The organism is Streptomyces sp. NPDC044033, assembly GCF_056434425.1.
The window spans coordinates 1-57,671 of the sequence record NZ_JBWKFF010000002.1 but is presented as its reverse complement, the minus strand read 5'-3'; the positions used below and the strand labels follow the sequence as shown (position 1 = coordinate 57,671).

Annotated in this window: 46 protein-coding genes, 1 pseudogene and 1 riboswitch (1 of these 48 running past the window's edge); of the genes and pseudogenes, 31 read left to right on the top strand and 16 right to left on the bottom strand. The window is 73.0% G+C overall.

The features are described from left to right. The 3 genes in view from AC07AB_RS04460 to AC07AB_RS04450 are tightly spaced (each overlapping or abutting the next) and all read left to right on the top strand, a layout consistent with a single transcriptional unit that may run on beyond the window. Positions 1-920 carry the 3' portion of a DUF1177 domain-containing protein gene (locus AC07AB_RS04460; protein WP_478559882.1) on the top strand. It extends 31 nt beyond the left edge of the window, so only the last 920 of its 951 coding nucleotides appear in the window; its start codon lies beyond the left edge, outside the window; it ends in the stop codon at positions 918-920. After that, positions 920-2,284, top strand: a complete 1,365-nt coding sequence (locus AC07AB_RS04455) for a cytosine permease (protein ID WP_478559879.1) — start codon at positions 920-922, stop codon at positions 2,282-2,284. Before AC07AB_RS04460 ends, AC07AB_RS04455 begins: the two co-directional genes overlap by 1 nt. Continuing rightward, positions 2,194-3,591, top strand: coding sequence for a M20/M25/M40 family metallo-hydrolase (locus AC07AB_RS04450; protein ID WP_478561526.1), 1,398 nt, complete (start codon positions 2,194-2,196; stop codon positions 3,589-3,591). The genes AC07AB_RS04455 and AC07AB_RS04450 overlap by 91 nt, the downstream gene beginning before the upstream one ends. A 131-nt stretch (positions 3,592-3,722) precedes the next feature. Here AC07AB_RS04450 and AC07AB_RS04445 read toward each other — a convergent pair whose 3' ends face one another. Next, the gene (locus AC07AB_RS04445; RefSeq protein ID WP_478559876.1) at positions 3,723-4,430 is read right to left on the bottom strand and encodes a FadR/GntR family transcriptional regulator; all 708 of its coding nucleotides are present in this window, start codon (positions 4,428-4,430) and stop codon (positions 3,723-3,725) included. Positions 4,431-4,617: 187 nt separating this feature from the next. Between AC07AB_RS04445 and AC07AB_RS04440 the strand changes: the two genes are divergently transcribed. The 12 genes and pseudogenes from AC07AB_RS04440 (at position 4,618) to AC07AB_RS04385 (ending at position 16,621) form a co-directional block, all read left to right on the top strand. Next, positions 4,618-5,709, top strand: a complete 1,092-nt coding sequence (locus tag AC07AB_RS04440) for a sugar ABC transporter substrate-binding protein (protein WP_478559873.1) — start codon at positions 4,618-4,620, stop codon at positions 5,707-5,709. Further along, positions 5,706-7,214 carry a sugar ABC transporter ATP-binding protein gene (locus tag AC07AB_RS04435; protein ID WP_478559870.1) on the top strand — a complete coding sequence of 503 codons (1,509 nt, stop codon included), beginning with the start codon at positions 5,706-5,708 and terminating at the stop codon, positions 7,212-7,214. Before AC07AB_RS04440 ends, AC07AB_RS04435 begins: the two co-directional genes overlap by 4 nt. Next, positions 7,207-8,250: an ABC transporter permease gene (locus AC07AB_RS04430; RefSeq protein WP_478559868.1), complete on the top strand. Its 1,044-nt coding sequence runs from the start codon at positions 7,207-7,209 to the stop codon at positions 8,248-8,250. Before AC07AB_RS04435 ends, AC07AB_RS04430 begins: the two co-directional genes overlap by 8 nt. Before the next feature lie 65 nt (positions 8,251-8,315). Next, complete coding sequence (locus AC07AB_RS04425; protein WP_478559865.1) at positions 8,316-8,537, top strand: hypothetical protein; 222 nt, start codon at positions 8,316-8,318, stop codon at positions 8,535-8,537. A gap of 10 nt (positions 8,538-8,547) precedes the next feature. Beyond that, entirely contained in the window at positions 8,548-9,966 is a 1,419-nt protein-coding gene (locus AC07AB_RS04420; RefSeq protein ID WP_478559862.1) for an L-fuconate dehydratase, read from the top strand. Continuing rightward, positions 9,963-10,718 (top strand): SDR family NAD(P)-dependent oxidoreductase, encoded by a 756-nt coding sequence (locus AC07AB_RS04415; RefSeq protein ID WP_478559859.1) that lies wholly within the window; start codon positions 9,963-9,965, stop codon positions 10,716-10,718. Before AC07AB_RS04420 ends, AC07AB_RS04415 begins: the two co-directional genes overlap by 4 nt. After that, the gene (locus AC07AB_RS04410; RefSeq protein ID WP_478559856.1) at positions 10,715-11,710 is read left to right on the top strand and encodes an aldo/keto reductase; all 996 of its coding nucleotides are present in this window, start codon (positions 10,715-10,717) and stop codon (positions 11,708-11,710) included. The genes AC07AB_RS04415 and AC07AB_RS04410 overlap by 4 nt, the downstream gene beginning before the upstream one ends. Before the next feature lie 147 nt (positions 11,711-11,857). Next, complete coding sequence (locus AC07AB_RS04405) at positions 11,858-12,169, top strand: L-rhamnose mutarotase (RefSeq protein WP_478559853.1); 312 nt, start codon at positions 11,858-11,860, stop codon at positions 12,167-12,169. Positions 12,170-12,272: 103 nt separating this feature from the next. After that, positions 12,273-13,166, top strand: a complete 894-nt coding sequence (locus tag AC07AB_RS04400; protein WP_478561523.1) for an amidohydrolase family protein — start codon at positions 12,273-12,275, stop codon at positions 13,164-13,166. 292 nt (positions 13,167-13,458) lie between these two features. After that, positions 13,459-14,868 carry an SDR family NAD(P)-dependent oxidoreductase gene (locus AC07AB_RS04395; RefSeq protein ID WP_478561520.1) on the top strand — a complete coding sequence of 470 codons (1,410 nt, stop codon included), beginning with the start codon at positions 13,459-13,461 and terminating at the stop codon, positions 14,866-14,868. 173 nt (positions 14,869-15,041) lie between these two features. Further along, positions 15,042-15,617, top strand: a pseudogene (locus AC07AB_RS04390) (ArsR/SmtB family transcription factor); the annotation flags it as partial. Between the two features lie 275 nt (positions 15,618-15,892). Further along, positions 15,893-16,621 (top strand): SRPBCC family protein, encoded by a 729-nt coding sequence (locus AC07AB_RS04385; RefSeq protein ID WP_478559850.1) that lies wholly within the window; start codon positions 15,893-15,895, stop codon positions 16,619-16,621. 136 nt (positions 16,622-16,757) lie between these two features. Here AC07AB_RS04385 and AC07AB_RS04380 read toward each other — a convergent pair whose 3' ends face one another. Next, positions 16,758-18,257 (bottom strand): SulP family inorganic anion transporter, encoded by a 1,500-nt coding sequence (locus AC07AB_RS04380; RefSeq protein WP_478559847.1) that lies wholly within the window; start codon positions 18,255-18,257, stop codon positions 16,758-16,760. 356 nt (positions 18,258-18,613) lie between these two features. Here AC07AB_RS04380 and AC07AB_RS04375 point away from each other — a divergent pair, with 356 nt between their 5' ends. Beyond that, positions 18,614-19,018, top strand: coding sequence for a MerR family transcriptional regulator (locus tag AC07AB_RS04375; RefSeq protein WP_478561517.1), 405 nt, complete (start codon positions 18,614-18,616; stop codon positions 19,016-19,018). A 272-nt stretch (positions 19,019-19,290) separates the two neighbouring features. Here AC07AB_RS04375 and alaS read toward each other — a convergent pair whose 3' ends face one another. Both alaS and tsaD read right to left on the bottom strand, forming a co-directional pair. After that, a complete protein-coding gene (gene alaS / locus AC07AB_RS04370) occupies positions 19,291-21,945 on the bottom strand; it encodes an alanine--tRNA ligase (protein WP_478559844.1) in 2,655 nt (884 codons plus the stop codon). A gap of 29 nt (positions 21,946-21,974) precedes the next feature. Further along, the gene (tsaD, locus tag AC07AB_RS04365; protein ID WP_478559841.1) at positions 21,975-23,117 is read right to left on the bottom strand and encodes a tRNA (adenosine(37)-N6)-threonylcarbamoyltransferase complex transferase subunit TsaD; all 1,143 of its coding nucleotides are present in this window, start codon (positions 23,115-23,117) and stop codon (positions 21,975-21,977) included. Positions 23,118-23,415: 298 nt separating this feature from the next. Between tsaD and cbiE the strand changes: the two genes are divergently transcribed. Both cbiE and cobM read left to right on the top strand, forming a co-directional pair. Next, positions 23,416-24,717 (top strand): precorrin-6y C5,15-methyltransferase (decarboxylating) subunit CbiE, encoded by a 1,302-nt coding sequence (cbiE, locus tag AC07AB_RS04360; RefSeq protein ID WP_478559838.1) that lies wholly within the window; start codon positions 23,416-23,418, stop codon positions 24,715-24,717. Further along, entirely contained in the window at positions 24,714-25,490 is a 777-nt protein-coding gene (cobM, locus tag AC07AB_RS04355) for a precorrin-4 C(11)-methyltransferase (protein WP_478559835.1), read from the top strand. The genes cbiE and cobM overlap by 4 nt, the downstream gene beginning before the upstream one ends. 51 nt (positions 25,491-25,541) lie before the next feature. Here the strand turns inward: cobM and AC07AB_RS04350 are convergent, their stop codons facing one another. Beyond that, positions 25,542-26,696: a TetR/AcrR family transcriptional regulator gene (locus AC07AB_RS04350; protein ID WP_478559832.1), complete on the bottom strand. Its 1,155-nt coding sequence runs from the start codon at positions 26,694-26,696 to the stop codon at positions 25,542-25,544. Positions 26,697-26,811: 115 nt separating this feature from the next. Here AC07AB_RS04350 and AC07AB_RS04345 point away from each other — a divergent pair, with 115 nt between their 5' ends. Further along, the gene (locus AC07AB_RS04345; protein WP_478559829.1) at positions 26,812-28,023 is read left to right on the top strand and encodes a cytochrome P450 family protein; all 1,212 of its coding nucleotides are present in this window, start codon (positions 26,812-26,814) and stop codon (positions 28,021-28,023) included. Positions 28,024-28,258: 235 nt separating this feature from the next. Here the strand turns inward: AC07AB_RS04345 and AC07AB_RS04340 are convergent, their stop codons facing one another. After that, positions 28,259-29,401: a cobalt-precorrin-5B (C(1))-methyltransferase gene (locus AC07AB_RS04340; protein ID WP_478559826.1), complete on the bottom strand. Its 1,143-nt coding sequence runs from the start codon at positions 29,399-29,401 to the stop codon at positions 28,259-28,261. Positions 29,402-29,475: 74 nt separating this feature from the next. On the opposite strand from AC07AB_RS04340, the gene AC07AB_RS04335 reads away from it, so the two are divergent. Next, positions 29,476-30,237, top strand: a complete 762-nt coding sequence (locus tag AC07AB_RS04335) for a cobalt-precorrin-6A reductase (RefSeq protein WP_478559824.1) — start codon at positions 29,476-29,478, stop codon at positions 30,235-30,237. A 131-nt stretch (positions 30,238-30,368) separates the two neighbouring features. Here AC07AB_RS04335 and AC07AB_RS04330 read toward each other — a convergent pair whose 3' ends face one another. From AC07AB_RS04330 to cobG, 3 genes are all read right to left on the bottom strand, one after another. Next, positions 30,369-31,868: a precorrin-2 C(20)-methyltransferase gene (locus AC07AB_RS04330; protein WP_478559821.1), complete on the bottom strand. Its 1,500-nt coding sequence runs from the start codon at positions 31,866-31,868 to the stop codon at positions 30,369-30,371. Continuing rightward, positions 31,865-32,512 carry a precorrin-8X methylmutase gene (locus AC07AB_RS04325; protein ID WP_478559818.1) on the bottom strand — a complete coding sequence of 216 codons (648 nt, stop codon included), beginning with the start codon at positions 32,510-32,512 and terminating at the stop codon, positions 31,865-31,867. The genes AC07AB_RS04330 and AC07AB_RS04325 overlap by 4 nt, the downstream gene beginning before the upstream one ends. 102 nt (positions 32,513-32,614) lie before the next feature. After that, the gene (cobG, locus tag AC07AB_RS04320; protein WP_478559815.1) at positions 32,615-33,943 is read right to left on the bottom strand and encodes a precorrin-3B synthase; all 1,329 of its coding nucleotides are present in this window, start codon (positions 33,941-33,943) and stop codon (positions 32,615-32,617) included. A 427-nt stretch (positions 33,944-34,370) separates the two neighbouring features. Next, positions 34,371-34,514: riboswitch (cobalamin riboswitch) on the top strand. Between the two features lie 170 nt (positions 34,515-34,684). Between cobG and cobN the strand changes: the two genes are divergently transcribed. The 4 genes from cobN (at position 34,685) to trpS (ending at position 41,741) form a co-directional block, all read left to right on the top strand. Next, positions 34,685-38,296, top strand: coding sequence for a cobaltochelatase subunit CobN (cobN, locus tag AC07AB_RS04315; RefSeq protein ID WP_478559812.1), 3,612 nt, complete (start codon positions 34,685-34,687; stop codon positions 38,294-38,296). Between the two features lie 75 nt (positions 38,297-38,371). Next, positions 38,372-39,646 (top strand): VWA domain-containing protein, encoded by a 1,275-nt coding sequence (locus tag AC07AB_RS04310; protein WP_478559809.1) that lies wholly within the window; start codon positions 38,372-38,374, stop codon positions 39,644-39,646. Beyond that, positions 39,646-40,482, top strand: a complete 837-nt coding sequence (locus AC07AB_RS04305; protein WP_478559806.1) for a hypothetical protein — start codon at positions 39,646-39,648, stop codon at positions 40,480-40,482. The genes AC07AB_RS04310 and AC07AB_RS04305 overlap by 1 nt, the downstream gene beginning before the upstream one ends. Positions 40,483-40,709: 227 nt before the next feature. Then, a complete protein-coding gene (trpS, locus tag AC07AB_RS04300) occupies positions 40,710-41,741 on the top strand; it encodes a tryptophan--tRNA ligase (RefSeq protein ID WP_478559803.1) in 1,032 nt (343 codons plus the stop codon). A 33-nt stretch (positions 41,742-41,774) separates the two neighbouring features. Here the strand turns inward: trpS and AC07AB_RS04295 are convergent, their stop codons facing one another. Then, positions 41,775-42,182, bottom strand: a complete 408-nt coding sequence (locus AC07AB_RS04295; protein WP_478559800.1) for an NUDIX hydrolase — start codon at positions 42,180-42,182, stop codon at positions 41,775-41,777. Between the two features lie 130 nt (positions 42,183-42,312). Further along, a complete protein-coding gene (locus AC07AB_RS04290; protein ID WP_478559797.1) occupies positions 42,313-43,254 on the bottom strand; it encodes a trypsin-like serine peptidase in 942 nt (313 codons plus the stop codon). Between the two features lie 393 nt (positions 43,255-43,647). Between AC07AB_RS04290 and AC07AB_RS04285 the strand changes: the two genes are divergently transcribed. Further along, complete coding sequence (locus AC07AB_RS04285; RefSeq protein WP_478559794.1) at positions 43,648-44,142, top strand: helix-turn-helix domain-containing protein; 495 nt, start codon at positions 43,648-43,650, stop codon at positions 44,140-44,142. A 615-nt stretch (positions 44,143-44,757) separates the two neighbouring features. Here AC07AB_RS04285 and AC07AB_RS04280 read toward each other — a convergent pair. The 4 genes from AC07AB_RS04280 to AC07AB_RS04265 form a co-directional block, all read right to left on the bottom strand. Continuing rightward, entirely contained in the window at positions 44,758-45,345 is a 588-nt protein-coding gene (locus tag AC07AB_RS04280; RefSeq protein ID WP_478559792.1) for a YIP1 family protein, read from the bottom strand. A gap of 13 nt (positions 45,346-45,358) precedes the next feature. Continuing rightward, entirely contained in the window at positions 45,359-46,135 is a 777-nt protein-coding gene (locus tag AC07AB_RS04275; protein WP_478559789.1) for a L,D-transpeptidase family protein, read from the bottom strand. Between the two features lie 252 nt (positions 46,136-46,387). Next, a complete protein-coding gene (locus AC07AB_RS04270; protein WP_478561514.1) occupies positions 46,388-47,851 on the bottom strand; it encodes an APC family permease in 1,464 nt (487 codons plus the stop codon). Positions 47,852-47,856: 5 nt separating this feature from the next. Beyond that, a complete protein-coding gene (locus AC07AB_RS04265) occupies positions 47,857-48,573 on the bottom strand; it encodes a hypothetical protein (protein WP_478559786.1) in 717 nt (238 codons plus the stop codon). A 203-nt stretch (positions 48,574-48,776) separates the two neighbouring features. Between AC07AB_RS04265 and AC07AB_RS04260 the strand changes: the two genes are divergently transcribed. Then, entirely contained in the window at positions 48,777-50,009 is a 1,233-nt protein-coding gene (locus tag AC07AB_RS04260; protein ID WP_478559783.1) for an FAD-dependent monooxygenase, read from the top strand. Between the two features lie 305 nt (positions 50,010-50,314). On the opposite strand, the gene AC07AB_RS04255 is transcribed toward AC07AB_RS04260, so the two are convergent. Further along, the gene (locus AC07AB_RS04255; RefSeq protein WP_478559780.1) at positions 50,315-51,058 is read right to left on the bottom strand and encodes a TetR/AcrR family transcriptional regulator; all 744 of its coding nucleotides are present in this window, start codon (positions 51,056-51,058) and stop codon (positions 50,315-50,317) included. 38 nt (positions 51,059-51,096) lie between these two features. Here AC07AB_RS04255 and AC07AB_RS04250 point away from each other — a divergent pair, with 38 nt between their 5' ends. From AC07AB_RS04250 to AC07AB_RS04230, 5 genes are all read left to right on the top strand, one after another. Next, a complete protein-coding gene (locus tag AC07AB_RS04250) occupies positions 51,097-52,665 on the top strand; it encodes an FAD-dependent monooxygenase (RefSeq protein ID WP_478559777.1) in 1,569 nt (522 codons plus the stop codon). A gap of 138 nt (positions 52,666-52,803) precedes the next feature. Further along, entirely contained in the window at positions 52,804-53,589 is a 786-nt protein-coding gene (locus AC07AB_RS04245) for an aminotransferase class IV (protein ID WP_478559774.1), read from the top strand. A gap of 409 nt (positions 53,590-53,998) precedes the next feature. Further along, a complete protein-coding gene (locus tag AC07AB_RS04240; protein WP_478559771.1) occupies positions 53,999-55,639 on the top strand; it encodes an MFS transporter in 1,641 nt (546 codons plus the stop codon). Positions 55,640-55,807: 168 nt separating this feature from the next. Continuing rightward, positions 55,808-56,311 (top strand): MarR family winged helix-turn-helix transcriptional regulator, encoded by a 504-nt coding sequence (locus tag AC07AB_RS04235; protein ID WP_478559768.1) that lies wholly within the window; start codon positions 55,808-55,810, stop codon positions 56,309-56,311. A 206-nt stretch (positions 56,312-56,517) separates the two neighbouring features. Continuing rightward, positions 56,518-57,561, top strand: coding sequence for an AvrD family protein (locus AC07AB_RS04230; RefSeq protein WP_478559765.1), 1,044 nt, complete (start codon positions 56,518-56,520; stop codon positions 57,559-57,561). Positions 57,562-57,671: the final 110 nt, after the last annotated feature.

Sequence of the window (57,671 nt, the reverse complement as noted above, 5' to 3'; positions counted from 1 at the left end):
TCCTGGATGACCCTGCGGCCTCCGGCAAGAACGTCGTGGACTACCTCGACACCGTCGCCGGCCCCGAGGGCTCGGGCGCGCGGGTCACCACCGTCCGGGGCGAGCGGGGCTCCACCGACTTCGTACTCGTCCGCATCCCCGGCAGCGCGGGCCGTTCCAGCGGCGGCAGCGCCCGCACCCTCGGCGTCGTCGGCCGGCTCGGCGGCGTCGGCGCCCGCCCGGAGGTGACCGGCATGGTCTCCGACGCGGACGGCGCCGCCTCGGCCATCGCGGCCGCCGCCAAACTCCTTGACATGCGGCGGCGCGGCGACACCCTGCCCGGCGACGTGATCGTGGCCACCCACATCTGCCCCACCGCGCCCACCGAGCCGCACGACCCGGTGCCCTTCATGGGCTCGCCCGTCGACATCGCGACCATGAACCGGCACGAGGTCTCGGACGAGATGGAGGCGGTGCTCTCCATCGACACCACCAAGGGCAACCGCATCATCAACCACAAGGGCCTGGCGCTGTCGCCCACCGTCAAGGAGGGATGGGTGCTGCGCGTCGCCGACCAGCTCGGCGAGCTGCTGGCCGTCGTCTCCGGTGAGCCCCTGGTCACATATCCCGTGACGACGCAGGACATCACGCCGTACGGTAACGGTGTACATCACATCAATTCGATTCTGCAGCCCGCCACGGCCACCGCCGCCCCCGTCGTGGGGCTCGCGATCACCTCGGCCGCCGCCGTCCCGGGCTGCGCCACCGGCGCCAGCCACGAGAGCGACATCGCCACCGCCGCCCGGTACGCGATCGAGGTCGCCAAGGCGTACGGCGGCGGGCGGCTGGACTTCCACGACGAGGTGGAGTTCGACAACCTCGTGGGCCGCTACGGGTCCCTCGCACACCTCCAGACCCTCGGCCGAGCACAGGAGTCCTGATGGCAGCTACCGAAACGAAGGCGGTGGGCAGCGACGACTACGCGCTGTCCCGCGTTCCGCGCACCGAGCGATTCGGCTTCTGGACCATGCTGCTCCAGTGGCTCGGCCAGTCCGGCTCGCTCTCCCAGTTCACCCTGGGCGCCACCATCGGCGTCGGCATGACCTTCGGCAACGCCTTCCTCGCTTTCACGCTGGGCGCGGTCATCCTCGAAATCGTCATCTTCGCCATCGGCCTGGCAGGCATGCGCGAGGGCCTGGCCACCCCGCTGCTCACCCGCTGGATCGGCTTCGGCCGCAACGGCTCCGCGCTGGTGAGCCTCGTCATCGCGGTCAGCCTGGTGGGCTGGTTCGGCGTACAGAACACGATCTTCGGCAACAGTGTCGCCGCCCTGGTGGGCGGCCCTCCCGCGCTGTGGTGCGCGGTCGCGGGCGTCGCCATCACCGCCCTGGTGATCTTCGGCTTCAAGTACATGGCGATGCTCGCGAAGATCGCCACCCCGCTCTTCTTCGCGCTGATCGCCTGGTCCATCACCACCACGCTCATGGACCACTCGGTGTCCGAGCTGATCAGCGCCCCGCCGCCGGGCGAGCACCTGCCGCTCGCGGTCGCCGCCACCGCCATCGCGGGCGGCTATATGACCGGCGCGATCGTCGCCCCCGAGATGACGCGCTACAACAAGAAGGGCGCGCACGTCTTCGTGCAGAGCGCCTCCTCGATGATCCTCTCCGAGTACATCGTCGGCATGATCGGCGTGCTCCTCGGCCACCTGGTCAAGAGCAGCGACGTCACCCACATCGTGCTCTCCACCTCCGGCGCGGTCGGCGCGATCGTGGTCATCCTGTCCACCGCGAAGATCAACGACTGGAACCTGTACGGCTCCTCGCTCGGCGTCGTCAACTTCTTCCAGGTCGTCTTCGGCAAGCGGCTGCACCGCGGCGTCGTCACCGTCGGCCTCGGCATCGTCGGCACCGTGCTGTCCGCGATCGGGGTCATGGCGCACTTCACCGAGTTCCTCTCCACGCTCGGCGTCGCCATCCCGCCCATCGGCGGCATCATCGTGGCCGAGTACTGGGTGGTGCGGCGGATGCGCAAGCCGCTGGACGCCACCCGCGACGCCGAGACGCTGCCCGCGTCCGCACCCACCTGGGTGCCGATGTCCCTGGTGATCTGGGCCGCCGCGTTCTGCGTCGGCAAGTTCGTCACCGTCGGCATCCCCGCGCTGAACTCCCTGCTCACCGCCTTCGTCCTGTACTGCGTACTCGGCGGCCTCGGCTGGATCAGGAGCTACGGCACCTCCACCCTGGACGACGGGGACACCAGCCTTCCCGACGCCCGCGAAGCGACCCCCATGGGAGCGGCATGAACACCCCCGACACCCAGCACAGCCCCGCCGAGGAGGAGGTCGTCGACCTCTGCCAGGAGCTGATCCGGTTCGACACCTCCAACCCCACCAGCGACGAGCGCGCCTGCGCCGACTGGGTCCGCGCGAAGCTGGCCGAGGCCGGCATCGACTCCGAGCTGGTGGAGAGCGCCCCCGGCCGCGCGAACGTCATCGCCCGGATCGCGGGCGCCGACCCCGCGCGCGGCGCCCTCCTCGTCCACGGCCACCTCGACGTCGTACCGGCCGACGCCGCCGAGTGGCAGGTGCCGCCCTTCTCCGGCGAGATCCGCGACGGCTACCTGTGGGGGCGCGGCGCGATCGACATGAAGGACACGGTCGCGGTGATGCTCGCCACGGCCCGCCACTTCGCCCGTACGGGCACCGTTCCCTCCCGCGACCTGGTGCTGGCCTTCCTCGCGGACGAGGAGGCGGGCGGCAAGTTCGGCGGCCACTGGCTCGTCGAGCACCGGCCGGAGCTGTTCGAGGGAGTCACCGAGGCGATCGGCGAGGGCGGCGGCTTCTCCTTCGCCATCGACGACACCCGCCGTCTCTACCCGATCGAGAACGCCCAGCGCGGCATGGCCTGGATGGAGCTCACCGCGAGCGGCCGGGCCGGGCACGGCTCCTCGCCCAACGACGAGAACGCCGTCACCGACCTCGCCGAATCCCTCACCCGCATCGGCCGCCACACCTTCCCCATCAGGCTGATCGAGCCGGTCCGCGAGCTGCTCGCGGAGGCCGCCCGCCTCTACGGCGTCGACTTCGACGAGAACGACATCGACGGCAGCCTGGCCAAGCTCGGCCCCGTCTCCGACTTCATGCAGGTCGTGCTCCGCAACTCCGCCAACCCGACCATGCTCCAGGCCGGCTACCAGACCAATGTGATCCCCGGCCGGGCTACCGCACGCGTCGACGGCCGCTTCCTGCCCGGCCACGAGCAGGAGCTGATCGACACCATCGACGAGCTGCTGCTGCCCTCGGTCAGCCGGGAGTGGGTCAATCACGACATCGCCATGGAGACCGCCTTCGAGGGCCCGCTGGTCGACGCGATGTGTGCCGCCGTACGCGCCGAGGACCCGGACGGCCACCCCGTGCCGTACTGCAACCCGGGCGGCACGGACGCGAAGGCGTTCACCCAGCTCGGCATCCGCTGCTTCGGCTTCAAGGGCCTCAAGCTGCCGCACGACCTGGACTACGGCCGCCTCTTCCACGGCGTGGACGAGCGGGTCCCGCTGGAGGGTCTGAGGTTCGGGGTCCGCGTGATGTCGCGGCTCTGGCAGACCTGCTGACGGACAGTCACCTTCCGTAACACCCCAAGACCGCACGCCCCCGCGCCTCCTCCTCGCGGGGGCGTCGCGCGTGCCCCACCCGCCTGTGGCTCGCCACGCTCAGGCCCTTGGCCATGTCCCTGGCCGGTCTCTCAGGCCATGGAGTCCAGTTGGGAGCGCAGCCACTCCTCCACCTCGCCGACGTGCGCCGCCGCCGCCATCCGGGCCGCCTCCGGGTCGCGGTCCACCAGCGCCCGGTGGATGCGGGCGTGCTCCTTGCGCGTACGGTCGTACGCCCCCTCCTGCTGGTAGCCGCGCCACACGCGGGCCCGGAAGGTGCGGGAGGAGAGGCCCTCCACGATCGCGGCCAGTGAGTCGTTGCCCGCCGCCAGGCAGATCGCCCGGTGGAAGGCCAGGTCGGCGGCGAGGATCTCCTCCGGGTCCTCGGTGGCGTTCATCGCCTGGAGATGCTCCGCCACGACGGTGAGCTGTTCGTCGGTGATCCGGGCCGCGGCCAGCGCGGTCGCCGTCGACTCCAGGATGCGCCGCACCTCCATCAGCTCCACCAGCCGCGGGCCCCGGGATATCTGCGCGACCACCCCGAAGGTCTCCAGCAGATCGCCTGCCTCCAGCTGGGTGACGTAGATCCCCGAGCCGTGCCGGGCCTGGAGCACACCGAGGACGGTCAGCGCGCGGATCGCCTCCCGCATGGAGCTGCGGGAGATGCCGAGCTGGACCGCGAGATCCCGCTCGGTGGGCAGCCGCTGGCCGGCCTCCAACTGCCCCCCGGCGATCATCGCCTTGATCTGCTCGATCGCCCGCTGCGTCACTGTCCCCTTGGGGGGCGTGATGTCCTCCATGGTTCCCCTCCCGGCGTCGGTGTCGCGGCAGTCTAACCACGCAAGTGATCGGACCAATACTCCTTCAAGTCGCGAAAATCGGGGTCCTAGGGGTGTTGTGCGCGCCAAGAGGTCTGATAAATATTCGGCGCGGCCGGTGCTGGCACCGGACCGTACCCCAGTGCTTTCCTTGGTGAGGAGCCGTCAGATGACCGGTAGGCCAGTGAGGTTGAGCACGCGAGCCGTGCGCGCGATGGCGGCGGCGGCCTGCGCCGCACTGGCGCTCACGGCGTGCGGCAGCACGAAGGACACCGCGGCCGGCGGGGGAGGCGGCAAGGGCGACGGCAAGGTCGGCGTGATCGTGCCGCTGCTGACCTCGCCGTTCTGGCAGTCCTACAACGACTACGTGCCCAAGATGGCCAAGGCCGAGAGCGTCGACGCGCTCAAGACCGTCAACTCCAACAGCGACTCGGCCCAGCAGATCACCGACATCAACAACCAGCTCAACCAGGGTGTACGCGGCCTCGTCGTGGCCCCCCTCGACAGCGCCGCCATCGCCGCCGGACTCGACCAGGCCGAGCGCAAGGGGGTCCCGGTGGTCGCCGTCGACGTCGCCCCCGAGAAGGGCAAGGTCGCCATGGTCGTACGCGCCGACAACGTTGCCTACGGGACGCGGGCCTGTGAATACCTCGGCAAGCAGCAGTCCTCCGGCAAGGTCGTACAGATCATGGGCGACCTCGCCTCGGTCAACGGCCGGGAGCGCTCCGAGGCGTTCCGCGCCTGCATGAAGCAGAAGTTCCCCGAGGTCAAGGTGTTGGAGATCCCCGCCAAGTGGGAGTCCGACACCGCGGCCTCCAAGCTCGACACCCTGCTCAACGCCAACCCCGACATCAAGGGGATCTACATGCAGGCGGGCGGCGTCTACCTCGCGCCCACCCTCCAGACCCTCAAGAGCAAGGGCATGCTCAAGAAGGCCGGCGCGAGTGGCCACATCACGATCGTCTCCAACGACGGCATCCCGCAGGAGTTCGACGCGATCCGCAAGGGTGAGATCGATGCCACCCTCTCCCAGCCCGCCGACGCCTACGCCAAATACGGCATGTACTACATCAAGGCGGCCATGGCCGGGAAGACCTTCAAGCCCGGCCCCACCGACCACGGCTCCACGATCGTCAAACTGCCCAGCGGCGTCCTGGAGGACCAACTGCCCACTCCGCTGGTCACCAAGGCCAACGTGGACGACAAGAAGCTGTGGGGCAACGCTGATAACACAGCCGACAAAGCCGGCACGGCCAAATGAGCACCGACACGGCCGCGCGCCCCCTCGTCGAGGCCGCCGGTATCACCAAGCGCTACGGGCCCACCGTGGCCCTGCGTGACGGCCAACTGACCGTACTGCCCGGCGAATCGCACGCCCTGGTCGGCCGCAACGGCGCCGGCAAGTCGACCCTCGTGTCGATCCTCACCGGCCTTCAGCCGCCCGACGAGGGAACCATCGCCTTCGACGGCGAGAGCGCACCACCGCTCTCCGACCGCGACGCCTGGCGCGCCAAGGTGGCCTGCGTCTACCAGAAGCCCACCGTCGTGCCCGAACTCACCGTCGCCGAGAACCTCTTCATCAACCGTCAGCCGACCCGGCGCTTCGTCATCGACTGGCGCAGGCTCCGCACCGAGGCCGCCGCACTGCTCGACGCCTGGGATGTCCGCGTGGATCCCGGCGCCCGCACCGCCGACCTCAAGGTCGAGGACCGGCAGATGGTCGAGATCGCCCGCGCCCTCTCCTTCGGCGCCCGCTTCATCGTCCTCGACGAGCCCACCGCCCAGCTCGACAACCGCGAGATCGAGCGGCTCTTCACCCGGATGCGCGCCCTCCAGGCGTCCGGGGTGACGTTTCTGTTCATCTCGCACCACCTCCAAGAGGTCTACGAGGTCTGCCAGGCCGTCACCGTGCTCCGCGACGCACGCTGGATCACCACCGCCCCCGTCGCCGACCTCCCGCGCGCCGCCCTCGTCGAGGCCATGGCGGGGGAGTCCGCCCCCGCCGCCCGTACCGCGGCCGACCGCATCGCCGCCGAGGACGCCCCGGTACGCCTGGCGGTACGTCAGCTGACCGGCGAGGCGTACGAAGCCGTCGACCTGACCATCCGCAGGGGCGAGGTCGTCGGACTCGCGGGCAGTAGCGCCAGCGGCAAGATACAACTCGCCGAATCCCTCGCCGGGCTCCGCGCACCGGCCTCCGGAACCGCCGAACTCGACGGCGAGACCCTGCCGTTCGGCGACGTGCCCGCCGCCCTCAAGGCCGGGGTCGGCTGCGTACCGCGCGACCGCCACGAACAGGGCCTCGTCTTCGGCATGACCATCGGCGACAACGCCACCATGAGCGTCCCGGACCGCCTGGGCCGGTACGGATTCGTCTCCACCGCACGCAAACGGTCCCTCGCCCAGGTCCTCGTCCGCCGCCTCGACATCCACGCCGAAGGCCCCGACCAGCCGGTCTCCGACCTCTCCGGCGGCAACGCGCAGAAAGTCGTGATGGCCCGCGCGCTGGCCGGCGACCCGCGACTGCTCATCCTCATCAACCCGACCGCGGGCGTGGACGTGAAGTCCAAGGAATCGCTGCTCGCCCGGATGGACGGCGCCAGCGAGGACGGCACCGCCGTGCTCGTCGTCTCCGACGAGGTCGACGACCTGCGCCGCTGCGACCGGGTCCTGGTGCTCTTCCATGGCCGCGTCGTCGCCGACCTGGCGGCGGGCTGGCACGAACACGAGCTGATCGCCTCGATCGAAGGAGTGGACCGTGGCTGACACCAAAGCCCCGTCGGTCTCGGAGACCGCCGAGGACCGCGGCGCCGCCGCGCGCGGCCGGGCGGCCGGAAAGTCCGTACTGCTGCGCAGGGCGCGGGAGTTGGCGCTCGTACCGGCCCTGATCCTGATGCTCGTGCTCGGCGCGCTGCTCAACGACTCGTTCCTCACCGAGCGGAACATCATCTCCATCCTCGGCGCGTCCGCGGCCCTCGCCATGGTGGTGCTCGCCGAATCGCTGGTGCTGATCACCGGCAAGTTCGACCTCTCCCTTGAGTCGGTCGTCGGCATCGCCCCCGCCCTCGGCGCGCTGCTCGTACTGCCCGCCGCCCAGGCCGGGTTCGGCACGCAGTGGCCGACAGGCGCGGCCCTGCTCGCCATCGCCGTCGTCGGCGCGGCCATCGGCGCGTTCAACGGCATCCTGGTCGTCAAACTCCGGCTCAACGCCTTCATCGTCACCCTCGCCATGCTGATCGTGCTGCGCGGCCTGCTCGTCGGCGCGACCAAGGGCAAGACCCTCTTCGGCATGCCGGACGCCTTCTACACCCTGGCCACCAGCACCTTCCTGGCCATCCCGCTCTCGGTCTGGCTGGCCGCCGCCTGCTTCGGCGCCGCGGGCTTCGTGCTCAAGTACCACCGCTGGGGCCGCGCCCTGTACGCCATCGGCGGCAACGCCGACGCCGCGGCCGCCGCCGGCATCCGCGTCCAGCGGGTCATGCTCGGCGTCTACATCGTCGCCGGGGTCCTGGCCTCCGTGGGCGGGCTGATGCAGACCGGCTACGTCGGCGCGATCAACGCCAACCAGGGCCAGAACATGATCTTCACGGTCTTCGCGGCGGCGGTCATCGGCGGCATCAGTCTCGACGGCGGCAAGGGCACCATGTTCGGCGCCCTCACCGGCGTGCTGCTGCTCGGCGTCGTACAGAACCTGCTGACCCTCGCCCAGGTGCCGTCCTTCTGGATCCAGGCCATCTACGGCGGCATCATCCTCATCGCCCTGATGATCGCCCGGGTGACCACCGGCAGGGCCCAGGACTGAGGGCCGGCCGCCGGCGACTCGCGCGCCGGCCGTCCGACCTCACCTCGCAAGGAGTACGGAACCCAGTGAAGCTGTTGCGCCACGGCGCTCCCGGCGCGGCGCGCGCCCCGCTCCACCCCGGCGCGCCTCCCGCCCCGCTCCGCCCCGGCGACACCGTCGGACCCGGCGATGCCGCACCCCGCACCGTCGCATCCCGCACCATCGCATCCCGCACCGTCGAACCCGACATCGCAGTGCCCGACATCGAAGAGCCCGGCGGCCGGCGCCGGGCACCCGCCCGAGCCTGAGAGGCCCACCGTGTCTTCAACTGTCCCGCGCGTCACCGCGCTCGACACGTACGACATCCGGTTCCCCACCTCGCGGGAGCTCGACGGTTCGGACGCGATGAACCCGGACCCCGACTACTCCGCCGCCTACCTGGTGCTGCGCACCGACGCGGCCGACGGCGCCGAGGGGCACGGCTTCACCTTCACCATCGGCCGGGGCAACGACGTACAGGTCGCCGCGATCGGCGCGCTCCGCGCCCACGTCGTCGGCCGGCCCGTCGACGAACTCTGCGCCGACCCCGGCTCGCTCTGCCGCGACCTGACTGGAGACTCCCAACTGCGGTGGCTCGGGCCCGAGAAGGGCGTGATGCACATGGCGATCGGCGCGGTCGTCAACGCCGCCTGGGACCTCGCGGCCAAACGCGCCGGCACCCCGCTGTGGAAGCTGCTCGCCGACGCCGAACCCGAATGGCTCGTCTCACAGATCGACTTTCGCTACATCGCCGACGCGCTCAGCCCCGAGGACGCCCTCGGGCTCCTGCGGCGCGGCCGCGAGGGGGCCGCCGAACGCACGGAGCGACTGCTCGCCCGCGGCTACCCCGGCTACACCACCTCGCCCGGCTGGCTCGGCTACTGCGACGAGAAGCTCACCCGCCTCGCCCGGGAGGCCGTCGCCGACGGTTTCACCCAGATCAAGCTCAAGGTCGGCGCGGACCTCGACGACGACATCCGGCGGATGCGCACCGCGCGCGCCGCCGTCGGCCCCGGCATCCGCATCGCCATCGACGCCAACCAGCGCTGGAACGTGCGCGAGGCCATCGACTGGACCAACGCGCTCGCGGAGTTCGACCCCTACTGGATCGAGGAGCCCACCAGCCCCGACGACGTGCTCGGCCACGCCGCCGTCCGCCGGGCCGTGGCCCCCGTGCGGGTCGCCACCGGCGAGCACGTACAGAACCGGATCGTCTTCAAGCAGCTGCTCCAGGCGGAGGCGCTCGACATCCTCCAGATCGACGCGGCCCGCGTCGGCGGCGTCAACGAGAACCTCGCCATCCTGCTGCTCGCCGCCAAATACGGCGTCCCGGTCTGCCCGCACGCGGGCGGCGTCGGACTCTGCGAGCTCGTGCAGCACCTGTCGATGTTCGACTACGTGGCGCTCTCCGGTACCACCGACAACCGTGTCATCGAGTACGTCGGCCACCTCCACGAGCACTTCACCGACCCCGTGCACATCCGCGACGGCCACTACCGCGCGCCGCTCGCCCCCGGTTTCTCGGCCACCATGAGGCCCGAGTCCATCGCCCGGTACACCTACCCGGACGGCGGCTTCTGGGCCGCCGACCGCGCCTCGCGGGGGAGTCAGGGGCCCGAAGGTTCCGAAGGTCCCCAAGGCCCAGGCGGTTCAGGCGGTACAGGCGGTTCAGACGGATCAGAAGGAGAAGCGGCATGACGGAACTTCAGGGCCTCAACGTCCTCGTCACCGGCGGCGGTTCAGGCATCGGCCTGGCGACGGCCCGGCTCTTCGCCGAGCGCGGCGCACGCGTAGCGGTGCTCGACCGCGACCCCAAGGCGGCCGAGAAGCCGCTGCTGGGCTACGCGGCCGACGTGAGCGACGACGCGTCCGTGCGCGCGGCGGTCCAAGCCGCCGCCGCCGACCTCGGCGGCCTCGACATCCTGGTCAACAACGCCGGCATCGGCGCCGCCGGGACCGTCGCCGACAACGACGACGAGGAATGGCGCCGCGTGCTCGACGTCAACGTCGTGGGCATCGTCCGTACGAGCCGGGCCGCCCTGCCGCACCTGCGGCGCTCCGCACACGCCGCGATCGTCAACACCTGCTCCATCGCCGCCACCGCCGGGCTGCCGCAGCGCGCGCTGTACTCGGCGAGCAAGGGCGCGGTCCTCTCGCTGACCCTCGCCATGGCCGCCGACCATGTACGCGAGGGCATCCGGGTCAACTGCGTGAACCCCGGCACCGCGGACACCCCCTGGGTCGGACGGCTGCTGGACGCGGCCGACGACCCCGAGGCCGAACGCGCCGCTCTGAACGCCCGTCAGCCGATGGGCCGCCTGGTCACCGCCGGTGAAGTAGCCGCCGCCATCGTCTACTTGGCGAGCCCGGCCGCCGCCTCCGTCACCGGCACGGCGCTCGCCGTCGACGGCGGAATGCAGGGGCTGCGACTGCGCCCGGCCGAGCGGTGAGGTCCGCCCGGCTCGGCCGCGGCCCGGTCCGCGTCACCGAGCTGTCCTTCGGATCGGCCGGCATCGGCAACCTCTACACCCCTGTGAGCGACGCCGGCGCCAGAGCGGCCGTCGACGCCGCCTGGGCCATGGGGATGCGCTACTTCGACACCGCTCCGCACTACGGCCTCGGCCTCGCGGAGCGCCGCCTCGGCGCCGCCCTGCGCGACCGGCCGCGCGCCGAGTACACCGTGTCCACCAAGGTCGGACGTCTGCTGGAGCCGGACCCCGCCGCGGTGGGCGAGGACACCGCGGGCGGCTTCGCCGTGCCCGCCACCCATCGCCGGGTCTGGGACTTCACCGCCGACGGCGTGCTGCGCAGCGTCGAGGCGAGCCTCGCACGGCTCGGCCTGGACCGGATCGACGCCGTGTACCTGCACGACCCCGACGACCATCTGGAGCAGGCCCTCGACCACGCCTACCCGGCCCTGGAACGGCTCCGCGCCGAAGGCGTCGTCGGCGCGATCGGCGCGGGCATGAACCACGCCGCGCCGCTCGCCCGCTTCATGCGCGACACCGATGTCGACGCGGTGCTGCTCGCCGGCCGCTACACCCTCCTCGACCAGAGCGGGCTGGTGGAACTGCTCCCCGAGGCGGCGGCGCGCGGCAAGAGCGTGGTCGTCGGCGGGGTCTTCAACTCCGGGCTGCTCGCCGACCCGCGCCCCGGGGCCCGGTACGACTACGAGGCCGCGCCCCGGCCCGTACTGGACCGGGCGCTGGCCGCGCGGACCGTGGCCGAGCGGCACGGCATACCGCTGCGGGCGGCGGCGCTGCACTTCCCCTTCGGCCACCCGGCCGTCGCGAGCGTCCTGGTCGGCGCCCGCTCGGCGAGCGAGGTCCGCGACGGCGCGGAGCTGCTGCGGCGGCCGGTGCCCGCGGCGTTCTGGACCGAGCTGCGCGAGCGCGGGCTGCTGCCGGACCAGGTGCCGGTACCGGTCCCGGCCGGGCATTAGCCGCCCACCTCGCGTACTGACTGCCGGCGGCCCGTCCTGCCCGCGGCCGCCCCGTCCCGCCCGTACCGCCTGCCGTCGCCCCGTACGCCCGTACCGCCTGCCGTCACTCAGTAGCGGCCGCGACACCCCTTCGATCCAGGAGCTGCCATGAGGATCGCCCTGCACACCACGGTCCGCGCCGAGCGGATCAAGGAGTACGAGGCGGCGCACCGCGAAGTGCCCGCCGAACTGATCACGGCCATCCGGGCCGCCGGAGCCACCTCGTGGACTATCTGGCGCAGCGGCACCGACCTCTTCCATGTCATCGAGTGCCCCGACTATCCGCGGATGCTCGCGGAGTTGGAGAGGCTGCCGGTCAACGTCGCCTGGCAGGCGCGGATGGGCGAACTGCTGGACACGGCCCATGACTACTCGCCGGACGGAGCCGCCGCCGGGCTGCCCGTCGTATGGGAGCTGTGACGCCGTGGCTACGGAGCCCACGGAGCCCACGGAGCCCACGGAGCCCACGGAGCCCACGGGGCGTACCGCCGTGACCTCGCCGGACAGCGGCCGCCGTGACGCCGTGCCCCCGACGGGGATCGTCGACGCGCACCACCACGTCTGGGACCTGACGGTACGGGACCAGGGCTGGCTCACCGGGCCCCGGATGGCCCCGCTGCGAAGGAACTTCACCCCGGCCGACCTCCGGTCCGAGGCGACGGCCGCCGGGGTCACCGCGAGCGTGGTCGTCCAGACGGTCACGGTGGCCGAGGAGACTCCGGAGCTGCTCGCGCTCGCGGCGGACGACCCGCTGATCGCCGGAGTCGTGGGCTGGACCGATCTGACCGCGCCCGGCGTCGCCGACACCCTCGCCGCCCTGCGCGACTTGCCGGGCGGTGAGCAGCTGGTGTCCGTCCGGCACCAGGTCCAGGACGAGGCGGACCCGGAGTGGCTGCTCCGCCCCGAAGCGCTGCGCGGGCTGGCGGCGGTCGCCGCGGCCGGGCTCGCGTACGACCTCGTTGTCCTCGACCACCAGCTACCCGCCGCCCGCGCCGCCGCCGCGGCCCTGCCGCAGCTCACCTTCGTCCTCGACCACCTCGGCAAGCCGCCCATCGCCACCGGCGGGCTGCGGCCCTGGGCGGAGGCGGTCCGCGCGTTCGCCGCGCTGCCCAACACGGTCTGCAAGCTCTCCGGCATGGTCACCGAGGCCGACTGGGACACCTGGACGGTGGACGCCCTGCGTCCGTACGCCGACACCGTGCTCGACGCCTTCGGCCCCGACCGGCTGATGTTCGGCTCCGACTGGCCGGTCTGCCGTCTCGCGGCCTCCTACTCCGAGGTCCTGGCCGCGGCGCGCGAGCTGACCCGCGGCCTCGGCCCGGCCGAGCGGGCGGCGCTCTTCGCGGGGACGGCGGTACGGACGTACGGCCTGGGCCGGTCGGAGCTGGGCAGCGGCCGGGCCGAAAACGTCAAGTAAAGTTCTGCTGATACTTGAACAGAGATGAGGCTCGGACAGAGCTGAGACTCGAACAGAACAGACAGAGTGGGAAACGGCACCGGCGATGACGGTCACTGAAGAGAACAGGGCCGGTCAGGCGGCCGAGCACCCGGTACGGGCGGGGGAGCCCGCGATCCCCGCCCCCAGCGGGGAACCGGGATCGGAGCCGGACGGCCGCGCGCAGGCCCCCGGCACCGACGCGGAGACCGACGGGCGCGGCGAAGAGCCCCTCGGCACCGACGCGGAAGCCCCCGGCGTCGACGCGGAGCGCATGGCCGTCTGCCTGAGCGTGCTCGCCGAACTCGACGAGCTGCCCGTGGACCACCCCGACGCCATCGCGGTCCGCCGTGCCACCTCGGGCATCTACCGCACGGTCAAGCAGCGCCGACGCCAGGAGCGCCGGGCCGCGAAGACCGCCAACGACAAGGCGGTGACGGAGGCCACGGCCACCGGCGCCGCCGACCGCATCGACGACGAGACGCGCGGCATCCCGCTCGCCGCCACCTCGGCCGCCGAGATCGTCGGCATCCTGGAGCGCCCCCGCTCCTGCTACATCTGCAAGACGCGCTACGTCGAGGTGGACGCCTTCTACCACCAGCTGTGCCGCGACTGCGCCGCGCGGAACCGGGCGTGCCGCGACGCCCGTGCGGACCTGACCGGGCGGCGTGCGCTGCTCACCGGCGGCCGGGCCAAGATCGGCATGTACATCGCGCTGCGGCTGCTGCGCGACGGCGCGCACACCACGATCACCACCCGGTTCCCGAACGATGCCATCCGGCGCTTCAAGGCGATGGAGGACAGCGGCGACTGGCTGCACCGGCTCAAGATCGTCGGTATCGATCTGCGCGACCCCGCGCAGGTCGTGGCGTTGGCCGACTCCGTGAGCGCGGACGGCCCGCTGGACATCCTGATCAACAACGCCGCGCAGACCGTACGGCGCTCCCCGCAGGCGTACCGGGAGCTGATCAACGCCGAGGCGGGCCCGCTGCCCGCGGGGGAGCTGCCGCAGTCCGTCGTCTTCGGCGCGTTCGGCAGCGGCGCACAGCCCGCCCTGCCGGGTCCGGCCATCGCCGGCCATGACGCGCTGACCCCGCAGACCTTGACCGACCTGGCGCTGACCAGCGGTTCCGCGTCGCTCGCGCGGGTCGAGGCGGGGACCGCGATCGACGCGGGCGGGCTCGTACCGGACCTCGACGCGTCGAACAGCTGGATACAGCGGGTGAACGAGGTCGACCCCGTCGAGCTGCTCGAAGTGCAGCTGTGCAATGTGACGGCGCCGTTCGTGCTGGTCAGCCGGTTGCGCCCGGCGATGGCCGCGGCCGCGGCGCGGCGCAAGTACGTGGTGAACGTCTCCGCGATGGAGGGCCAGTTCAGCCGCGGTTACAAGGGCGCGGGCCACCCGCACACCAACATGGCCAAGGCCGCCCTGAACATGCTCACCCGCACCAGCGCCCAGGAGATGCTGGATTCCGACGGCATTCTGATGACCGCCGTCGACACGGGCTGGATCACCGACGAGCGCCCGCACCCGGACAAGGTGCGGCTGGCGGAGGACGGTTTCCACGCCCCGCTGGACCTGGTCGACGGCGCGGCCCGGGTCTACGACCCGATCGTCCGGGGCGAACAGGGCGAGGACCTGTACGGCTGCTTCCTCAAGGACTACGCGCCCGCCGCCTGGTGAGCGGTGGCCCGCCGGGCCGTACAGAGCGGAGCGGCCCACGGGGCCGTACACAGCGGAGCGAAGGGCGGAGCCCGCGACACCGGTCAGGTGTCGCGGGCTCCGCCCTTTTCGCTGTCCGGGCAGACAGGAAAATGAGTCTGGACAAAAATAATTGTCGGTGGGAGGGTGGGGTCATGTTGGACGTGACAGTGATCGAGGACCCCGCCGCCGCCGAGATCTCGCTCGACCCGATACGGGCCCGGCTCCTCGCCGAGCTGGCCGAACCGGCGTCGGCCGCGATGCTGGCCGCCAAGGTGGGCCTGGCCCGGCAGAAGGTGAACTACCACCTCAAGGCGCTGGAGCGGCACGGTCTGATCGAGCTGTTCGGGGAGCGCCGGAAGGGCAGCGTCACGGAGCGGCTGATGCGGGCCACCGCCGCCTCGTATGTGATCTCCCCGCTCGCCCTCGCCGAGGTGCAGCCCGACCCGGCCCGCTCCCGGGACCAGCTCTCCGCCCGCTGGATGCTGGCCGTCGCCGCGCGGCTGGTGCGCGACGTGGGCGCGCTGATCACCGGGGCGGCGAAGGCCCGTAAGCGGCTCGCGACGTTCGCCCTGGACGGCGAGGTGCGGTTCGCCTCCGCCGCCGACCGGGCCGCGTTCGTCGACGAACTGACGCGGGGCGTCGGCGCCCTGGTCAGCAAATACCACAGCGAATCGGCCGAGGGCGGGCGGGAGCACCGCCTCGTCATCGCCGTGCACCCCGCCGTCAAGGCCGAAGCCGCCGCGCCCCGGCTGCCCGGCGGAGCGTCCGCGGCGGCCGAACCGACCGGAGCGGTCGAGCCGCCGGAAGCAGCCGAATCGACCGGAGCGGTCGAGCCGCCGGAAACAGCCGAACCGACCGCAGCGGTCGAACGGTCCGGAGCAATCGAACGGTCCGCAGCAGTCGACCCGACCGGAGCAGGCGAACGGTCCGCAGCAGTCGAACCACCCCCAGCAGTCGAGAAGTGACCGGCAAGTGACCGACGCGAACCGCAGGAGAGACCGTCATGGGTAAGGAATTCGAGATCGTCCGGGAATTCGAGGTCCCGTCGTCCCCCGAGCAGGTCTGGGAGGCGATCACCATCGGCACGGGCGGCTGGCTGTGGCCGGTGGAGTACGAGCCGCGTACGGGCGGTGCCGCCCCCTTCGGCGGCACCGTCACCGCCTGGGACCCGCCGCACCGGCTGACCGCCCGGACCGAGGGCGAGGTCGAGGGCGCCGAGAATCAGACGCTCAACCAGCTCGACCACGTCATCGAGGCCCGCGAGGAGGGCTCCTGGGTGCGCTATGTGCACAGCGGCATCTTCGTGGACGACTGGGACAACCAGTACGACGGTGCCAACCGGCACACCGACTTCTATCTGCACACCCTCCGGCAGTACCTGGCGCACTTCCCCGGCCGCCGGGCCGCGTACGCCGCTGCCGAGGGGCCGGCCGCCTCCAGCGCGCCGGGTTCGTTCGCGTCGGTGCGCCGGGGGCTGGGCCTCGCCGACGACGTATCCGAGGGCGCGCGGGTCCGGGTCGAGCCCGCCGGTATCGCCCCGCTGGACGCCGTGGTCGACTACCGCGACGCGCACTTCATCGGCCTGCGCACGGACGACGCCCTATACCGCTTCTTCGGCCGCGACGCCTTCGGCGCCCCGGTGGGGATCGCCGTGCACCAGTTCGCCGCGGGCGCGGACCAGAAGGAGGCCGAGCGGGCCTGGCAGGGCTGGCTCACCGGCCTGTTCGCCTGAGCCGGGCAGCCGGGCAGCCGGGCAGCCGGGCAGCCGGGCAGCCGGGCAGCCGGGCCGCCGAGCCGCCGGGCCGCCAGGCGCGAGGAGAGGGCCGCCCCGTCGAAGACGTGGGGGCGGCCCTCGGGCCGTGTGCCGGTCAGTGGCTGGTGAGCTCGCCGCTCAGCCGCTCGTGAATCCGGGCGCTGGCCTCGTTCAGACCGGTGAACTCGACGCTCTTGCCGCGCTGCGCGTACTTGGCGGCGACCGCGTCCAGCGCGGACACGGACGAGGCGTCCCAGATATGAGCGCCCGTCAGATCGACCACGACCGAGTCCGGGTCGCCCGCGTAGTCGAAGCGAGCGGCCAAGTCGTTGGCGGAGGCGAAGAAGAGCTCACCGGTCACCGTGTACACGACCCGCCCGCCGTCCGGGTCGGTGACCGAGGTGACACCGGTCAGATGGGCGACGCGCTTGGCGAAGACGGCCATGGCGGCGAGCGTGCCCACGACGACGCCGATCGCGAGATTGTGCGTGGCGACCACGCAGCCGACCGTCACGACCATGACGGCGATCTCACCGGCGGGCAGCCGCTTGAGGGTCTTGGGCGCGATGGAGTGCCAGTCGAAGGTCGCGACCGACACCATGACCATGACGGCCACCAGCGCGGCCATCGGGATGTCGGAGACGACCGGGCCGAACACGATGCACAGGACCATCAGGAAGGCCCCGGCGAGAAACGTGGACAGGCGGGTACGGGCGCCCGAGACCCGTACGTTGATCATCGTCTGGCCGATCATGGCGCAGCCGCCCATGCCGCCGAAGAAACCGGTGACGATGTTGGCGATGCCCTGGCCGACGGACTCGCGGGTCTTGTCGGAACGGGTGTCGGTGATGTCGTCGACCAGCTTGGCCGTCATCAGCGACTCCATCAGCCCGACCAGCGCCATCGCCAGGGCGTAAGGGGCGATCGTCGTCAGCGTATGGAGAGTGAAGGGCACATCGGGCAGGCCGGGCACCGGCAGCGAGGAGGGCAGCCCGCCCTTGTCGCCGACCGTGGGCACGGCGATCCCCGCGGCCACCGTGATGGTGGTGAGCACGGCGATGGAGACCAGCGGGGCCGGCACCACCTTGGTGATCCTGGGGAAGAACACCATCAGGGCCAGCCCGCCGATCACCAGCGGGTAGACGGGCCAGGGCACGTCCCGCAGCTCCGGCACCTGGGCCAGGAAGATCAGAACGGCCAGCGCGTTGACGAAGCCGACCATCACCGGGCGGGGCACGAACCGCATCAGCTTGGCGACGCCCAGCGCGCCGAGGGCGATCTGGAGCACACCGGCGAGGATCACGGTCGCGATCAGATAGCCGAACCCGTGCTCGCGGTTGACCGGGGCGATGACGAGAGCGACGGCGCCGGTCGCGGCGGAGATCATCGCCGGCCGGCCGCCGACGACGGAGATGGTGACCGCCATGGTGAACGAGGCGAACAGGCCGATGCTCGGATCGACCCCCGCGATGACCGAGAAGGAGATCGCCTCGGGGATCAGCGCCAGCGCCACCACCAGCCCGGCCAGTACCTCGGTGCGCAGGACCTTCGGCGACAGCCGGTACGTACGGACGCCGCGCAGCCACGCGGCCGGGGACGGGACGGAAGAGGGCAAGGGGGAACCTGTCGTACTCGGGCCCGCCCCGCAGTGAGCCGGCGGGCGGCGGGCCGAAGCCGTCGTGACGGCTGGGAAGGGTGGGAAGAGTGGTGAGGACGGGGAGACCGGCGCCGGGCGCGGGCCGTCGGTGTCAGAGGCGGCGCATCACGGCGGGCAGACGGGGCTGCCGTGCATCATGGACATGCGCGTCACACTCTCCCGCGGGCTTCGGTCTGCTTCGAGGTGCCGACGCCGTCGTCGACGGCGATCCTGGACACCGGGAAACTCTACCCTAACGTTAGGGTAGAGATGGGTGTGGACGGCATACGGCCGTGGCGGCACGGCACCGGAACGAGAAGGGCCAGGGGCGCGGCGTGGACGGCAAGCACATGCAGATCGGGGAGGTCGCCGAGCGGACCGAGCTGTCGCTGCGCACCATCCGGCACTACGAGGAGAGCGGCCTCGTGGTTCCCTCCGCCCGCTCCCAGGGTGGCTTCCGGCTCTACACCGACGCCGACGTGGCCCGCCTGATGGTCATCCGCCGGATGAAGCCGCTCGGTTTCACCTTGGAGGAGATGCGCGATCTGCTGTCGGCCACCGACCGCCTGGACTCCGGCGAGGAGCTGACCGACGGCGAGCGCGCATCCCTCCTGGAGCGGGTGAGCGGCTTCGAACAGGCCGCCGTCGAGCGCGTCACCAAGCTCCGTACGCAGTTGGCGCGGGCGGAGGAGTTCGCCGCCACTCTGCGCGAACGGCTCGCGCGGGTCTCGGGCGACTGAGCGTTCCGCCGGCCGCGTGGCCGGCAGGCCGCGGGGCGTCGGCGGCCGTCGCCCAGTGCCCCGCGCTTCTCGCGCGCCGGCCGTTCGCGAGCCCGCTGAGCGAACGCCCTGCTTGTGCGGTCGGCTGATCATGAGCCGCCGGTTGGTGGTCGCGCCCCTTGGTGGGCGGCGCGGTACCGCGCCGGGCGTCCGTAAGTCCGCTCAGCGCTCAGCCGAACGCCCCGCCTCTCGACTGCTCCATACGCAGTCGAGAAGCGGGGCGCGGCCTTGTCTCAGCGGTTGGCGAGCAGACCCGGCAGGCCGTCCAGAGCGCCGCCCAAGCGGTCCGACGGCAGGCCGCCGCCCTGGGCGGTCTCGTCGTTGCCGCCGCCGCGGCCGTCCAGGAGACCCTTGACGAGGGTGGCCGCGGAGAGGCCCGCCGCGCGGCCGGCCGCGTTGACGGCGACGACCACGACCGCCTTGCTGCCCGCCGTCGCGCCGACGGCCGCCACGCCGGGGCGCCCGTCCGGCAGCCGGTCGCGGACGGCCTGGGCGAGGGTGCGCGCGTCGTTGCCGTCGCCGTCCGTGGTCGCGGTGACCATGAGCGTGCCGTGGGCGTCACGCGCCGCGGCGGCCAGTTCGGCGGCCCGGCCCAGGGCGGCCCGGCGGTGCAGCTCATCGGCGCGCTGGTCCGCGGCCTTCAGCCGGTCGAGCAGCGTCGCCACGCGGTCGGGCAACTGGGCGCGCGGGGCCTGCAACTGCTCGGCGAGGCGGGCCACCAGGTCGCGTTCCCGGGCGAGATAGCCGAAGCCCTCGACGCCGACGGCCGCCTCCAGGCGGCGCATCCCCGCGCCGACCGAGGACTCGCCGGTGAGCGCGACCAGCCCGACCTGGGAGGCGTGCTCGACATGGGTGCCGCCGCACAGTTCGCGCGACCACGCGCCACCGATCTCGACGACCCGCACCCGCTCCCCGTACGTCTCGCCGAAGAGCGCGAGCGCCCCCAGCTCCTTGGCCTCGGGCAGGCTCATCCACTTCACGTCCACCGGCAGATCGCGGCGCAGCGCGCGGTTCGCGGCCTCCTCGACCTCGCTGCGGGCGCTCGGGCCGAGCGCGCCGCGCCAGGGGAAGTCCAGCCGCAGCGATCCGGGACGGTTGTACGAACCGGCTTGCAGCGCGGTCGGGCCGAGCACCTGGCGCAGCGCGGCGTGCAGCACATGCGTACCGGAGTGCGCCTGCCGGGCGCCGAGCCGCCACTCCGGGTCGACGGCGGCCCGTACCGCGTCACCGGTCGCCAACTCGCCTGCGGTGACCCGGATCTGATGGGCCACCAGGCCCGGCAGTGGGCGCTGCACATCCAGCACCTCGGCCTCCACCGACGCCCCGGTCAGCAGCCCCGCGTCGCTCTCCTGACCGCCCGACTCCGCGTAGAACGGAGTGCGGTCCAGCATCACGGTGGCGATCTCGCCGGTCCGTACGACCGTCAGCGGGCCGTCGGCGCCCAGCACGGCCAGTACGCGGGAGTCCGTCTGGAGGGTCTCCCAGGCGCGCCAGTCGGTGGGGCCGTTCGCGTCGAGGACCGTACGGAAGGCCGAAGTGTCCGCGCTGACACCGGACTTACGGGCCCGCGCGTCCGCCCGGGCGCGCTCGCGCTGCTCGGTCATCAGCGCCGTGAACCCCTCGCGGTCCACCTCGACGCCCTGCTCCTCGGCCATCTCCAGCGTCAGCTCGACGGGGAAGCCGTAGGTGTCGTGCAGCAGGAACGCCTGCGCGCCCGGCAGCGAACGCCCGCCGGACTCCTTGACCTTGGCGACCGCCGTGTCCAGCACCGTCGTGCCCTGACGCAGCGTCGAACGGAAGGCGTCCTCCTCCGCGTACGCCTGCTGCGCGATGCGGTCGAACTGCTCGGCGACCTCCGGGTAGCTGGGCGCCATGCAGTCCCGGGCCACCGGCAGCAGCTCCGGCAGCGCCGGGTCCTGGTAGCCCAGCAGCCGCACCGAGCGCACCGCCCGGCGCAGGATGCGCCGCAGCACGTACCCGCGCCCCTCGTTGCCGGGGGCCGTGCCGTCGCCGAGCAGCATCAGGGCGGTGCGCACATGGTCGGCGACGACCCGCAGCCGCACGTCCGCCTGCGCGTCGGCGCCGTAGCGGGAAGCGGTGAGCTCGGCCGCGCGGTCCAGCACGGGACGGGTCTCGTCGATCTCGTACAGGTTGTCGACGCCCTGGAGGAGGGTCGCCATCCGCTCCAGGCCCATGCCGGTGTCGATGTTGCGGCGGGGGAGTTCGCCGAGGATCGGATAGCCGGACTTGCCGGTGCCCTCGCCGCGCTCGTACTGCATGAAGACGAGGTTCCAGAACTCCATGTACCGGTCCTCGTCCACGGCCGGCCCGCCCGCGCGCCCCAGCGCCGGGCCGCGGTCGTAGTACATCTCCGAACAGGGCCCGCACGGGCCGGGCACGCCCATGGACCAGTAGTTGTCCTCGTCGCCGCGCTCCACGATCCGCTCCGGCGGCAGCCCCGCGACGCGCCGCCAGATCTCGGCGGCCTCCGCGTCGGAGTGGTGCACCGTCGCCCAGATGCGGTCCGGGTCGAGCCCGTAACCCCCCTGCGCCACCGGGGTGGTGGACAGCGCCCAGGCGAAGCCGATGGCCTCTTCCTTGAAGTAGTCGCCGAACGAGAAGTTGCCGTTCATCTGGAAGAAGGAGCCATGCCGGGTGGTGCGGCCCACCTCCTCGATGTCCAGCGTCCGCACGCACTTCTGCACGCTCGTCGCCCGCGGCCACGGCGGCTGCGCCTCGCCCGCCAGGTACGGCTTGAAGGGGACCATGCCCGCGTTGACGAAGAGCAGCGTCGGGTCCGGGGTGGGCAGCGGCGCGCTGGGGACCACGGTGTGGCCCCGCTCGGCGAAGAAGTCGAGGAAGCGGCTGCGGATGTCGGCGGTACGCAAGTCGGGCTCCGAGGGGCTCGGGAGGGAGGTCAGGCGACGCTGGTCGTACGGCCGGCGCGCGCCGCGCCGGCCGCCTTCGCCGCCTTGGCGGTCTTGGCCGTGTTGCTCACGGGGTGCAGTGCCGCGTACTCCAGCGGCGCCGACGGGTCGATGGACACATCGAGCGGCGCGGGCTCGGCGCCCGCGCGCACCAGCAGGTCGCCGACCGCGGCGATCATCGCGCCGTTGTCGGTGCACAGCCGCAGCGGCGGCACCCGCAGGGTGATCCCGGCGGCCTCGCACCGCTGCTGGGCCAGTTCCCGCACGCGCGAGTTGGCGGCCACGCCGCCGACCACCACGAGGGTGTCCACGCCGTGATCGGCGCAGGCGGCGACGGCCTTCTTGGTGAGCACGTCCGCGACCGCCTCCTGGAGGGAGGCCGCGCCGTCCTCGACGGGCAGCGGCTGCCCGCTCGCCCGGTGCTGCTCCGCCCAGCGGGCCGCCGCCGTCTTGAGGCCGGAGAAGGAGAAGGCGTACTTGTCGTCGCGCGGCCCGGTCAGCGGGCGGGGGAAGGAGACGGCGCGCGGGTTCCCCGTACGGGCTGCCCGGTCGACGGCCGGCCCGCCCGGATAGGGCAGCCCGAAGACGCGCGCGACCTTGTCGAAGCACTCGCCGGCCGCGTCGTCGAGGGTGTCGCCCAGGTGGACGATCGGATCGCGGGCCAGGTCCCGTACGAGCAGCAGCGAGGTGTGGCCGCCGGAGACGATCAGCACCATGCACGGGTCGGGCAGCGGGCCGTGCTCCAGGGTGTCGGCCGCCACATGGCCCGCGAGGTGGTGCACGCCGTACAGCGGGACCCCCAGCGAGTAGGCGAAGCCCTTGGCCGCGGCGACGCCGACCTGGAGGGCGCCGGACAGCCCGGGGCCGGTGGTGACGGCCACGGCGTCGATGTCGGTCATCTCCAGCCCCGCGTCGGCGAGGGCGGCCCGTACGACCGGGGCGGCCGCGTGCACATGGGCGCGCGCCGCGATCTCCGGCACGACGCCGCCGAACCGCGCGTGCTCGTCCATACTGGACGCGACGGCGTGGCCCAGCAGCACCCCGTCCCGGACCAGACCCGCTCCGGTCTCGTCGCAGGACGACTCGATTCCCAGCACCACCGGTGAACGTCCCACGCCACTGCCTCCAGCCATTGATCTGTACCTGCGAATTGTACGCAACCGGAACTCTGGCCGGTCCCGGCCGCGACCCGCACGCCACAGGTCAGTAGAGTTCCGTTGCCGCTCGTACCGTATGTCGCGGCCCCTGCTCTGACCTGCCCGTTCTCCTACCTGTCCGTATCCACTCTCGCACCCTGCGCAGTGCCGGGGCCCCAGTCCCGAGCCGTCCCGCTGTCGCCGGCCGTTCTTCCGTCGTCCCAAACCGTCCCGCAGCCGCCAGCCATTCCGCCGTCCGTCCCGGACCTTCCGCCGATTCCCGAGGTACGCCCCCGTGACCCCCGCCCCGCCACCGCCGCCCGAGACGACACCCGGCGCGGCACCCGTGACGGTCGTGGGCATCGGCGCCGACGGCTGGCCGGGCCTCGCCCCCGCCTCCCGGGAAGCCCTGCGCGCGGCCGACGTGCTCATCGGCGGCCCCCGCCAGCTCGCCCTCTTGCCGCCCGGCGAGTGCGCGGGGGAGCGGGTGGCCTGGCCCTCGCCGCTGCGGCCCGCCGTGCCCGGGCTGCTGAGGCGCTTCGCCGGGCGGCGCGTCTCCGTGCTGGCCAGCGGCGACCCCATGTTCTTCGGCATCGGCCGCACCCTGAGCGAAGTGCTCGGCCCCGAGCGGCTGCGGGTGCTGCCGCACCCCTCCTCCATCTCGTACGCGTGCGCCCGGCTCGGCTGGGCGGTGGAGGAGACCGAGGTGATCAGCCTGGTCGGGCGGCCCGCCGCGACGCTGTCGGCGGCGGCGTACCCGGGCCGCCGGCTGCTCGTGCTCAGCGCCGGGGCCGATTCGCCCGCCGAGGTCGCCGCGCTGCTGTCCGAGCGGGGTTTCGGACCGAGCCGGCTGCGCGTACTGGCGCGGCTCGGCGGCGCGGACGAACAGGTCACCGAGGGCACCGCGGAAGGCTGGCCGCACCCGCCGGGCGACGCGCTCAACGTCGTCGCGGTCGACTGCCGCCCGTCCGAGCACGCGGCGCGGCTCTCCCTCACCCCCGGCCTCCCGGATCATTCGTACGAGCACGACGGCCAGTTGACGAAACGTCACGTGAGGGCGGCGACCTTCGTCGCGCTGGCCCCCGCGCCCGGCGAACTGCTGTGGGACGTCGGCGGCGGAGCCGGCTCCATCGGCATCGAATGGATGCGCGCCCACCGGAGCTGTCGGGCCGTCAGCGTCGAGCGGGACCCGGTACGCGCCCGGCGCATCGAGCGCAACGCGCACGCTCTCGGCGTGCCCGCACTGCGCGTCGTCACCGGATCGGCGCCGGCCTCGCTCGCCGAACTGCCCACGCCCGACGCCGTGTTCATCGGCGGCGGGCTGACCGTGCCGGGCGTCCTCGACGCGTGCTGGGACGCTTTGCGGCCCGGCGGCCGGATCGTCGCCAACACGGTCACCCTGGAGTCCGAGGCGCTGCTCGCCGACTGGCACCGGCGCCGGGGCGGCGAACTGGTCCGTATCGCCGTCGCGCACGCCGTACCGGTGGGCGGGTTCACGGGGTGGCGGCAGGCCATGGCCGTCACACAATGGGCGGCGGCCAAGCCCGGGCCGTCCGCCCCGGCTGTCGAGAGTGCCGATCGAGGAGAAGAACGATGACGGTGTACTTCATCGGCGCCGGCCCCGGCGCCGCCGACCTGATCACGGTCCGCGGGGCGCGGACCCTGGCCCGCTGCCGGGTCTGCCTGTACGCGGGCAGCCTCGTGCCCCGCGAACTGCTCGCCGACTGCCCGCCGGACGCCAAGCTCATCGACACCGCGCAGCTCCACCTCGACCAGATCGTCGAGCAGATCGTACGGGCGCACGAGGCCGGCGAGGATGTGGCGCGGCTGCACTCCGGCGACCCGTCGGTCTTCAGCGCCGTCGCCGAGCAGATGCGGCGCCTGGACGCGGCCGGGGTGCCGTACGAGGTCGTGCCCGGCGTCCCCGCCTTCGCCGCGGCCGCCGCCGCGCTGAACCGCGAGCTGACCGTGCCGACCGTCGGCCAGACGGTCGTCCTCACCCGCATCGCCCAGCAGGCCACCCCCATGCCGGACGGCGAGGACCTCGCCACCCTGGGCCGCAGCCGCGCCCTCCTCGTCCTGCACCTCGGGGCCCGCTACGTCGACCGCATCGTGGATCAGCTGCTGCCGCACTACGGCGCCGACTGCCCCGCCGCCGTGGTCGCCATGGCCAGCCGCCCCGACGAACTCGTCCTGCGCGGCACCCTCGCCGACATCGCGGACCAGGTGAAGGCCGCGGGCGTGGTCCGCACCGCCGTCATCCTGGTCGGCCGCTCGCTGGGCGCCGAACAGTTCCGCGACAGCCATCTGTACTCGGCGGACCGCGACCGGCCGCACGGTTCTTGCCGGGCGGCCGGGCCGGGGGACTGAGCCGTGGGGGCACCGCGTCTGCGGCGCCCCCGCTCAATCCCGGCCTGGTGATCAGGCGCTGCCCATGCCGTCCGTCCGGGCCCCGCTGTCCGGCAGGCCCCCGCCTTCCTGCCCCCCAGCCGCCGACGCGGCCGCGTGGCAGGCGCCGCGGCCGTCGGCGCGGGCGATGACGCGGCCGGCCGCGACGCGGACGGCGGCCTCCGTTCCATCGCTGACGGCAGGCACCCCGGCCGCCGCGGCGATGGCGCCCCGCTCGTCGTGCACCAGCCGCAGCCGTGGCCAGGCCGACTCCGGGAAAGCCCGGCGCAGGCCGTGGCAGAGTTCGGTGACGGTCAGCCGGGCGAGTGCGCCCAGTTCGTCGGGGTCGCCCGTGACCAGGACGGCGGTGACCTGGTCGGTCGGGCGCGCGGCCCGTACGGCTTCCTCGGCGGCTTCGAGCCGGTGCAGCCCCAGCACCGCGACCACGCCGTCGCCCGCGAGGTCCACGGGCTCGCCGCGTACCGCGTCCACCGCGGGCGGCGGGGACCAGGGCGCGTCGGCGGGGCGGGCCCGCGGGGCGTAGGGGAGGTGGGGCGGCGGCCAGGCGTCGCCCAGATCGAGCGCGGACAGGTGCTCGCAGGCGCTGACGACGTTGAAGGGGTCGACGAAGCCGGGCGCGGCGGCGGCCAGCCGGCTCGCGCCGTGCAGCGCCGTGAGCACGCTCTCCGCCAGACGTACCTGTCGGCCCGCGGACGGGCGCAACTCTTCCAGGGCCAGGCCGAGCAGGATCGCGTCGACCTTCATGAGCTGCGCGAACGGCAACTGGATCCGTTCGTCGGCGAGGATCGTCGGCATCAGGTCCATGCCCATCCGGGCCGGCCCGTGCCGCTCGTCGGTGGGCTGGGGGAGCGGGGCCAGCCAGGCGCGGGCGAACGCGCCCAGCGCCGCGCGTGCGGTGCGCCCCGGCTCCGCGTGCGGCGGCACGGGCGCGCGTGCGGCGAGCGCGGCCAGCACGGAGAAGTACAGGGCCCGCTTCCCGGGGAAGTTGGAGTAGACCGCGCCGCGCGTGAGTCCGGCGCGCTCGGCGATCGAGTCGATCTTGGCATCGCGGAAACCGCGCTCCGCGAACTCCTCCTCGGCGGCGACCAGTACCTTGGCGCGGTTCTGCTCCTGGAGCTGCGCTCTGCTGAGCCGGACCATCGTGCGCTCGTCCTCCTCATCCGGCATCCGTGGCCGTACGGGCGTTGCCCCGCGTCCTCGTGCAAGATACCGTCACCATTCAGATGACGAGAACATGTGATTCGAGCATCTGAAAATTCGAGCCCGATCCCACGGAGAACCCATGACGGCTGCCGACCAGAACACCAGCGCCATCCCCGAGATCGACCTCACCGATCCCGAGGTGGTGCGCGACCCCTTCACCGCCTACGGACGGGCCCGCGAGCGCTCTCCGCTGGCGCGGCTGCTGGCCCCCGGCGTCGGCCCGATGTGGGCCGTGACGCGGTACGAGGCCGCCAAGGCGCTGCTGGCCGATCCCCGCTTCGAGATCAACGCCGGCAGCTTCCTCCGGCCCGACGTCCCCGAACACTGCCTCGCCTACATGCGGACCATGTCCGAGCAGGACGGCCCGGAACACTCCCGGCAGCGCCGGCTGGTCTCGCCCGCGTTCACCGTGCGCCGCGCCGCCGAGTTCCGGCCGCGGATCGAGCCGATCGTCGAGCGGCTGCTCGACGGGCTGCCGGGCCTCGTCGAGGACGGCTCCGTGGATCTGCTGCGGCACTTCACCCGGCCGCTCCCGATCGACGTCATCTGCGAGTCCATCGGCATCCCCGGACCCGACCGGCCGCGCTGGCGCGCCTACGGCGCCACCGTCGCCGCGGGCTCGGGCCGGGGCTTCGCCGAGGCCGTACCCGGCATCATGGAAGGGGCCAAGGCGGCGATAGCGCGCTGCCGTGCCGCCCCCGGCGACGACCTGCTCTCGGACCTCATCCGCGCCCAGGCCGAGGACGGGGACCGGCTCAGCGAGACCGAACTCGTCACCATGGTCTGGCACTTGGTCATCGCGGGGCAGACGCCCGCCAACCTCATCGCCAACGCCGTGGCGGTCCTGCTCGCCCGCCCCGAACAGCTCGCCGCCCTGCGCTCCGACCTCGCGCTCATGCCGCGCGCCGTCGAGGAACTGACGCGCTGGTGCGGCCCGACCCTGCTGTCGATACCCCGTTACCCGCGCGAGGACGTCGACCTGCACGGCACGCCCGTACGCAAGGGCGAGCCGGTCACCGCCGTCATCGCCGCCGCCAACCGCGACCCCCGCGCCTTCGCCGACCCCGAACGGCTCGACCTCGGCCGCCCCGCCGGACCGGCGGGCCACTTGGGCTTCTCCCACGGGCCGCACTTCTGCCTCGGCGCGTCACTGGCGCGCGTACAGACCGAAGTGGCCCTGACCGCCCTGCTGCGCCGCTTCCCGAACCTCGCCCTGGCCGGGCCGGCGGCCGCCCAACGCGCCATGGACCCGGGCACCTGGCGTCTGGCCGAGCTGCGCGTGACGCTCTGACCCGGCCCCGGGGCGGCCGGGTCGCGGCCCCGTAGTGCGCCCGGACCGCCTCACCGGGCGGACGGCGGCCACGCCGCCGCGTTCGCCCGCTATGAGGAGCGGCTGCGCCCGTACGTCGAGCTCAACCAGGCGCTCGCCACCGAGAACCCCGGCGGGCCTCCCAGCGAAGAGTCGGCGGAACGGGCCAAGAACGCGTTCTCCCTGGACGCCTGACTCCGCACCCGCCGGCTCGCCGTCACCCCTCGCGCGGCCCCCGCGCCCCCGCACGCCCCACGATCGTGCCCGCGCGGTCGATGCAGATGACGTCGACCGCCACCGGCGCGCCGCGCAGCACGCCGAGCGCCTCGTCGCGGGCGGTCCTCGCGACGAGGTCGCCCAGCGGCACACCGCGGGCCGCGCACAGCTGCATCGCCTCCAGGCCGGTGTTGGCCGCCGCCACCGCCGCGGCCAGCTCCTCGTCCGCGCCGCCGCTGCGGGCGAGATCGGCGAGGAAGGACTTGTCCACCTGGGAGCGGGACGAGTGCAGGTCCAAGTGGCCCGCGGCGAGCTTCGAGAGCTTGGCGAAGCCGCCCGCTACTGTCAGCCGGTCCACCGGGTGGCGGCGCAGGTACTTCAGCACCGCGCCCGCGAAGTCGCCCATGTCCAGCAGCGCGTCCTCGGGCAGCCCGTGCTCGGCCACCGCGGCCTTCTCGGACGTCGAGCCCGTACAGCCCGCGACGTGCGTACGGCCCGCCGCGCGCGCCACGTCCACGCCGCGCCGGATGGAGTCGATCCACGCGGAGCAGGAGTACGGCACCACGATGCCCGTCGTGCCGAGGATGGACAGGCCGCCGAGGATGCCCAGGCGCGGGTTCCACGTGGAGCGGGCGATCTCCTCGCCGTGGTCCACGGACAGCTCGATCTCCACGTCGCCGCCGCCGCCGTGCCGGGCCGCGACGGCCGCGATGTGCTCCCGCATCATCTGCCGGGGCACCGGGTTGACCGCCGGCTCGCCCACCTCCAGCGGCAGCCCCGGCCGGGTGACCGTGCCCACACCCGCACCCGCCCGGAAGACCACCCCCGAGCCCGGCGGCAGGACCCGTACCGTCGCGCGGACCAGCGCCCCGTGTGTGACGTCCGGGTCGTCCCCGGCGTCCTTGACGATCCCCGCCATCGCACGGTCGGCGCCCAGTTCCTCGGCGGCCAGCGTGAAGGCGGGCGTCTGCCCCTTCGGCAGCGTGATCGTCACCGGGTCCGGGAACTCACCGGTCAGCAGCGCCGTGTACGCGGCCGTGGCCCCGGCCGTCGCACACGCCCCGGTCGTCCAGCCGGGCCGCAGCCCGGTGTGCTGCAACTGCGCGCCGCGCCCGCCGGTAACGTTCGCCTTCGCCTCAGCCACGGTGCGCTCCGGCCCCGCCACCGGCGCGGCCCGGGCCCTGCCGGGCGCGGCAGGCACGACCAGAAGGGGACCCCATGATCACGCCGCCCACGCCACGCCACGTACTGATCCTCGGCGGCACCGCCGAGGGCCGCCGGCTCGCCGCCGCGCTCGACACCGACCCCGCGCTCCGCGTCACCAGCTCCCTCGCGGGCCGCGTCGCCCAGCCGCGGCTGCCCGCCGGCCAGGTGCGGATCGGGGGGTTCGGGGGGCCCGACGGGCTGGCCCGGTGGCTGCGCGAGCAGCAGGCGGACGCGGTCATCGACGCCACCCATCCTTTCGCCGGCACGATCAGTTTCAACGCGGCACAGGCGGCCGCCGAGGTCCATGTTCCCCTGCTCGCGCTCCGCCGCCCCGGCTGGGTCGCCGGTCAGGGAGACGACTGGCGCCCCGTCGGGTCGCTGGAGGAGGCGGCGGACCTGCTGCCCGCGCTGGGCGAACGGGTCTTCCTCACCACGGGGCGTATGGGGCTCGGGGCCTTCGCCCATCTGACCGGCCAGTGGTTCCTCGTACGGTCCGTCGACGCCCCCGAGCCGCCGATGCCGCCCCGCACGGAGGTGCTGCTCGACCGGGGCCCGTTCACCGTCGCGGGCGAGGCCGAGCTGCTGCGCCGCCACCGCGTCGACGTGCTGGTGACGAAGGACAGCGGCGCGGCGGCCACGGCCGCGAAGCTCGTCGCCGCGCGCGAGGCGGGGGTGCCGGTGGTCGTGGTGCGCCGGCCGCCCGTGCCAGACGGCCTGCCGGCCGCGGGGACGGTGGAGGAGGCGGTGGAGTGGCTGCGCGGGGCGCTCGGGTGACGGGCCCGTAGCCCCGGCTCCTCCGGCCCGGACGCGCGCCCGGCCGCCCTCGTACGTCCGCCAGGCCCGTAGGTCCCATTACGGACGTACGGCCCCGAGCGCCGCCCGCGCCCGCCTCGGCGGGTAGCGCCTCACCCCTCCGGATACCGCCTCGGCGTCCAGACGATCTCCCGGCCGTCACCCCGCCGCACCGTGTGCGTCTGGGACGAGCCGACCAGCAGAATCGTGCGCATGTCGACCTGCTCCGGCTCCAGATCGGCGAGGCGCACGATCCGTACGCTCTCTTCCGGGCCGCCCACATCGCGCCCCAGCACCACCGGGGTGTCCGGGGACCGGTGCTCCAGCAGGAGCTCCCGGGCCTTGCCGACCTGCCAGACGCGGCTGCGGGAGCCGGGGTTGTAGAGGGCGAGCACCAGATCGGCGGCGGCCGCCGCGCGCAGCCGCTCCGCGATGACCTCCCACGGCTTGAGCCGGTCGGAGAGCGAGAGCACCGCGTAGTCGTGGCCCAGCGGCGCCCCCGCGCGCGAGGCCGCCGCGTGCGCGGCCGTCATCCCCGGCAGCACCCGCACCGGCACGTCCCGGTACGGGCCCTCGGAGGCGACCTCCAGCACGGCGGTCGCCATCGCGAAGACGCCCGGGTCGCCCGAGGAGACGACGGCGACCCGCCGCCCCTGCCGGGCGAGGTCGAGGGCGAACTCGGCGCGCTCCGACTCCACCTTGTTGTCGGAGGGGTGCCGCCGCTGCCCGGGGCGCGCCGGGACCCGGTCCAGATAGGTGGTGTAGCCGACCAGGTCGTCGGCCGCGGCCAGCTCGCCCCGGGCCTCCGGCGTCAGCCACATCGGCCCGGCGGGACCGAGCCCCACCACGACCACCTCGCCCTCGTGCGCCACGGGCGCCGCGTCGATCCTGCTGGGCAGCACCGCCACCGCGAAGTACGGCACCGAATCCGGGTCCACGTCCGCCAGCCGGCCGGTACGCTCCCCGCTCATCGTCGCCCGCTCCACGTACCGCGCCTCCGCCAGCCGGCCCGAGCGCTCCAGCGCGCCCCGCACCGTGGGGAACGTCCGCCCGAGCTTCATCACCACCGCGGAGTCCGTCGAGGCGAGCCGCGCAGCCAGCTCCTCCTCGGGCAGCGTGCCCGGCAGGATGGTCAGCACCTCCTCGCCCTCCACCAGCGGCTCGCCGAGCCGGGCGGCGGCCGCGCTGACCGAGGTGACGCCGGGGACGACCTCGGTCGGATAGCGGTCGGCGAGCCGCTTGTGCATGTGCATGTACGAGCCGTAGAAGAGCGGGTCGCCCTCGGCGAGCACGGCGACGGTGCGCCCGGCGTCCAGGTGCGCGGCCAGCCGGGCCGCCGACTGCTCGTAGAACTCCTCCAGCGCGCCCCGGTAGCCGCCCGGGTGGTCGGTCCGCTCCGTGGTGACCGGGTAGACCAGCGGCTCCTCGATGTGGTCGGCGCGCAGATGCCGTTCGGCGATCGAGCGCGCGATGGAGCGGCCGTGCCGGGCGCTGTGGTACGCGACGACGTCGGCCGCCCCGATGACCTCGACGGCCCGAAGGGTCATCAGCGACGGGTCGCCGGGGCCGAGCCCGACCCCGTAGAGCCGCCCCGTGGTCTGCTGCTCGCTCACTCTTCCTCGCTCGCTATCGCGTTGATCGCGGCCGCCGCCATGGCGCTGCCGCCGCGCCGCCCGCGCACCACCAGGTGCTCGATGCCCGACGGGTGCCCGGCCAGCGCGTCCTTGGACTCGGCGGCCCCGATGAAGCCGACCGGTATGCCGATGACGGCCGCCGGGCGCGGGGCTCCCGCCCCTCCTTCTTCCACCATCTCCAGCAGCCGGAACAGCGCGGTCGGCGCGTTCCCGACGGCCACCACCGCGCCGTCGAGCCGGTCGCGCCACAGTTCCAGGGCGGCGGCGCTGCGCGTGGTGCCCAGCCGCTTGGCCAGGTCCGGCACCGACGGGTCGGCGAGGGTGCAGATCACGTCGTTGCCGGCGGGCAGCCGCTTGCGGGTGACGCCGCTGGCGACCATGTTGGCGTCGCACAGGATGGGCGCCCCGGCGCGCAGCGCCTCGCGGGCGCGGGCGACGACGCCGGGGGAGTAGGCGAGATCGCGGACGAGATCGGTCATCCCGCAGGCGTGGATCATCCGCACCGCGACCTGGCTGACGTCGGGCGGCAGCCCGCCGAGGTCCGCCTCCGCGCGGATGGTGGCAAAGGACTGGCGGTAGATGGCCGCCCCGTCCTTCTCGTAGTCGAACACTGTTCCTCGCATGCTGGGATCACTGACTGGGTCTGGCTGGGTCTGGCTGTGCGGTGTCGGGCCGGGGCTGGGCCGGCCGTTGCTTCAGAGGTGGCCACCGGTCGGGCACGCAGGCTACGTGGCGCGCGCCGCCGTCACCGCGTCGGCCAGCCGCCGCCCCGGCGCGATGGCCTCGGCCCCGGCCGGCCCGCCGGGGCCGTCCGCGCTGCCGGGCACCGGCCGTACGGTGACCCGGTAGCCGTCGCCCGTCGCCAGGACGTCGACCCAGTCGCCGCCGGGGTGACCGCAGCGCCGCTCGCAGCCGGACCAGTACACCGGGAGGCCGCCGCCGCTCCGCCCGGAGAGCGCCGCCGCCGCGTCGGCCCGTACGTCCGCGAGGGACTTCGCGCAGCCGGGCCGGCCCGCGCAGGCCCCCGCTCCGTGCCAGGCGGACCCCTCACCGGTGACGAAACCGGCGTCCGCCAGAACCGCCAGCCGCTCCGGGGCGGCGGCGGCCCGCAGACCGGGCAGGACGATGCCGCGCCAGGGTGTCACACGCAGCTCGCCGCTTCCGTCGCAGGCCGCCGCCTCGATGAGCAGCTCCCACTGGGCGACGGTCATCCGCCCGAGGGGCGCCGCCACCGAGAGGGCGTACGCGCCGTGCGGGCCGGGGATGAGGCCGGGGGCGGGCGGAGCGCCCAGCGGTGGTGAGGTCGGGGGAAGCGGGGTGCTGCCGATGCCCTCGGCGGCGAGGCGCGCGGCCAACGGGCCGGTGCGCGGGCGGTGCTCTTGGGGGAGGTCGGTAACGCGCCAGGCGTCGGCACCGCTGCCGTCGCGTGCGCTCAGGAATTCACGCGCCGCCAGCACGGCGGCGCGGGGGGCGTCTTCGCCGGCGAGGCCGAGGGTCGGTCCTCCGATGCCGTAGCCGAGGGCCGCCCGACCCTCCTGACCTGCGATCAATGTCACATCGGGGGCGAGGGCCGCCACGTCGCCGCGGCCGTCGTCGAGACCGAAGAGGAAGCGTCCCGAGAGCCGGGCCGTGTCCGGGTCCGCGCACAGCAGCGCGTCCAGCTCGCGGGCCCAGGCCGGTACGTCCGCGTGTCCGGCCCCGTCGAGTCCGGCGAGCGGCGATGCCGCGATGTTGCGTACGCGCTCGTGCCGGTCGGAGGGGAGCAGTCCCGCCGTGCGCAGCCGGTCCGCGAGCTCCGCCCCGTGGTCGGAGGCGAGTCCGCGCACCTGGATGTTGCCGCGCGAGGTGAGGTCGAGGCTGCCGTCGCCCAGCTCCGCCGCCACGCGGGCCAGCGCCTGTGCCTGACGTGCCATCAGCAGTCCGGCGGGGACGCGGATACGGGCCAGGGCGCCGTCCGCGGCGGGGTGCAGGCGCAGCGCTCCGGGACATGCGTCGCCGCCCTGCCGGGCGGCCGGCCGGTCCCCGGGCGGGGTGGATGCGGGGGCGAGGGGCATGGCGGCGAGCATACCGAGACGTTCCACTTCGGTGAGCGGCGGTGGCTCTCGGTGCCAATGCCTCCGGCGGTTGCTGGGGGTGTTCTGTGGCGGGGCTGGTGTGGGTGGCTGTGTCCTCAAGCGCCGGACGGGCTGAATCGGGGCTCGGCCCCGGTCCCTGGTCCTCAAGCGCCGGACGGGCTGAATCGGGGCTCGGCCCCGGTCCCCGGTCCTCAAACGCCGGACGGGCTGGAATGGGTGACCGTGCGTCCTCGGCCGGGCGGCGGGCTGGATGGGGCGTTCCTTCGTCCTCAAGCGCCGGACGGGCTGGAACGCGTGACCGTGCGTCCTTGGCCGCGCGGCGGGCTGGAATGGGTGGCCGTTCGCTCTTAGGTGCTGGTCGGGTGCCGGGTAGCACCGCGGCTCGCGGTGCATAGCGCTTACTATGCTCATCGGTGGATCATTTCGATCCGCCGGACGCCAGCGACGGCGCCAGGGGAGGAAGCCGGTGAGACTCCGGCACGGTCCCGCCACTGTGAGCCAGGCAGCCATGCCGGGCGAGTCAGGAACTCCCGCCGTCCTCCCACCGCCCGGGGCGCGGACCCCGAGGAAGGCTTGCCGACGCATGCGCATGTTCCGGCCCCGCGCGCCCCGGACGCACCCGCTGTCCGTCGCCCGCCGCTCTGCCGCGGGCTCCCGTACCCCCAGCCGCCGGGCCCCCTCGGCCACCCGGCCCGGAACGACTACGCGAGGCGAGTTCCAGTGATCCTGCTGCTGTCGACGTCCGACACCGACCTGCTCAGCGCGCGCGCCGCCGACGGGCCCGTGCCCTACCGGCTCGCCAACCCGGCCCGCCTCGACCTGAGCGAGCTGCCCGGCCTCCTCGACGGCGTCCAGCTCGTCGTCGTACGGCTCCTCGGCGGCGTACGCGCCTGGCAGGAAGGGCTCGACGCCCTGCTCGCCGGGGACCGCCCCGTGGTGGTCCTCACCGGCGAACAGGCCCCCGACGCCCAGCTGATGGAGGCGTCCACCGTCCCCATCGGCATCGCCGCCGAGGCGCACGCCTACCTCGCCCACGGCGGGCCCGCCAACCTGGAGCAGCTCGCGCGCTTCCTCTCCGACACCGTGCTGCTCACCGGCCACGGCTTCGAGGCGCCCGCGCCCGCCCCCACCTGGGGCCCGCTGGAGCGCACCCCCCGCGCGGACGCGAGCGGCCCGCGGGTCGCCGTGCTCTACTACCGCGCCCACCACATGAGCGGCAACACCGCCTTCGTCGAGGCCCTCTGCAAGGCCGTCGAGGACGCGGGCGGCACACCCGTCCCGCTCTTCGTCGCCTCCCTGCGCGCGCCCGAGGCCGAGCTGGTCGAAGCGCTCGGCGCGGCCGACGCCGTCATCACCACCGTCCTGGCGGCCGGCGGCACCAAGCCCGCCGAGGCGTCCGCCGGCGGCGACGACGAGTCCTGGGACGCGGGCGCGCTCGCCGCCCTCGACGTGCCGATCCTCCAGGCCCTGTGCCTGACCGGGCCGCGCGCCGCCTGGGAGGAGAGCGACGAGGGCCTCTCCCCGCTGGACGCCGCCACCCAGATCGCCGTCCCGGAGTTCGACGGCCGCCTGATCACCGTCCCGTTCTCCTTCAAGGAGGTCGACGAGGACGGCCTGCCCGCCTATGTCGCCGACCCCGAGCGCGCCGCCCGCGTCGCCGGCATCGCCGTGCGCCACGCCCGGCTGCGCCACATCCCGGCCGCCGAGAAGCGCCTCGCGCTCGTCCTCTCCGCCTACCCCACCAAGCACTCCCGCATCGGCAACGCCGTCGGCCTCGACACCCCCGCCAGCGCCGTCGCCCTGCTGCGCCGTCTGAAGGCCGAGGGCTACGACTTCGGCACCGAGCCCGTACCCGGCCTCGAATCCGGCGTCGGCGACGAGCTGATCTACGCCCTCATCGAGGCCGGCGGCCACGACCAGGAGTGGCTCACCGAGGAGCAGCTGGCGCGCAACCCGGTCCGCATCCCCGCCGCCGACTACCGGCGCTGGTACGAGCGGCTCCCCGCCGAACTGCGCGAGGCCGTCGAGGCCCAGTGGGGACCCCCGCCCGGCGAGATGTTCGTCGACCGCAGCCGGAATCCGGACGGCGACATCGTCCTGGCCGCCCTGCGCCGCGGCAACCTGCTCATCCTCATCCAGCCGCCGCGCGGCTTCGGCGAGAACCCCATCGCCATCTACCACGACCCCGACCTGCCGCCCTCGCACCACTACCTGGCCGCCTACCGCTGGATCGCCGCCGACCGGGCCGACGGCGGTTTCGGCGCCGACGCCATGGTGCACCTCGGCAAGCACGGCAACCTGGAATGGCTGCCCGGCAAGAACGCCGGCCTCTCCGCCGCCTGCGGCCCCGACGCCGCCCTCGGCGACCTGCCGCTCATCTACCCCTTCCTGGTCAACGACCCCGGCGAGGGCACCCAGGCCAAGCGCCGCGCCCACGCCACCCTCGTCGACCACCTCGTGCCGCCGATGGCCCGCGCCGAGTCCTACGGCGACATCGCGCGCCTGGAGCAGCTCCTCGACGAGTACGCCTCCATCGCCGCCATGGACCCGGCCAAGCTGCCCGCCATCCGCGCCCAGATCTGGACGCTGATCCAGGCCGCCAAGCTCGACCACGACCTCGGGCTCGCCGACCGGCCGCACGACATCGAGTTCGACGACTTCCTGCTGCACGTCGACGGCTGGCTGTGCGAGGTCAAGGACGCCCAGATCCGCGACGGCCTGCACGTGCTCGGCGGCGCCCCCACCGGCCCCGAGCGCGTCAACCTCGTCCTCGCGATCCTCCGCGCCCGGCAGATCTGGGGCGGCACCGCCGCCCTGCCCGGCCTGCGCGAGGCCCTCGGCCTCGACGAGTCCGCCGCCACCCGCACCGGCGCCGACGAGGCCGAGGAGCGCGCCCGTACGCTCGTCACCGCCATGGAGGACGCCGGCTGGGACCCGGCCGCCGCCGAGAAGGCCTGCCTGGAACTGCCCGACGCGCAGCGCCAAGGCGTCCGCGCCATCCTGGAGTTCGCCGCCCGCGAGGTCGTGCCGCGCCTCGCCGCCACCACCGACGAGCTCGACCACGCCGTGCACGGCCTGAACGGCGGCTTCGTGCCCGCCGGGCCGTCCGGGTCCCCGCTGCGCGGCCTGGTCAACGTCCTGCCGACCGGCCGCAACTTCTACTCCGTCGACCCCAAGGCCGTGCCCAGCCGCCTCGCCTGGGATACCGGCCAGGCGCTCGCCGACTCGCTGCTGGAGCGCTACCGCGCCGACAACGGCGACTGGCCCAAGTCGGTCGGCCTCTCCCTGTGGGGCACGAGCGCGATGCGCACCTCCGGCGACGACATCGCCGAGGCGCTGGCCCTGCTGGGCGTCCGGCCCGTCTGGGACGACGCCTCGCGCCGTGTGAACGGCCTGGAGCCCATCCCCGCCGAGGAGTTGGGCCGCCCGCGCATCGATGTGACCCTGCGCATCAGCGGTTTCTTCCGCGACGCCTTCCCGCACGTCATCGGACTCCTCGACGACGCCGTGCGGCTCGCCGCCGCCCTGGAGGAGAGCGACGAGCAGAACTACGTACGGGCCCACGCCCAGGCCGACCTCGCCGTCCACGGCGACGAACGCCGGGCCACCACCCGCATCTTCGGCTCCCGGCCCGGTACCTACGGCGCGGGCCTGCTCCAGCTCATCGACAGCCGCGACTGGCGCACCGACGCCGACCTCGCCGAGGTCTACACCGTCTGGGGCGGCTTCGCGTACGGTCGCGAGCTGGAAGGCCGCCCGGCCCGCGAGGAGATGGAGAGCGCCTACAAGCGCATCGCGGTCGCCGCCAAGAACACCGACACCCGCGAACACGACATCGCCGACTCGGACGACTACTTCCAGTACCACGGCGGCATGGTCGCGACCGTACGCGCCCTCAAGGGCACCGCGCCCGAGGCGTACATCGGCGACTCCACGCGGCCCGAGACGGTCCGCACCCGCACCCTGGTCGAGGAGACCTCGCGCGTCTTCCGCGCCCGCGTCGTCAACCCCCGCTGGATCGCGGCGATGCGCCGCCACGGCTACAAGGGCGCCTTCGAACTCGCCGCCACCGTCGACTACCTCTTCGGATACGACGCCACCACCGGCGTCGTCCCCGACTGGATGTACGACAAGCTCGCCCAGACCTACGTCCTCGACCCCGAGAACCGCGCCTTCCTCCAGGACGCCAACCCCTGGGCCCTGCACGGCATCGCGGAGCGCCTCCTGGAGGCCGAGAGCCGCGGCATGTGGGCCGAGCCGGACGCGGACACCCTCCAGGCGCTGCGCCAGGCGTTCCTGGAGACCGAGGGCAATCTGGAGGGCGACGACTGAGCCGCCGCCCGGTGGGTGACGGGCCCTCAAATTGCAAATTGGGCCCATCGCCCGGTGATCACTAAGATCCGGGAAATGATCAACACAAGACGGCTGGCGGCGGGCGCCTTCGCGGTGCTCGCCACCCTGGCCGCCGGCACCTCCCCGGCCCTCGCCGCGGACGAAGCGGCGGAGAAAGCCCCCAAGGTAGAACTCGTCCTCGACGTCAGCGGCTCGATGAACGCCAAGGACATCGACGGGCAGTCGCGCATGGACGCGGCCAAGCAGGCGTTCGGGGAGGTGATCGACGCGACGCCGGAGGTGGTCCGGCTCGGCATACGGACCCTCGGATCCGAATACCCCGGCGAGGACAAGGTGATCGGCTGCCGGGACAGCAAGCAGCTGTACCCCGTCGGCCAAGTGGACCGCACCACGGCCAAGGCGGCCGTCGCCCATCTGAAGCCGACCGGCTGGACGCCCATCGGCTACGCGCTGCGCGCCGCCGACAAGGACCTCGGCAACGACGGCGGCACCCGGCGCATCGTCCTCATCACCGACGGCGAGGACTCCTGCGGGAAGCCCGACCCCTGCGACGTGGCCCGTGAACTCGCCGCCAAGGGCACGCACTTGACGGTCGACACGCTCGGTCTCGCCCACGACGACAAGACGCGCAAGCAGCTCAGCTGCATCGCGGAGGCGACCGGCGGCACGTACACCTCGGTGCAGCACGCCGACCAGCTCTCGGGCCGCATCAAGCAGCTCGTCAAGCGCACGGCCGACCCGGTCGAGGCGCCGCCGAAGGCGGTGCAGGGCGCCACGGACCAGTGCACCGACGCTCCGGTGCTGGGCGCCGGGATCTTCACCGACCGCGAGAAGTTCGCCGAACACCGCTGGTACCGCGTGAAGGTGAACCCCGGTCAGGAACTGCGCGCCGCGGTGAGCGTCAGCGCGGACCGCGCCGTCAACCCCGACTACGGAGTGCGGCTGCGCGCCGTCAGCGACAAGGGCCAGGAGCTCGTACGCGGCAGCGACACGGGCAGCGGACGCACCGACGTCCTCTCCTCCGGCCTGCGGTACCCGGTGGCCGAGCAGGACAAGAAGTCCGACGGCAGCCAGCCGGACCCCAGGACCGTCTGCCTTGAGGTCGCCCACTCCTTCTCCGCCCCCGACTCCGTCAAGCGCGAACCGGGGCTGCCGGTCGAGTTGGCCGTCGACCTCGTCAAGTCGCCCGACAACGCCTCCGACGTGGCCGCCTTCGGCCTCGGCCGCGGCTGGGTGCTGCTCGCGGCCCTCGGCGGCATCGGGCTGCTCGCGGGACTGATCTGGGGCTGGCTGACCCGCTGGCGCGTCGCGGTCTGGAGGGCGAACTGATGCGTACGACACGTGTGCTGGGCGCGGCGCTGCTCGCCGCCTCGGCCCTGCTGTTCGCCCCGGCCGCCTCCGCGGCGGCCGACGACGCGAGCCCCGCACCGAGCGGGAGCGCGAGCGCGAGTGATGAGAGCTCCGCGCCGACGGAGGCCGGCACCGGGTTCCGTACCGCCACGGCCATCAAGCAGGGCCAGAAGGCGAGCGCCACCGCCTCCACCGGCGACTACCTCTACTGGCAGTTCCCGGCCGGAGCCGGCCAGCGGGCGACCGCCAAGGCGACCGTGACGCTCCCGGAGGCCAGCCTCCGGCACGGGGCGGCCACCTGGCAGCTCGACGTCTTCGACGGGCTGCGCCGCCGCCAGGCGTGCGCCTCCGGGGAGCCGACGAAGCGGGCGTCCGAGACGGACACCACCCTCACCCTCACCTGCACCCTGCGCACCGTACGGCCGTGGGCCGAGCGCTGGTCGAACGATCCGCTGCCCGGCGCGTACTACCTGCGGCTGACCGTCGCGGACGTACCGGACAAGGACCTCGGCCTGGCGGCCCGCGCCGGGGTCGAGGCGACCGCGGAGGGCGTCGGCGGCTCGTACGACGGCGGCGGCGAGCTGGGCGCGCCGCTGCACGCCCAGGCGGTCGCCGAGCCGGAGGACGGCTGGACGGGCGGCTGGTTCTCGGACCGCTGGGCGTGGACCCTGGGCGGCGGCGTCCTGGCGGCGCTCCTCGGCGTCGGCGGCTACACCCTGACCAGGCACCCCCGCAGCCGCTGGGGCGCGCGCCCGCCGGCCGCGCGCCAGCCGGGGCAGGGGTATCCGGGCGACGGGTACGGCGACGTGCGCTAGCGGACCACGCGGGCGGCGGTACGGGCGACTTCCCCGGGCCGCCGCCCGCACCGCACCAGGGCGTTATGATCGCCGCATGCACTTTTCTCCGTGTCAGAGCTGGTGGCCGTCCTAGCGGGACGGCTTCCGATCAGACACGACCACGGGCCGTCCGCAAGGGCGGCCCTCGTGCGTTCTCCGCGCTCCCGGCCGCCGCCGTCCGGCCCCCACCAGCGAGGAGAACCCCGATGTCCACCACCGCCCTCGACGCCGACGTGTGCCGCGCTCCCGGCGACTACCGCGTACTGACCGGCGACCGGCCCACCGGCCCGCTCCACCTCGGCCACTACTTCGGCACCCTGCACAACCGGGTCCGGCTCCAGAACCTCGGCGTCGAGATGTTCATCCTGGTCGCGGACTACCAGGTGCTCACCGACCGGGACATCGCCGACCGCCTGAGCGACCGCGTCGAGGGCCTCGTCCTGGACTATCTCGCCGCCGGCGTCGACCCCGAACGGGCCACCGTCTTCGCGCACAGCGCCGTCCCCGCGCTCAACCAGCTGCTGCTGCCGTTCCTGAGCCTGGTCACCGTCGCCGAACTGGGCCGCAACCCCACGGTCAAGGACGAGATCGCGCACTCCCGGCAGTCCGCCGTGAGCGGGCTCATGTTCACCTACCCCGTCCACCAGGCCGCCGACATCCTCTTCTGCAAGGCCAACCTCGTACCCGTCGGCAAGGACCAGCTGCCGCACCTCGAAGTCACCCGCACCGTCGCCCGCCGCTTCAACGACCGCTACGCGCACGGCGGTCCGGAGATCTTCCCGCAGCCCCGGGCGCTGCTGTCCGCCGCGCCCAACCTGCTGGGCACCGACGGCGGCAAGATGAGCAAGAGCCGCGGCAACTCCATCGCCCTCGGCGCCTCCGAGGACGAGACCGCGCAGCTCGTCAAGCGCGCGAAGACCGACGCCGAACGGCACATCAGCTTCGACCCCGAGGCCCGGCCGGAGGTCTCCGGCCTCGTCCTCCTCGCCGCGCTCTGCCAGGAGCGCGACCCGCGCCTGGTCGCCGAGGACATCGGCGCGGGCGGCGCCGCCGCACTGAAGAAGCTGGTCACCGAGTCCGTCAACGAGTACCTGCGCCCGATGCGGGCCCGCCGCGCCGCGTACGCGAAGGATCGCGCGTACGTCCGCGAGATCCTGCGCGCGGGCAACGAGCGCGCCAACGCCATCGCCGACGCGACGCTGCGCGAAGTGCGCGAGGCGATGGGGGCGGCCTACTGAAGCGGGCGGGCGGGAGCGGGGCCCGCCCACCGCTCAGGCCAGCCGTCCCTCGGCCGCGAGCCGGGCGATGACCTGGCCCAGGGCCGGCGCTCCGCGCCCGGCGTCGGCCACTCCCAGCCACGCCAGCTCGGCGATCTCCCTCCCCGGCACCGGCTCGCCCGCGGCCTCACCGGTGTAACAGGTCATGTGCAGCCGCCTGCCGTCGTGCCCGTGTGCCACGTCCTCGACGACGAACGCCTCGGTCAGCGCCTCCGGCGCCGCGTCGATCCCCAACTCCTCGGACAGCTCGCGGGAGAGCGCCTGCGGACCGCTCTCACCCGGCTCCAGCTTCCCGCCGGGCAGGTAGAAGACCTCCCGGCCGTGGGTGCGCACGGCCAGCAGCCGTCCGTCCCGCACACACAGCCAGCTCACCGATTCCAGGACGGGGAGTACCGCTGACACCGCTGGGCCACCTCTCGTACGCGCCAAACCGACGTGACGCATTCTCGCAGGAGGGACGGCACGCGCCCGCGGAGCCCCGGGCGTTCCGAGGGGAAGCCGGGACACGGGCGTACGGGGGCGGGGACGGGCCCTACCGAGGCTGCGCCGGAGCATCGCCCCGTACCGCGTGCACGTAGAGCGCCAGGGTGTCCGCGGTGAAGTACGAACTGTAGGAGACGTCCGGGAAGTCCCCTCCGGTGTGATAGCCCCCGATCACCCCGATGAGCCGGTACCCGGTGGGGGACCGCTCCAGGAACGGGCCGCCGGAGGTGCCGCCGATGTACCCCGCGCAGGCGATCTCCAGGAAGTCGCCGGGCGCGGCCGGGTCGGTGCTGGTGTAGCGGTGCGTGGACGAGCGGCAGTCCAGCGGTCTGGGGTACTTGGCGTCGTCGGTGCCCGGGTAGCCGATCAGCCGTACGCGCCGGTGCTCGTAGCCGGGATACACGCCCAGGCGGAAGCCGCCGGCGGCCTCCTGTGCCTCGGTCCCGTCCGCGCGCGGGCCGAGGCGCACGACGGAGTAGTCCCAGCGGGCGCCCGCGTCGGTGCCCAGGTCGTAGTAGCGCTGGTCGATGTAGACGCGCTCGACCGGGAAGAGCCCGAACGGCTTCCGCCCGTCGTGGTAGCGCGGCACGAAGGACAGGTGGCGCTTCGGCTTGGGGGAGCGCAGGCAGTGCCCGGCGCCGACCACGAGGTCGCGGTGCGGGCTGCGGACGATGGTGCCGCCGCAGGAGCGCCCGGTGCCGGTGTCGTCCGCCCAGAAGAACGTGCCCACCTGGGGGAGCCCGTCGAAGGGGTGGCTCGGCGCGGTGGGCCCGGCGGCCGGGGCGGTGCCGCGCGCCGCCGTCCGGGCGCCGTCCGCGACGGGCCGCGCGGCGGCCATCCGCCGCGCCGTCCAGTAGGCGTCGTCCGACGCGGCGGAGGGGCGTTCGGGGCCGGCGGCGGGGTGTGCGGCCGCCGTGCCGGGTGCGGCGGTGGCCGCCGCGACGAGGAGCAGGGCCAGCAGGGGGAGCAGTGCGGGGCGCGGTCTTCTCATGGAGCGGGTCCTCCCGGGGGCGAGAGCTGCGAGGCCGGAGTCTCTGCCGGTACGAGCGTGCCATCGTCCCTCGGGCGCGGTGTGTACGCGAGGGTGCCGCGGCCGTCGCGCGTCGCGGGCGCCCGCGAGGTGTGCCACCCCACAGGTCCGAGGCTTCCCCGCGGGCGGGCGTCACCGCATTATGGTCAAGATGGGTTTGCGGCCCCATAGGTTGCTTCCGTACGGCTGTCAAGAACCGGTCCCCGTTAAACCGGTGGTTAAGTAAGACACACCCTCCTTTCCTTCTGGGGCCCTGGTGCGGCGCGTTACCTCCATGGCAAGATGCTCTCCACGGCGGTTGCGGGCTTAACTGCCCGTGAGATGCCGTGCGACACATTCCGAAGGATGGAGCAAATGGCAGTCGGGGGCGACAGATCGGCGGGGGCCGGTGAGAGCCCGCTCGCGGAACGGCTCAACTACCTGTTCGCGAGCATGCACCCGCCGGGCGCTCCCTACACCAACGGACACGTGGCGGACCGGATCAGCACCGGGACGGACGAGTACGGCGGGGTCAGCGTGACGGAGCAGTATCTGTCGATGCTGCGCAACGGCCGGCGCGCCAATCCCGGTCCCGATCTGCTGCGGGCGCTGGCCAAGTTCTTCGGAGTGCCGGTCGGTTACCTGTTAGGCGATCTGTCGCCGTCTCAGGCCGAGCGGGTGGAGGAGGAGGTCCGCTTCCTCGCCGCCATGCGGGACCAGCGCGTACGCGCGATCGCCCTGCGCTCGGTGGGTCTGCCGCCGGAGGTGCAGGACAGTCTGACGACGATCATCGGCCAGTTCAGACGGCAGATGAACCTTCCGGCGGACCCGCCCGAGACGGGAGCCGAGGAACCGCGTGGCGAGAGCTGAGCGGACCCGGCTTCGCGATCCGGCGCGGATCGGTGGAGACGAGGTGGCCCTGGACGGGGGTCAAGGCCGCCTGCGACACAGGCTGGTGTCGGGTCTGTACGAGCGTGTACGGACCCGGCGCCGCCCGTGCGATCCGTCGGTTTCCGGTCGAGGACGCGGAGACCGGCAAACGGACCGCGGCGGCGGGGGCGAAGACGCCGCCCGCCGCGTACCCGAGCCCTTGTGGTCCGGACCTGTTCCCGGGCCCGGACCGCGCGGATCCGGTGCTGTGGCCAGTCGGGACGCCTCGTGCCGGGGTGCGGGACGCGTCGCTGCCAGGGCACGCCGATGGCCCGTACGGGGCCCTGGGCACCGTACGCGGCGCCTGCGGAACGGACGCCCGAAGTTCACGATCGGCTGCCCGAACCCACTCCGAACAGGGGCCGGCCAGCGCTGAAGCGGCGTTCCGTGATCCGCGCGCGTGGCCTGATATCGCTCCCCGCTCGCTGGTAATCAGTCAGCCGAACAGGTTTTTGATGCATAACCCATCCTTGATGAGGTACAAAGGTTCCTGTGCCCGCCCGGTGTGCATCCCCCGTCGCACCGGGCGGGCCTTCCTTTTGAACAGACGCGCCCTCAGTTCCCCGGCGGGAACTTGAGCAGAGCGGCGGCGGCCAGCATCTGGATGCTCACCGAGGCGAGCGCCTTGTGCGTCGGCAGATGGTGCTGACCGCGAATCAGCAACGCGGCCAGCGCGTAGCCGAACAGCCACGTCAGACCGGCCACGGCGCGTACCGCGAAGGAATGGGCCGGCAGCCAGGCGTGGAGCGCCAGGCGCGGCAGGTCGGTGGTCCAGAACAGCACGATGAAGAGCGTGACCGTGGGGCCGAACCTGCCGTTGCCCCCCAGGCGCCGGGCGATGCTGTGGGTGACGATGCCCAGCACCAGGCTGGCGAACAGGACCCCGGCCTCGACGGTGGCCAGCGACCCCAGCGCGAGCAGCCGGTTGCCGTCCCACTGCTGGCGGAACGAGCCCTTGGTGACGGTGCCGAGCGCGCAGCAGACCAGGCAGAGCAGGACCGCCGCGCCCCACACGCTGCGGTCCCGGGCCTCGTCCAGGATCTCGACGGGGCGGTACCAGAGGCCGGGTATCAGCCGGTGCCAGTACAGCCTGCGCCGTTTCGTGGGGGGCGCGGGCGGGGGCGGGGCGATGGTCGCAGGCATGGTTGCCGTTCTATCACCGGTGATTTCGAGCCGACGCCGGGCCCATCACGACCACCGGCTTGAGCTTCGGGTCGAGGGTGCGCAGCAGGGTTCTCATCACCTCCGGCTTCAGGCTCACGCAGCCCTGGGTGGGGCCGCCGTGGTCGACGTGGAGCCAGACGCCGCCGCCCTTCTTCGCGCCGAGCGGCCGCCGCGGATCGAGCGGTGAGGTGCCGGGCACCCGGTTGTAGTCGATCCCGATGACGTAGTCGAAGGCGCCCGCGAGGGGTTCGCCCTCCACGCCGTTGCCGGAGGCGACGAAGTACCCGTTGTGGTCGTACGGGAGCTTCGCGTCCGGGAAGGCGTGCTTGCCGCCCGCGCCGGTGAGGGTGAACACGCCCTCGGGGGAGCGGAGGTCGCCGTAGTGGTGGTCGGGGGTCCAGCCGTGCGCGGCGTTGTGCGCCGGCCAGCTCGGGCCGGGCCGCCAGAGCCGCGAGTCCTCGGCCCGGGTGTAGAGGACCGCGGTCGAGTCGGAGGAGTCGGCGCCCTGGCCGGTGACCACCAGAACTTGGCGGGATTCCGCCGGTATTCGCTTGCGCGCGGCCGCGTCGAGGCCCGGAATCCGGCCGTCACCGGTCGGCGTCGAGGAGGGCGGCGCGGCCGTCGGCGCGGCGGGCGTCGTCGTCGCGGGGGCCGCGGCCGGGGGCGAGTCGGCCTTGACCTCGTGCCCCGAGGCGGCCCAACTCCACAGTCCCGCGGCGGCGATGGCCGCGGTCGCCGTCGAGAGGACGACCTTGCCTCGCCGCGTCACGCGTACACGTTCGTTTTCGTTCAATTCCGGTCCACCAGGTAGGGATATACGGATCTTTCGCACCCTACCCGGACGCGTGAATTCCGCTGACCGCGGCGACACGCGTGGCTGGAATGAGGCCGAAGGCCCCCGCGCCGCGGGGGCCTTCGGCCGTCAGATCCTGTGCCGTCTCCCCTGGTCGGATCAGCGCGCGTGCCAGACGCCGCGCGCCCGGCCAGGAACATGACACGGACTCTCGGCCGGGCGCCTGCCTCAGCCGCCGATCGGTGTGGGCTCCTCGGCGTCCGGGTCGGCGCCGTGCAGATACTCCTCGCTGATCTCGCGCGGACCGAACGGCCACACCTTCTCGTACCGGGACCAGAGCAGGAACGCCACACAGCCCGCCGCGACCCAGGCCAGCGACCATTCGATCGGGTGCCTGCCGGGCGAGTTCTCGTCCGCGTAGCCGTAGATCACCAGCCAGCCGACGAGCGCGACGACGCTCGGCGCCGGGTACAGCCACATCTTGTACGGCCGCCGCAGACCGGGCTGGCGGCGGCGGAGCACGGTGACGGCGGCGATCTGGGCCAGCGCCTGCACGATCACCATGACGGTGGTGAGGAGCTGGATGATGGTCGCCAGGTCCGTATGCCTGCCGATCATGAAGCCGACGGCCGTGACGGCGCCCATGGTGAGCAGCGACAGCACGGGGAAGCGGTGGCGCGGGTGCAGTTTTCCGTACGGGCGGAAGAAGACCTTGTCGCGGGCGGCGTCGTAGGGCACCCGCGAGCCGCCCAGCAGCCCGGCGAAGACGGAGGCGACGGCGGTGATGAGGATCAGCACGGTCACGGTGTTGGCGGCGCTCTTGCCCCAGGCCTTCTCCAGCACCGCCGAGGCGACGGAGGAGGACGCCGTGTTGTCCGGGTCCAGCATGTCCTTCCAGTCGATGACGCCGAGCGTGCCGATCTGGAGCAGCAGATAGATCGTCATGATGCCGAGGATCGAGTAGATGATGGCGCGCGGCAGGGTGCGGCCGGGCCGCTTGATCTCGGCGCCCATATAGGCGGCCGTGTTGTAGCCGAGGTAGTCGTAGATGCCGATGGTCAGCCCCGCCGCGAAGCCGATCCAGAAGTGGTTGCTGGTCAGCTCGAAGGCGTGCGCCGGGTAGGTGAAGGCCCGCTCCGGGCTGAAGTGGGTGAAGGCGGCCAGGATGACGAGGACCACCGAGGCGATCATCACGGTCCACATGACGACCGAGAGCTTGGCGATGTTCTCCACCCGGCGCCACAGCATCGCGAGGATGACGACGATGGTCACCAGCCCGACGAGGTCGCCCTGCCCCCGGCTCATGCCCGGCCACAGATAGCCGAGGTACTGCACGAACCCGATGATCCCGGTGGACATGGCCAGCGGGATGAAGAGCATCGCCGTCCACACGAAGAGGAACGGCATCAGTTTGCCCGTGCGGTACTGGAACGCCTGCCGCAGATAGACGTAACTGCCGCCCGCGCCCGGCAGCGAGGCGCCCAGCTCGGCCCAGATCAGCCCGTCGGCGAGGGCGAGGATCGCGCCCGCGATGAATCCGATCACGGCTTGCGGCCCGCCGAAGGCCGCGACCATCAAGGGGATCGTGACGAAGGGCCCGATGCCGCACATCTGGCTCATATTGATGGCGGTGGCTTGGAACAGGCCGATGCGCCGTACGAATCCGACGCGCTCGTCCAGTAGGTCCGGCATGTGCATCAGCCCTTTCTCGTGCGTGGCACGCTCCGCGCTGTGCTCTGTGGGGTGTTCCGGCCGGACACCCGCACCGGGGGCGCCGAACCGTGCGGATCCGCGGTGCGGGTGTCCGCGGTGACCGTCACCGGCTCGCCGGGCCGCAGGCCGGCCTGGTTGTCCGTCCACCGCACTGGTAGCACCGGCTTGCCGTCCGCGTCCACGACATGGACGTCGGTCATCAGCGCGGGCGCCGGACCACCGCCCGTGCGGCGCAAGGTGACGGCCGTCGTGCAGGTGCCGCCGGGCCCCCGGTTCGCCCGACACATCGTCAGGTCCTTGTGCGGACCATGGGGACGGGCCTTCGGGGCAACGGAGCTGACGCCCTTTCGGGTCAGAGAGGTGGTGTCGAGCTCGTGCCGGGTGTACGCGCCGGCGTTCCGGTCCGTTCCGGCCGCCCGCTCGCCGTTCACGTGGCCGCCAGCCGCCGAGAGCGCTCCGCCGAAGTCGGGATACGCGCGTGCCGCGGCGTCCTCGACGGTAAAGTCCGACCGGTACCGCCAGGGGATGGGGAAGTCCTTCGCGGAGGTCTTCTTCATGGTGGGGGAGTAGAAGGGACCGCCGTCGCCCGTGCCGTCGACGAGCACGGTGGAGGGCGCCGCCGGGGCGGTGGCGCGCGCGGTGAGGGCGGCGCTCAGCAGCGGGCCGGTGGCGGCGAGCGGCGCGACGGGGCGGAGGGACACGGCGGGTACCTCTCGGGCGGCTGAGGCGGCATGTCGGCTGAGGCGGCCCGCAGATGGGGCGGCCGGCAAATGGGGCGGGCGGCGGAATTCACCTTTCGCGGCTGGAAATTAAGAAACCTTCCTATTGGGTGGGGCAGGACGTTAAGGATTCGCACGGTTCATGTCAATGACCTGAGCGGATTCCGACCGGACAGGGGGAAGCTGTGCGCGGAGGACGAGTGGCCGTCGTGGGCGGGAGCATCGCGGGCTGTGCCGCGGCGCTGGCCGCCGTACGGGCCGGGGCGACCGAGGTCGTGGTGTACGAACGGGCCGCCCAGCGGTTGCAGGACCGGGGTGTGGGCCTCGCCGTCCAGCAGGACCGGTACGCCGAACTGGAGGACGCCGGATACGTCGACGCCGGCATGCCCTGGGTACGGCTCACCCGGCGGGTCTGGCTGCTGGGCGACACGGACGCGCGCGGCGGCCGGGAGATCGGGGTGCTGCCCTTCCCCTTCCGCTCCTACAACTGGGGTTCCCTCTGGCGGGAGTTGCGCGCCCGCGTCCCCGAGTCGGCCGCCTACCACTCGGGCGCCGTCGTCGAATCGGTGGCCCCCGGCCCGGACCACGGGGCGGGCCCGCGCGGCGCCATGCTGCGCCTCGCGGACGGCGCGGAGGAGTGGTTCGACCTCGTGATCGGCGCGGACGGCTACCGCTCGGTCGTACGGGCCGCGATGTACCCGGACGTCGCGCCCCGGTACGCCGGGTACCTCGCCTGGCGCGGTTCGCTGCCGGCGGAGCGGCTGCCGGGTCCCCGGGAGGCGTGGGCCGAACAGGACGCCGCCACCGTCGCCTTCCCCGGAGGCCACATGATCGCGTATCGCATCCCGGGCCCGCACGGCCGCGGCACCTCCGTCAACTGGGTGTTCTACGCGGTCCCCCCGGACGTACCGGGCCTGCGGCTCGACGACCCCACCGTGCCGCCGGCGCGGGCCGTCGCGGACGAACTGATAGAGCATCAGGGGAGGCTGGTGGCCGAGCACTTCCCGCCCTACTGGCGGGAGGTCATCAACCGCACCCACGCGGCGGACACCTTCGTGCAGCCCATCTACGACCTCGCGGTGCCGCACTTCGCCAAGGGCCGCCTCGTCCTCCTCGGCGACGCCGCGGCCATCGCCCGGCCGCACACCGGAAGCGGCGCGGTCAAGGCGCTCCAGGACGCCACGGTGCTGGAGCGCGCACTGCGCTCCGCCGAGAGCTGCGACGCGGGACTGGCCGCGTACGACGCGGAGCGCGCGCCGATCGGCCGGGCGGTGCTGGAGCTCGGCAGGCGGCTCGGCGGGGCGCAGGTGCTGTCCGTACCGGACTGGGCGGCCATGGACCAGCGGACCACCGAGGAGTGGTGGCGCGAGGCGTCGGAGGGCGAGCGGGGGTTCGGCGGCCACGCCCTGGGTGGGTGAGCGAGGGGCCTGTCGATCGCCGTCCCCTTCCTCATCGGCACCGTCGAGCTGACGAGCGCCCTGCGCGAGAAACCGGCGCCGGGCGACTCGCTCACCGGCTGGATCTCCGGCCTCGACGGCGTCGGCTCCGTCACCGTCGGGCACTCCGCGGTGGTCTGGGCGGCGGCGCTCGCATACCGGCGGTTCGGCAGGGTCGAACAGCGGTGGGCGGCCCGGACGGCGCCGGAGGGCCGGCCCGGCCGAGCGGCCGGTGACGGGGCGGCGCGGCCCGGTGCCGTGCCGCCCCGCCGCGCGCTCGGCACCGGTCAGGCCGGCGGGCGGCCGTCTCGGGAGACGACGGTCGCGAGCCCGTCGAGCAGCCACTCCAGGATCTGGTCGAACGGCTGAGGGCCGGGGGCGTGCCGTCCGGGGTCGGTGGCCCAGCGGATGAAGTGGGGGTGCTCGCCCGCGGCGGCGATCCGTTCGAGGTAGGGCGTGACGGCCTTCTCCAGGTCGTCGTCGGTGCTCAGCCCGGAGCGGGCCCGCATGGTCCGCTCCTCAAGAAGGGCGAGACCGGAGCTGAACACCTGGCCGAGCACCGTGTTGACGCACCCCATACGGGTGGCCGCGTCGAGCCCGAGGGGGTCGAGCTCGGTGAGCGCGGATTCGTAGAGGTCGAGGGCGTTGGGCCCCAGCGGGGGGCGGCTGAAAGCCAGGCGCGCGAACCACGGGTGGCGTTGCACGGCGTCCCACCCCGTGCCGCCCAGGGTGCGCAACGCGTGGCGCCAGCCCTCGCCGCGCGCGACGGTGAACTGCCCGTAGACCTGATCGGCCATCAGGTCCAGCAGCCCGTCCTTGCTGCCGACGTAGCGGTACAGGGCCATGGGGCTGCGCACCCCCAGCCCGGTGGCGAGGGCCCGCATGGTGAACTCGCCGGCCGCCTCGCGGTCGGCCATGTCCATCGCGGCGCTCACGATGCGCTCGCGGCTGAGCTGCTCGGTCCGGCGGGGCGGCGGCTCGTCGAACCACACCAGGCCACCGGGGGCGGGGGGACGGTCGGAGGAAGTCATGTCGGTGGCACCCTACCATCGGGTGTACGTTGTCCACCATGAGTGGACAACGTACACAGAGCCCTGAAGTGCTGATCTCCGGCGGCGGCCTGACCGGCCTGACCGCCGCGCTGGTGCTGCGCCACCACGGTGTGGCCGTCACAGTGGCGGAGAAGCGCTCGACGACCTCTCCGCAGCCCAAGGCGCGCCGCTTCCACGTGCGCAGCATGGAGATCTTCCGCGAGCTCGGCCTCGCCGGCCTGGTCCTCCACGCCGCCCGCGACCTCGCCGGCCACGACCACATGGCGACCGGCCGGACACTGGCCGAGGCCGAGCGACTCCCGCTGTGGCAGCCCGTGGCGGCAGGCGCCCCGGCCCTCGACGTCAGCCCCGAACCGCCCTGCCTGATCGCCCAGGACCTCCTCGAACCGGTGCTGCGCGCCGCCGCCGTCGACGCCGGTGCCACCGTGCGGTTCGACACCGAACTCCTCGGCTTCGACCAGGACGAGGACCAGGTGAGCGCCGAACTCCTCGACCGCACGGACGGCAGCCGCCACCGCATCGAAGCCCGGTACCTGGTGGCCGCCGACGGAGCGCGCAGCTTCGTGCGCGATGCCCTCGGCATCAGCCGCTCCGGACACGGCGCCATCGGCGGCCCGAACGTGAACGTCTACTTCCACGCCGACCTCGCCGAGGTCGTGCGCGGCCGGGAGTTCAACCTCTGCCGGCTCGGCCACCCCGACGCCCCCGGTGCGCTCGCCTACGTCGACGGGCGCCGCCGGTGGGTGTTCATGAGCCCCGGCGGCGAGACCGACCGCGACTGGCCCGCCCTGCTGCGGACCGCACTCGGCGTCCCGGCCCCGGACCTCGACGTCCTCAGCGTGCTGCCCTGGCAGGCCGAGATGCTCGTCGCCGACCGCTACAGCCTCGGCCGCGCGCACCTGACCGGGGACGCCGCCCATGTCATGCCGCCGTTCGCCGCCAGCGGGGCCAACACCGGGATCGCCGACGCACACAACCTGGGCTGGAAGCTCGCCGCCGTCCTGCGCGGCGAGGCCGCCCCCGCCCTCCTCGACAGCTACGACGCCGAACGCCGCCCGGCCGGCTGGTTCGCCGCCGACGAGTCCAGCCGCCGCGTCGCGAGCTTCGAGAACCCCTCGTCGCCCCCCGACCCGGCCCTCGCCCACCCCTTCGTCCTGGCCGCCGGGGCGTTCCAGCACACCGAGGGCGCTTTGGCGTGCGACCCGGAGGCCGCGGACGATCCGGAGCCGGTCACCGAGTTCGCACCGGCCGGCCGCGTCGGCACCCGCGTCCCCCACCGCTGGCTCGACGAGGCCCGTACCCGGTCGACGATCGACCTCGCGGGGCCCGGCTGGTCGCTCCTCGCCGGACCGCGGACCGCCGCGCCGCGAGCGGACCGGCTCCGGGTCCACCGGCACGACCTGGACTTCCTGCCCGCCGGCCAGTGCCTGCTGCTCAGGCCCGACCACATCGTCGCCTGGCGGGGCACGGACCCCGACGCGGCGGCCGACGTGCGCGACGGCCTGCTCCGGGGCGACCTGTCCGGGGCGGACGCGGACCGCGTGGAGGGGGGCCGGATAGCTGCCGCGCGCACTGCCGGCGCGTAGCGGTACGGGTGCGCCGCCGCCGGTCCGTACACCGGTCCGTACACCGGTCCGTACACCGGTCCGTACACCGGTCCGTACGGTCCGGCGGCGCGTCGGACTACGCCGTTCGGGGGATGACACGCGCGTAGGGTGGGCGGCGTGACCGATCTCCCTGAACTCCGGATCGAGCTCGACGGGCGGGCCGCGACCGCCGAAGAGCTGTTCGCCCCCCTGATGAGCAACTACGGCCATTTCACTGCCATGCAGGTGCGCGGCCGGGCGGTATGCGGCCTTGAGCTCCATCTCGCGCGGCTCGACGCGGCCACGCGCGAACTGTTCGGCACGGGCCTCGACGGCGCCCGGATCCGCGAGCTGATCCGGCAGGCACTCGCCGGCACCGAGGACGCTTCGGTACGGGTCAACGTCTTCGCCCCGGTTCCCGGCGCGGAGCCCTCGGTACTGGTCAGCGTGCGCCCGCCCGCGACCATGCCGACCGCCGCGCAATCCCTGCGCACCGTGCCGTACCAGCGCCCCGTCGCCCACATCAAGCACACGGGCGGATTCGCACAGGGCTACTTCCGCAACCAGGTCCAGCGGGCGGGCTTCGACGAGGCGCTGCTGGTGGGGCCCGACGGCACCGTGGCCGAAGGGGCCATCACCAACGTCGCCTTCATCGACGGCGACACCGTGGTGTGGCCCGACGCCCCCGCCCTGGACGGCATCTCGATGCTGCTGCTCCGGCGGGAACTGGACAAGGCCGGGCTGCCCTGGCGGCGGGAGGGCGTACGCACCGCCGACTTGGCCTCCTACGGCGGGGCCTTCCTCACCAACGCCCAGGGCATCGCCCCTGTTTCCCGCGTCGACGACCTGGCCCTTCCCGCCGACGTGCCGCTCGTGGACGAGGTCATCCGGATCTTCCGGACCATCGCGGCGGACGCCCTCTGACGGCTTCCTCCGACGGCCTTCTCCGGCACCCCCTTCTGACGCCCCTTCGCTGACGGCTCCGTCGGCGGAGGGGCGTGGTGCGTCGCGCCTTGCGGCCGGGAGGCGGCCGGGGCGGTGGGGGCGTATCCGCGGCACATCGTTTTCGCGCCATCGGGGCCGCCGCTGTCCGTCCCCGGCCGGAACTCCCATCCGGCGATCGTCTTCGCGGTGGACCGCTGGTCAGGTCAACTCGGCTGCTGTGGAGGGGAGTTCGCCGATCTCCGGTTCGTGGGTAGGGTTCCGGCCTGATTGCGCGCGAACACCCCTGGAAGCGTTGACAGTCGAAACCCCTTTCCATACCTTCTTGGATCGTAGGAAAGATAAATGATTGAAGATCCGATAGACGGTGTGAAGGACTGGGGGAGTCTTGATGACCGAGTCGACCGCGACATCCACTGCCGTGCCGAGGCCCGGCGGCGGACGCGGATGGACGCTCGCCGCCGTCTGCGTGGCGACGTTCATGCTGATGCTCGATCTGACCGTGGTGAACGTCGCGCTACCTGATATGCGCACGCATCTCCACGCGACCTTCTCCGACCTGCAATGGGTGCTCGACGCCTACGCCTTGGGGCTCGCGGTCTTCCTCCTCACCGCGGGCTCCCTGGCGGACCGGCTCGGCCGGAAGCGGGTGTTCAACGCCGGATTCGTGATCTTCGTTCTGGCCTCGCTGGCCTGCGGCCTCGCCCCGAACGCGGCATTCCTGTCCGCCGCGCGAGGGGTGCAGGGCCTGGGCGGCGCGATGCTCTTCGCGGTCGGCCCGGCGCTGATCGGACACGAGTACCGCGGCAAGGAGCGGGGCAAGGCGTTCGGGATCTTCGGCGGCGTGGTGGGACTGTCCATCGCGTTCGGCCCGTTGATCGGCGGCGCCCTCACCGACAGCCTCGACTGGCGGTGGATCTTCCTGGTGAACGTCCCGGTCGGCATCGCCGCGCTGGTGATCGGCGTGCTGCGCATGCGCGAATCGCGGGACCCGCGAGCGCACTCGGTGGACTGGTGGGGGCTGGTCCTGTTTTCGAGTGCGCTCGCCCTACTCGTTCTCGGCTTCCTGCGCGGGGAGGCGCAGGGCTGGGGGAGCGCGGCGATCGTGGGCATGTTCATCGCCTCGGCGCTGCTCTTCGTGGCCTTCTATCTCACTCAACGGCGGCTCGGCGAACGGGCGATGCTCCGCCTGACGCTCTTCCGCAACGTCACCTTCAACGGCATCTCGGCGGTCACCCTGCTCTGCGCGGCGGCCACCATGTCCGCGCTCTTCCTGCAGATCTCCTACGTGCAGAACGTGCTGGGCTTCTCGGCCTGGGACACCGGGCTGCGCTTCCTGCCGCTGACGCTGACGCTCTTCGTGGCCGCGGCCATCGGCGGCAGCCTCACGACCCGGATGCCGCAACGCGTGCTCGTCGGCCTCGCGATGACCTTCGTGGCGCTGGGGCTCGCCCTGGTCACGCTGGTGGACGCGGACAGCTCCTGGACGTCGCTGCTGCCCAGCATGTTCGGGCTTGGCCTCGGCATGGGCCTGTTCAACCCGCCGCGCGCCTCGCTGTCCATCGCGGTGGCCGAGCCGTCCGAGGCGGGCATGGCGTCCGGGATCGGCGAGACGTTCCAGCAAGTGGGCGTCGCGGTGGGCATCGCCGCCTTCGGCGCGCTCTTCCAGTCCAGGGTCACCGACCTGTTCGTCAACTCCGACGCCGGACGCCAACTGGGCGATCGGGCCCAGGAGTTCGGATCGGCGGTCGCCGCGGGCGGCGGCTCGCAGGCGGCGGCCGGGATGCCGGCCGCGATCGCCGGGCAACTGGACCGGGCGGCTCGTACAGCTTTCGCGGACGGCCTCCACGAGGTCATGATCGTGTGCGCGTCGATCGCGGCGCTCGGCGCACTGATCGCGTTCGCGTTCATCCGCACCCGCGATCTCCATGAGAGCGCCCTGACCGGGGCGGAGAGCGAGGGTGCCCGCGCCGGGACCGCGGTGGAGACGGCATCAGCGGATGCCACGGGGAAAGTCTCCGCCGGGGCCTGACCGACCGGCGTGCGACGGTGCCCCGGGGACTTCGGCCCCCGGGGCACCTGCCGCTCTCCGTATCCGGTTCCGGCGATCGTGGATGTTCAACCTCCGAGCCACCGGCGATAATGGCAGGTGAGCGCAGACCGACAGACCTTCCCATCCCCCCGACGGAAGCGGCCCTTGATGTCAACCACCGATCATCTCTCCGCCCCACTGCCTCAATCCGCGGCCGAGGCAGTGGACTTCCCCCTCGTGCGCCGGACCGGCTATCTGCTGCACAAGGCCGGGCTCCTGCTCATGCACGAGGCCGACCGGGCCCTGGAATCCCGCGGGATGCGCATGCGGTACTTCTACGTGCTCGCCGCCCTGGAGGGTCAGATCGACCTCTCCCAGCAGGACTTGAGCCGACTGCTGAACCTCGACCCCACCACGATGGTCGCGCTCATCGACGAGATGGAGGGCGCGGGCCATGTGGAGCGGCGGCGGAATCCCGCCGACCGCCGACGCTACATCCTCCATCTGACGGACGCCGGGCGGCAGGCTCTGACCGGCGCCTCGCGCGCCGTGGACGACGTGGAGCAGGGCTTCCTGGCCGCCGTGGACTCCGCCGACCGCGACCGGCTGCGGAAGATCCTCGGAGAACTACTCGCCGGCCGCTTGCCCAGCGTCGTCGCCTGCGATGACTGAACGGCAGAATTCAGCACTCCGCCAAATCACGGTTCCGCATTCTTGGGGGTGATGTATTCGGAGCACTTAATTCCTCCCGTCAGACTCGTGTCAAATGTATTTTGGTTGACTTGAATCAGTTGAAGTGAGCCTCTTCACAAGAGTCCTGTTGATGTTTTCCCGGTGCTAGCCTCAAAGTGAGCAACAACGGGGGAAGGAAAACGGGGATGAGTGAAGAAAGGTTGGTTTTCGACTCGCTCGATGCCTGCCTCGGGCCGCGAGGTTCGAGGTTCTTCGGCACGGGATACAAGCGGGTCGGACAGCAGTTGCGCCACATCGAGACGGACGGGCTCATCGGGCCCGGTGCGGGCGCCGACGCCCGCGCCACGCTCACCTATCCGGCCGACTGGTCCCGCAAGGCCGCGGGCCGCGAACTGCGGCCGCACCTCAGCAGCATCGACGCGCTCGTGCTCGCGGCCTCGCTCGCCGAGATCCATCTGAACGGCGCGCACGGGCTCGACGAGGGGCAGCGGCGCCGCACCTGGCTGCGGACCGCGGACATCCGGGCCGGCAGCCGGCCGCACGAGGACCTCTCGGACTTCGCCGTCTCGGCCCGGCTCGCGCACAGCGCGTCCGCCGGCCCGGCGGACGCCGACGGGGTCGGCCCGAGCACACCGATGAGCAGCGTCTACGACTGCCGCATCGGGGAGTTGAAGGTGCGCTGCGACTTCGTGCACGAGGCGCGCGGCGCTGGAGTGCGCGGCCCGGCCCGCTACGAGACGGACGAGGAAGCGCTCGGCGCCGCCCGCACCCGGCATTACGGCGCGGGCTACAAGGCGCACAGCCACCACGCCGACGGGGTCAGCGTGGACCTTGCCGAACAGCAGGTCAAGGCGCGGCAGTTCGTCGTGCCCAGCGTCGAGCGGCTGTACGAGGCGCAGGGCGCCGAGGCCGCGTACGCGCCCTCGGTGTCGCTCGTCGACACGCTGGTGTGCGTCGCGCAGCTCGCGCAGGCGCTGCTGTACGCGCAGGACGGGGTGGACCGCGGCCGCAGCAACACGCTGTGGATGCGGCGCACGGTGGTCGGTGCGCACAGCCCGCTGCGGCCCATGGCGGGCCCCATCGAGGCCAAGGCGTATGTCACCCGGACCCGGCTGCTCGGGCTCGGCGACGACACCTGGCGGGTCGCCGACCTCGCGGTCGACGACTTCTCCGGAATTCACGGCCGGTGCTCCATAGCGCACCAGCTGCCCATGCTCGCCGCCGCCTGAGCGCTCGGCAGCCGCCGCGGGGGGGGGGGGGGGGGGGGGGGGGGGGGGGGGGGGGGGGGGGGGGGGGGGGGGGGGGGGGGGGGGGGGGGGGGGGGGGGGGGGGGGGGGGG

Bases quoted from the DNA above. Each gene is read 5' to 3' on its own strand.
- AC07AB_RS04455 (WP_478559879.1), top strand. From the start codon at position 920: ATGGCAGCTACCGAAACGAAGGCGGTGGGCAGCGACGACTACGCGCTG.
- trpS (WP_478559803.1), top strand. From the start codon at position 40,710: ATGTCCACCACCGCCCTCGACGCCGACGTGTGCCGCGCTCCCGGCGAC.
- AC07AB_RS04385 (WP_478559850.1), top strand. From the start codon at position 15,893: ATGGGTAAGGAATTCGAGATCGTCCGGGAATTCGAGGTCCCGTCGTCC.
- AC07AB_RS04255 (WP_478559780.1), bottom strand. From the start codon at position 51,058: ATGACTTCCTCCGACCGTCCCCCCGCCCCCGGTGGCCTGGTGTGGTTC.
- AC07AB_RS04325 (WP_478559818.1), bottom strand. From the start codon at position 32,512: ATGCGAGGAACAGTGTTCGACTACGAGAAGGACGGGGCGGCCATCTAC.
- AC07AB_RS04235 (WP_478559768.1), top strand. From the start codon at position 55,808: ATGTCAACCACCGATCATCTCTCCGCCCCACTGCCTCAATCCGCGGCC.
- AC07AB_RS04285 (WP_478559794.1), top strand. From the start codon at position 43,648: ATGGCAGTCGGGGGCGACAGATCGGCGGGGGCCGGTGAGAGCCCGCTC.
- AC07AB_RS04270 (WP_478561514.1), bottom strand. From the start codon at position 47,851: ATGCCGGACCTACTGGACGAGCGCGTCGGATTCGTACGGCGCATCGGC.
- AC07AB_RS04350 (WP_478559832.1), bottom strand. From the start codon at position 26,696: ATGCCGGATGAGGAGGACGAGCGCACGATGGTCCGGCTCAGCAGAGCG.
- AC07AB_RS04335 (WP_478559824.1), top strand. From the start codon at position 29,476: ATGATCACGCCGCCCACGCCACGCCACGTACTGATCCTCGGCGGCACC.
- AC07AB_RS04305 (WP_478559806.1), top strand. From the start codon at position 39,646: ATGCGTACGACACGTGTGCTGGGCGCGGCGCTGCTCGCCGCCTCGGCC.
- AC07AB_RS04280 (WP_478559792.1), bottom strand. From the start codon at position 45,345: ATGCCTGCGACCATCGCCCCGCCCCCGCCCGCGCCCCCCACGAAACGG.
- AC07AB_RS04310 (WP_478559809.1), top strand. From the start codon at position 38,372: ATGATCAACACAAGACGGCTGGCGGCGGGCGCCTTCGCGGTGCTCGCC.
- AC07AB_RS04240 (WP_478559771.1), top strand. From the start codon at position 53,999: ATGACCGAGTCGACCGCGACATCCACTGCCGTGCCGAGGCCCGGCGGC.
- AC07AB_RS04405 (WP_478559853.1), top strand. From the start codon at position 11,858: ATGAGGATCGCCCTGCACACCACGGTCCGCGCCGAGCGGATCAAGGAG.
- AC07AB_RS04230 (WP_478559765.1), top strand. From the start codon at position 56,518: ATGAGTGAAGAAAGGTTGGTTTTCGACTCGCTCGATGCCTGCCTCGGG.
- tsaD (WP_478559841.1), bottom strand. From the start codon at position 23,117: ATGGCTGGAGGCAGTGGCGTGGGACGTTCACCGGTGGTGCTGGGAATC.
- AC07AB_RS04290 (WP_478559797.1), bottom strand. From the start codon at position 43,254: ATGAGAAGACCGCGCCCCGCACTGCTCCCCCTGCTGGCCCTGCTCCTC.
- AC07AB_RS04445 (WP_478559876.1), bottom strand. From the start codon at position 4,430: ATGGAGGACATCACGCCCCCCAAGGGGACAGTGACGCAGCGGGCGATC.
- AC07AB_RS04440 (WP_478559873.1), top strand. From the start codon at position 4,618: ATGACCGGTAGGCCAGTGAGGTTGAGCACGCGAGCCGTGCGCGCGATG.
- AC07AB_RS04250 (WP_478559777.1), top strand. From the start codon at position 51,097: ATGAGTGGACAACGTACACAGAGCCCTGAAGTGCTGATCTCCGGCGGC.
- cobG (WP_478559815.1), bottom strand. From the start codon at position 33,943: ATGCCCCTCGCCCCCGCATCCACCCCGCCCGGGGACCGGCCGGCCGCC.
- cobM (WP_478559835.1), top strand. From the start codon at position 24,714: ATGACGGTGTACTTCATCGGCGCCGGCCCCGGCGCCGCCGACCTGATC.
- AC07AB_RS04435 (WP_478559870.1), top strand. From the start codon at position 5,706: ATGAGCACCGACACGGCCGCGCGCCCCCTCGTCGAGGCCGCCGGTATC.
- AC07AB_RS04345 (WP_478559829.1), top strand. From the start codon at position 26,812: ATGACGGCTGCCGACCAGAACACCAGCGCCATCCCCGAGATCGACCTC.
- AC07AB_RS04415 (WP_478559859.1), top strand. From the start codon at position 9,963: ATGACGGAACTTCAGGGCCTCAACGTCCTCGTCACCGGCGGCGGTTCA.
- AC07AB_RS04395 (WP_478561520.1), top strand. From the start codon at position 13,459: ATGGCCGTCTGCCTGAGCGTGCTCGCCGAACTCGACGAGCTGCCCGTG.